Below are 54,036 nucleotides of genomic sequence, written 5' to 3'. Positions count from 1 at the left end.
AGTTCGTCAGCGAGACCATCGGCATCCACGACGTGGAGACCGCGTTCGACAAGATGCACCGCGGCGAGGTGCTGCGCAGCGTGGTCGTCCTCTGACGACCGCCCGCATCGTGTGGTCGCCGTGGCCGGTCCGGACGACCGTGTCCCGGGCGGGGTCAGCAGCCGGTCGCGGATCGCCACCATCACGGCGGAGACGCCCCGCGTCGGGTGGACGCGCTGCGGGGGCGGGAGGACGACGTCCTCCCGCCCCCGCAGCCCACGGCAGCGGCTCGTGCCCGTCAGCGGGCCAGGCGGTCGGTCAGCCAGGAGTGGAACTCGCCGATGTGGTGCTCGGAGGGCACGAGCACACCGCCGTTGGCGTAGGCCCGTGAGGACATGGCCGGCTGGGTCCGCTCGCAGGCCGCGAAGTCCTGCTCGTTGACCCGGTGGAACAGCTCGACCGACCGGGACACGTCCCTGCCCGACTCCACCACCTCGCGGGAGTAGAGCCAGTCGCACTCCACGATCGTCCGGCCCTCCGAGATCGGGAACATGCGGTGGACGATGACGTGGTCGGGGACCAGGTTGACGAACACCGTCGGACGGACCGTGATGGCGTAGTAGCGGCGGTCCTGCTCATCGGCCACCCCGGGCAGCTTGTCGAACCCCTCGCTCCCGTCCACGGTGAAGCCCTGGACGTCGTCGCCGAACTCCGCGCCGTGGCCGACGAAGAACTGCGCCGCGTAGCCGTCGGCGAACTCCGGGAGCACCTCGGTGAGCTCCGGGTGGATGGTCGCGCAGTGGTAGCACTCCATGAAGTTCTCGATGATGAGCTTCCAGTTCGCCCGCACGTCATAGGTGATGCGGCGGCCCACCGTCAACGACTCCAGCTCGTAGCGCTCGATGACCTCCAGGTCCCCGAGCCGCTCGGCGATGGCACCCATGACGTCGTCCTCGAACGACGGGGGCTCCGTCGCCAGACACACCCACGCGTACCCCAGCCACTCGCGCAACGCCACCGGCACCAGGCCGTACTCGACCCGATCGACGTCCGGCATCTTCGTCAGGTTGGGGGCTGCGATCAGCTTGCCCTCGAGGTCGTAGGTCCAGGCGTGGTACGGGCACTGGAAGGCCCGCTTCACCTCACCGGACTCCTCCGTGCAGATCTGCGCGCCTCGGTGCCGGCAGATGTTGAGGAATGCCCGCAGCCGTCCGTCCCGGCTGCGGACGACGAGCACGCTCTCGCCGCCCACCTGGACCTTCCTGAAGGACCCGGGCGTCGGCAGGTCGCTCGATCGCACGGCCCCGAACCACATGTCCTCGAAGACGCGGGACTGCTCCAGCGCGAAGATGGCGGGGTCGGTGTAACAGGAGCCCGGCAGCGTGGAGATCAGGCTCGCGGGCTGGTCGGTGGTGGTCATGCAGCACCTCGGGGTTCCGTCGGGCGATCGGAGAGACACGCCGGACGTCGCGCGACAGAGGTCGGCGACGTACCGCGGTCGTCACCCGCCAACGAGCTCAGCACGACCGCTGTGTTGCACATTAATCAGTCGGTCGCGTCAGACGCAACAGTCCGCCCACCCCGCGCACGGCGCAGGACGCGATCACACCGGGCCGGGTGCGACGACCGCCCACCGGCCGGCCGGTGTGACCCCCGAGCGGATCAGCGGGCCGGACCGAAGTAGCCCAGCCTCCGACTCAGCTCCACCGCGGCCGCCACGACTCGTCGGGCGAGCCTCGGGAAGTCCTCCACGGCCATGCGGAAGGACGGCCCCGAGACGCTGAGCGCGGCGAGCACGTCACCGTCAGCGCCCCGGACGGGAGCGGCCACGGCGCTGAGCCCGACCTCGTACTCCTCGGCGGTGGCCCCCCAGCCCTGGTCGACGATCCGGTCCAGGTCCTGGCGCAGCAGCTCGGGATCGGTGATCGTCGCGAAGGTGTAGCGGGGCAGGTCCCGTCCGAGCACGTCCTTGCGGACGGCGTCGGCGGCGTGGGCCAGGAGCACCTTGCCGCTCGACGTCGCGTGCAGAGGCGTCCCCTGCCCGACCCAGTTGTGCGTGCTGAGCGCGGCCGGCCCCCGGACCTGGCTGACGTTGACCGCCCGGTCGCCGTCCAGGATGGCGATGTTGACCGTCTCCTCGAGGTCGGCGGCCAGCGCCTCGCTGATCGGCCGCCCCTCCCGGGCGATGTCCAGTTGTGCCGCGGCCGCACCGGCCAGACGCACCACGCCGAAGCCCAGCCGGTACTTGCCCCGGTCGGCGAGTTGCTCGACGAAGCCGCGGCTCTCCAGCGCTGCCACCAGCCGGAAGGCCGTGGACTTGTGCACGCCGAGCTCGGCAGCGACCTCGGTGACGCCGGCCTCGCCCTGCGCCGCCAGGATCTCCAGGACGCTGAGAGCGCGGTCGACGGACTGGACGACGGCGACCGAGGTCCGATCTGCGTTCTCACCCTGCGGCGCACTCATGATCCGAGGGTAGGGGCGCGGCTGGCGACACTGCTCCGCGGCTCTTGACCGGCCCCGGCTGGTCGGCCATGCTGTTGCGTCATCGGCAAGCAGTTGCGTCAAGCGCAACGTCATCAGCCTGGAGCGCCCATGATCCCGGTCTGTCCCACGACCGCGCTGCCCCCCGGCGAGGCGATCCGGGTCGAGGCCGAGGAGCCCATCGCGGTCTTCAACGTGGATGGCGACTTCTACGCGATCGACGACACGTGCACCCACCAGGACGCCTCGCTGGCCGACGGCTGGCTGGACGGCTGCGCCGTCGAGTGCCCCCTGCACGCCTCGTGCTTCGACCTGCGCACCGGCAAGGTGTCCGGCCCGCCGGCCAAGACGCCGGTGCGCACACACCGCGTCGTCGTCCGGGACGGGATGGTCTACGTGCAGCCCAGGACTGCTGCGGGGTGCGACGCGTGAGCCCCGCGGTCGCTGTGGTCGGAGCCTCCCTGGCCGGCCTCTCCACCGCGCGGGCACTCCGGAACCGGTCCTACGACGGCCGCATCGTGGTCGTCGGCGACGAGGTCCACGCCCCCTACGACCGGCCGCCCCTGTCGAAGGAGTTCCTGGCCGGCGCGGCGTCGCGGGACGACATCACCCTGACCACACCGGACGACGCGGATCTCGGGATCGAGTGGCGACTGGGGACCCGGGCGGTCGGCCTGGACCGCTCCGGCCGCGCGGTGCTGTTGGCCGACGGCGGCGAGGTGCGTGCCGACGGCGTCGTCCTGGCCACGGGCGCCCGTGCCCGGAGGCTGCCGGGCAGTGGCGGGCTCGGCGGCGTGCACGTGCTGCGCTCCCTGGACGACGCGATCGCCTTGCGGCAGGACCTGGCAGTCGCCGGACGCCTCGTCGTGATCGGCGCCGGCTTCATCGGCGCAGAGGTCGCCGCCACGGCCCGCGGTCTCGGGCTCGACGTCACCGTCGTGGAGGCCCAACCCATCCCCCTCGCCGGCCCGCTGGGGGCGGACATGGGTGCTGTCTGCGCCGGCCTGCACGCCGACCACGGCACCCGCCTGCTGGTCGGTACCGGCGTCGCCGGGCTGGTCGGGACCGACAGCGTCGAGGCCGTCGAGCTGACCGACGGCACTCGCCTGGCCGCCGACGTGGTGGTCGTCGGGATCGGTGCCGTCCCCAACACCGAGTGGCTGGCCGACTCGGGCGTCACCCTCGGAGGCGGCGTCCTGACCGATGCGCGCGGCGCGACCGACGTCCCCGGAGTGGTCGCCGTCGGCGACTGCGCGGCGACGTGGTCGGAGTCCGCGGGGCGGCACGTCCGCGCCGAGCACTGGACCAACGCCCTCGAGCAGCCGGCCACCGCGGCCGCCACGCTGCTGGGTGCCAGGGGACCGGGGCCTGCGCCGGCGCCCTACTTCTGGTCCGACCAGTACGGCGCCCGCATCCAGTTCGCGGGATCCCGCCGCGACGGGGACGTCGTACGGGTGGTGGAGGGCAGCTGCGCCGACCGGAGCTTCCTGGCTCTCTACGAGCGCGACGGGCTCCCGGTGGCCATCCTCGGGATGAACCAGCCCCGCCTCTTCACCCGCTGGCGCCGCCAACTGCGCTCCGCCGTGCCGGCGGCATCCTGACCCCTCGGCCGACGCCCCGCACACCCCGGGTGAGGTGGCGCAGGGCTGCCGTCCCGGCCGCACTGAGCGCCGCGGACGCCGGTGACGCAGCGGCCGCCCGAGACCCCCGGGGCTGCCGGGTGACGCGTACCAGGTCGTCGGGAGAGAGACTCGACTCCGCCCGGCTCCCGCGGGTGTCGCCCGGAGGCCCCGTCCCGAGGATCGACGCGGACCTGCCAGCGGTGTCCTGGGGACGGAGCCCGTCACAGGGGGTCCGTCAGTCGCGCGGATCCCGCGGACGACCAGCGGTCTCCGCGGTGGGCTGCCTGTGTGCGGGGGTGGTCGTGCTCCCCGCAGGGGACACGACGTTCCCCTCCAGGCGGACCGGCACCTGGCCACCCGGATCCGGACTCACCGGGGACGTGTGCGCCGCCCCGTCCAGGGCCTCCGGCGACGGAGTGTCCGGGGCCGGCTTGACGACGAGGATGAAGTCGTCGCCGTGGCTCTTGATGCCGTGGACGACCGCCTGCTCGACCGCCGACAGGGCGTAGGTCCCACGGAGCACGATGGGGTCACGGCGGAGGTCCTTGACCAGGCTCACCGCCATCGCCGCCATCACCAGGGCGAAGGGCAGCGCCGCGATGATCGTCAGGTTCTGCAGGCCGGTGAGCGCCGCGCCGTCCTCACCCAGGAGCAGCATGATCGCCGCCACCGAGCCCATGACGATGCCCCAGAAGACGACGACCCCGCGGCTGGGCTCGAGGGTGCCGCGCTGCGAGAGCGATCCCATGACGATCGAGGCGGCATCCGCTCCGGACACGAAGAAGATCGCCACGAGCACCATCACGAGCACCGTCGTGGCGGTGGCCAGGGGGTACTGCTCCAGGACGGCGAACAGCTGCCCCTGCGTCGTTCCCTCGCCGGCGATGCCGGCCCCGCCGGCCTGGGCATCGATGCCGGCCCCGCCGAAGACGGCGAACCACAGCAGGCTCACCAGGCTGGGCACCAGCAGCACGCCGGTGACGAACTGGCGGATGGTCCGGCCGCGGCTGATCCGGGCGATGAACAGCCCGACGAAGGGCGTCCAGCTGATCCACCAGGCCCAGTAGAAGACGGTCCAGCCGCGCAGCCACGCGGCCATCGGGTCACCGCCGGTCGCCTCCGTGCGCGCGGCCATCTCGCCGAGGTCGGAGAAGTAGCTGCCGATCGCGTCGGGGATGAGGTTGAGGATGAAGACCGTCGGTCCGGCGACGAAGACGAAGGCGGCGAGCAGCAGCGCGAGCACCATGTTCGTGTTGGCCAGCCACTGGATGCCCCGCGCGATGCCGGAGACGGCCGAGGCGACGAACGCGGCGGTCAGCACCGCGATGATGGCGACCAGCACGCCGTTGCCGACGCTGCCCGCCCAGCCGAGGATCTCGACCCCGCTGCCGATCTGCAGCGCACCCAGACCCAGGGAGGCGGCCGAGCCGAACAGCGTGGCGAAGATGGCCAGGACGTCGATGACCCGGCCCGCCGGACCGGACGCCCGGCGCTCCCCCAGCAGCGGGACGAAGGCGGAGCTGATCAGCTGACGGCGGCCCTTGCGGAAGGTGCCGTAGGCGATGGCCACTCCCACGACGGCGTACAGCGCCCACGGGTGCAGCGTCCAGTGGAACAGGGTGGTGGCCATCGCCGTCTCGATCGCCTCGGAGGTCTCGGCCCCGGTGGTCATGGGCGGTGGCGCGACGTAGTGCGACAGCGGCTCGGCGACGCCGTAGAACATCAGCCCGATGCCCATGCCGGCGCTGAACATCATCGCGATCCACGAGACCGTGCGGAACTCCGGCCGTTCGTCGTCGCGCCCGAGCGGGATGCGCCCGTACTTGCTGGCCGCCAGCCAGATCACGAAGACCACGAACGCCGACGCGAGCAGCACGAAGAACCAGCCCAGGTTGCCGGTGACCCACCCCAGGATCGAACCGCTCACCGTGCCCAGACCGGTGGGAGTGAGGAAGCCCCAGACGACGAAGCCCAGCGCCATGACGGCAGCGACGGCGAAGAGGACCCGGTCGACGGCCCAGTGGCGGTCGGCGACGCAGGGGGGCGGCTCCGCGATGGCCGGGTGGGTGCCGGTCACGGGCACGTCCGCGGCCGTGACGCCAGTGCGGTCCCCCTCGGCCGACGGCCCCGACGGGTTCGGCGGGCGGGCGGGCGAGCTGTGCTCTCGGGGCGGAAGCTCCATGACAGTCCCCTATCCTGTTGCGCCATCTGAGACTCGCTTCGGATGAGGGAACCAAACGTGGAGGTTCCCGAGCAAGAGTCATGGTGACTTTTCGCACAGTCTGAACGTGGTTGGAACATGGCGTGCCACCTCGATGACTCGGCGCGATCGGCCCGCGACTCCACGGTGACACGGGAGTCGACCCCATCCAACCCTGTCCATGACCGTCGACGTGCCGAGGGTCGCGCGGCGATCGACGAGTCCACGGCCGCGGCGCACCGGACGTCTCCCACGACGCTGTCGACGACGCTGACCCCGACAGGCGGAGGAACAGGGCTCGGTCCGCGGCGCGGCCCGGCCACGTCCGCCGGTACAGCGCCGTACGAGTGGGCATGCGATGCGACGAGGTCCTCACCGGGCCCCGCCGCGCCGAGCGTCACCCACGTCGTCTCCCCGGTGAGGAACCCCGACACGCACTCGCCGCTGAGCTGAGCTGTTGAGCCGACGGGGGGACTCGAACCCCCAACCGCCCGATTACAAGTCCCAGGTAGCCGGGAGTGACCACAGTTGCCCCCTACTAGCTATTAAGCTGCACATTCACGCCGCCAGTAGGCCGCCCTGCACCGCTGCAGCCTCCTGATCACCGTAGTTTTCGGTGAGTAAAATGGGGGCTAGGGTGCAGCCATGGGACGTCCTTCGCTGGCGCTCGGCACCTCCGGGGCCATCCGCTGCTACCGCCTCGACTCCGGTTACCGGGCCCGCGCCCTGCACCGGGACTTCGACGGGCGGGTGCGGGCCGTCGAGCGGCGAGGCAAGACCAAGGCGGCCGCCGAGGCCGCGCTCAAGCTGGCGCTGCGGGACCGCGCCGGGGTCTCCACGCGCGGGCACATCACCGCGGACAGTCGGATCTCGGCGTTGGCCGACGCCTGGTACGCCGGCCTGCGAGACCTCGCCCCCACGACGATGGAGGCCTACCGGCTGCGGCTGGATCGGCAGATCGTCCCCGGCCTCGGAGAGCTGCGCATCCGCGAGTTGACGGCCGGTGTCTTGGATCGGCACCTCAATCTGGTCGCCGACACCCACGGCGTGGCCGTCGCCCGCATGTGCCGCTCGGTGCTCTCGGGCATGTGCACCCTGGCCGCTCGCCACGACGCCCTCATCCACAACCCCGTGCGGTCCGTGGCTCCGCTGGGCGGCAAGGCCAAGAAGGCCCCTCGGGCGTTGACCGTGTCGCAGTTGCGCCAGCTGCGGGCGGCGCTCACCTACGACAATCGTGCGGTCGCCCGAGACCTGCCGGACCTGGTCGACTTCCTGATGGCCACCGGGCTGCGCATTGGAGAGGCCTGCGGGCTGGCCTGGGACGCCGTCGACCTGACCGCCGGCACCATCGCGGTGCGGGCGACCGCCGTGCGCGTCGGCGGGGAGGGCCTCGTGGTTAAGCAGACCAAGACCGACGCCGGAGCCCGGACGCTGCTCCTGTCCGACTGGTGCTCCACCATGCTGCGCCAGCGCGCCGCGAGGGCCGCTCCCGACGAGCAAGACCGCATTGGGCGCCCCGTGTTCCCCGCTCCTCTGGGCGGCTGGCGGGACCCTTCCAACACCCAGGCCGACCTGCGGGACGCGCTAACTGCTGCCGGCTTCGACTGGGTCACCTCACACGTGTTCCGCAAGAGCGTCGCGACCCTCATGGACCAGGCCGGCCTGTCTTCACGCGCCGCGGCCGACCAACTCGGCCACGCCAACACGTCCATGACCACCGATGTGTACTTCGGCCGCAAGGTGGCAGCGACCGGTGCCGCCGCCGTCCTCGAGGTACTGAGCCACGACGGCTGACGATCGACGGCGGCATGCCCGGCTCTTGAGCCCGCAATCGTGGTAACGAGCTCTAGCTCGCCAAGCTGGCCATGCCGGTTCGATCCCGGTCACCCGCTCCACGTCCTGACCAGCTCCTCTGCCCGTTCGCGCAGCTCAGCCCGGCTTTGGCGCCGCTCCCGTGCCTTGACGGGTCTGCCCCTGTTGACCGCTGACCACTGGCTTTGGCCGCTGCTTAAGGCACGGCTAAGGCACGCCCTGTCCGCGAATGACCTCGGCGTCGTGCAGCAGTTACCGACAACGACGGGGCTACCGCCTACGCCGATCACAACATCGACTTTGTGAACCGCGCCTGGGTCGGGACCTTGCTGGTCACCAGTTGTGCTGACCAGAGCCTTGGGTCCGCACGATGACGCTATTCAACACTTGAGACAGATATGCGGCTGACCCGACCGATGCGGGAGAACGAGCAATGAGGTCTTCTCAACGGATCTGAGCGAAGGGCTTCGCTGAACGCCAGGCGAGCAGGTCGGTGGCTGGGCCACGACGTCACTGCAAAGGGCGTGGGGCCCAGCCGATGATGGCGTCGACCAAGAACGACCCTCATCCGCACGGACCCCACGTGATCACTCACTCTGCCACCCTCGACGTGCCCGAAGCCACCGCCGTCCTGCTCACCGATCTACTGATCGCCGAACGCCGCCGCCGCGGTACCGGCATCGGCGCCCGCGCCGCCTCCGCCCGCGATCAGGCCATCCTGGTCCTGCGCTGGTTCCGCCAGGACGCCGACATGCCCACCCTGGCCCGCGACACCGGCATCTCGGTCGCCACCGGCTACCGCTACCTGCACGAGGGCATCGACGTGCTCGCCGACCGAGCCCCCGACCTGCACCAGGTGCTCGAGGCCGGAACGACCGCCGGCTGGAGCCACGTCACCCTCGACGGCACGCTGGTGCGCACCGACCGCTGCCGGGTGAACAACCCCGACTCCGGCCACGACCTGTGGTACTCCGGCAAGCACCGCGCCCACGGCGGCAACGTGCAGGTCATCTGCGACCCGGCCGGCTTCCCCGTGGCCGTCGCCGACGTCCAGCCCGGCTCCATGCACGACCTCGCCGCCGCCCGGGGCCACCGGCTTCCTCGCTGCCCTGCATGCCGCGGCCGCCCTGCTGGGCCTACCCGCCCTGGCCGACAAGGGCTACCACGGCGCGGGCATCGGCATCCACACACCGGCCAAGGGCGGCAACCTGGCCCCCAGCAGCGCCTGCCGCAACCAGCTGCTGACTCGGCTGCGTGCCGAAGGCGAGCGCGGTATCGCCCTGCTCAAGACCCGGTGGAAAGCGCTGCGACGCATCCGACTGTGTCCTCAGCGCATCGGGGCCATCGTCGCCGCGGCCCTCGTTCTGACCACCGCCGAGCGACCAATCCGTTGAGAACACCTCAATGTTTGATCCGGTGGCTGCCTACTTGAACTCGAAGCAGATCGCACTGCTGATGACTGCGCCGTTTGGCAGTTGACGCACCGCCTGACTCGATGCTCGGCCCTACATCTTGAACAGCGCGAACTCCAGCAGTTCCGGCTTCACGTCGAACTTCTTGGCGGTCTGACGCATCCACGCGAGGTAGACGCCGTAGCGGTAAGGGCTCCAGTTGTAGCCGAAGCCTCGGTATAGCAGGTGCGGCATGTCGCTGAGCTTGGACACTCGCCGGGCCATGACCCGGTCGAGGATCAGTGGCGACGCGGGGCCATTCCGGAGCCCGATGTACAGCGCCTTGGTGAAGAAGGCGGCCCCCCAGTGCGGACCAGCGGCCCTGTAGCGATGCTCTCCGCGCAGCACGTCGTAGGCGGCCATGGGTCCGTGCCGGTCACCCGCGCTGAACGCTTCGCGGATCAGGGCGACAAGTTGGTCCTTCGGCGTGACGCTCAAGATCCTCTTGAGGCGAGCGAGACCGTAGCCGTTGTTGCCCTGACCCCACACGTAGGAGGCGGCGAAGAGCTGCCACAGCACGTCGTCGTCACGACCGCGGCTCGCGATGGTGAAAAGGTCGCCGCGGCTGATCTTCCCGCTGGCGGTGCAGTACGGCGGCAAGTCCTGGCTGACGGAGGCCCATCGTTCCGGTTTAAACGACACCGTGTGGCTCTCGACGCGGTCCCCGCCGAGCTGCCGACGAGCACGATCGATCGCCGCTTGGACTGCCGCCTCGTGCTGTGGCGGCAACGGGTAGTGAGCGGCCTCTCCCTCAGCTTGGGCAGCGAGCTGCTCCCAGTCACGCGCTCCACCGCTGGTCAAGGTCACAGCATTGATATCGGCACCGCGCCGTGCAGATCAAGCCGGGACGACGGCGGGCCGCTACCGCGCGGCTGCGGACCGTAGGTACCGTCAGACCTCGGCCTCCCAGGGCCGAGGGTCGCCTAGCGCGGACCTGAAGCGACAAGCACGAACGACTGCTGGCCCTCGACGAACATCAGTGACCCCGTCAGGCTGCTCGTTTTCGTGGCCGGTGCCGACGACACGAAGGGTTGCTGGGGCTGACGTGAGCGACGAGTTGTGGGTTGTCCGAGCCGGTGAACGTGCGAAGTATGTCGACGAGTTCATCGCCGAGTCCTACATCGCCATCAGCTTCGTCGACTTCGCGTCCGAGGACCTGAGCCGCGCCGACGAGGCAGCGGTGAGGGCACGTGCCAGTTCAGGCGCCGAGAAGGCCTACGCCAACCAGCTGGTCGCCTTCGCGTACCGGATGCAGGTCAGTGACATCGTCATCGTGCCTCGCTTGGCCTCGCACCGGGATTACCTGGTGGCCCGGATCGTCGGACCGTACGAATACGTTCCGGACGCCGGTGCCTCAGGTCCACACCGCCGCACGGTTGAGTGGTTGGGCCGGTTCAAGTACGAAGACATGAGCCAGGCGGCGACCAACACAATGGGCGCCATCCTGACAATCTTCCGGCCTACCGCTGTTGAGCCTGAACTCAGAAGCCTCCTGACCGCTCTGGCCCCACTGAACCAGGAGCCGGCAGAGGCCCCCAAACCCCGCCCACGTCGCACCGCCACCCCCGCTGACAGCACGCCGGTGGCGGTCGCACCACCGGCGCGTCCCCTGCCACAGGCTCTGCTCGACATCAACCTCGACAGCAAGGGTCGAGCGCGAATCACAAGCGGCCATCCGGCGCTCCTGATGGAACAGACGCCTCGCCATGTTGACCCGCAAGAAGACTGGCGCGGGGTGCCCGGCATCTACGTCCTGACAGGGACCGATGTCCAGCAGTCGCTTACCCGCACCGGAAACGAACGCACCCTCACGGCGACACTCATCGTCAAGCCGTGGGCGTACGTCGGCCTCAGCGAGGACTTCCTGGGGCGCATCACCAGCCACCGGCAGAACAAGCCCGAGTGGCGCCGCGCTCTGCTGGTTCGCCGCGATGGTCGCCCCTTCAACAGCGACGACATCAAGTACCTGGAGCGTCGAGTACACGCCGCCCTCGAGGAGACCGGCGAAGTCCTCCTGACGCAAACGACGCCTCGGGGCAACCTCTCCGCACGGCCGAGCGACACCGCCATGCTCGACGCATGTGCAGACACGGTCGTGGCCGTACTGCGACTCACCGGCACCTTGATCTAGCCCTGGCCGGTCATGCCCTATCCCCCGCGACCGCAGCTCAAGCCGCTGCCTGAGTTCGCCGGCACGGCCAAGTCACGGCCTGCCCCTGCGGTGCAGGCCCGGGTCGAGCGCTTCATCCTCGACAACTACGCGGCTGGGCGGTCACTACGGGAGCTGGCGGAGCTGACCGACCGCTCGCACTCGGCGGTTCGCAACATCCTGGACAAGCACGGCGTACGGCGCAGGGACACGGGCGCAGTCACCATCGCTGGACATCTGCAGTCCAGCATGAGGGGCATGAGTCAACGGAGCTTCCGCATGCTGGCCAGCAACCTGCTGCGCTCAGCTCGCGAGAAGACTCGGACCTCACCGGCCGAGCTGGCTGAACGCGCCGGCGTCCCGCGGTTCACCGTGGAGCAGATCGAGGCCGGTACCCGGCAGCCCTTGGTATCGACGCTGGGCAAACTCTTGGCCGCGATGGGCCTTGAGCTGCGCACTCAGGGTCCCAAGCGCGGGGCCAAGCTTCCGGACCTCTCGCCCGCGCAGGTTGTGCGACTGCAGGACGCGCTGCTGGCTAACGCAGATGCGCTGCTGACCTCGGCTCTGGCCGTCCTCGACCTCGGCCACGTCGCCCTTGCTCGGTCCCTGGCGATCCTGGGCCTCGAAGAGTCCGGCAAGGCCATCGCCATCCACGACCGCCGAATCCAGATGGCTCACGCACCCGAAGGAACACCCTTCAGGTGCGACCGCTTGGACAGGCTGTGGCTCGATCACCAGAAGAAATTAGAGATGGTGCATAGCTTCCTGGTGGAGGAGCGGTACTGGTTCGACACGGAGCCGCCCGACCCAGAGAAGAACGAAGCTCATCTGGGCAAAATTCAGAAGTGGGCTGACCGCCACGACCGGCTCAAGCAGCGTGGCTTCTACGTGAGCCTCGACAAGACCGGCGCCGCGTTAACCCCGACCCACGTAGCCGATGAAGAGTCACTGGCCGACGTGATCAACTACGTGCACCAGATCGGCTGGCAGTTGCGCCTCGGCGAGCACATCGAGGGCAAGCGGCAGGACGAGCAGGAGCAGGGCAGCCCACCGGCTGACGCCAAGCTGCTGGCGCTGCTGGAGGACCCCGACCGGCCGACGCCTCCTGAGTTGCTGGATGCCATGCGTCAGGGCACTCCGGGCAAGCCGATCAACAATGCTGCGTACAGGTTCAACCAGCCCTCGGCGGATCAGACCCCGTTCCTGAACATGGGTAAGCCAGGCTACGAAGCTGAGACGCGGGAACTCCTGCGGCTGGCAGATGAGGTGAATCCGGAAGACGCGTAAGCGCGAGGCTCTTAGCTTCGGAACGGTAAATTCGCTACAAGCAACCTTCGAGAGGAAGAACGTGACCAAGCCGGACCCGAATTTCATTTGGTCGATCGCCGACCTACTCCGCGGCCCCTACCGTCCGAAGGAGTACGGCACGGTAATCCTGCCGTTCACGGTCCTGGCGCGGTTCGAGTCGGTGCTCGCCCCAACCAAGAAGGCGGTGCTGGGCGCGGCAGTCAAGTACGAGGACTCCCCGCCGCTCCTGCGCGACACGATGCTGAAGCGCGCTGCCGGCCAGGACTTCTACAACACCTCGCAGGTCAGCCTGTCCGACCTCGGTGACCCCAGCCAGCTAGCCGCAAACCTCATCAACCTTGTCGACGGCTACAACGAGGAGGTTCGCCAGATCTTCGAGCGTTTCGACATGCACAACGTCATCCGCACGCTCGACGACCGCGACCGCCTGCCCGACATCGTCAAGCGCTTCGCCGTCCTCAACGTCCACCCCGACCTCGTAAGCAACGCCGAGATGGGCGATGTCTTCGAGGAGCTCATCCGCCGGTTCATGGAGAGCAGCAAGGACCTCGCGGGCGACTACTTCACCCCGCGCGAGGTCGTGCGCCTGTGCGTCTCGCTTCTGTTCTCCCCGGACACCCACGACCTGTCCGACCCCAACCTCATCCGACAGGTCTACGACCCCACCTGTGGCACCGGAGGCATGCTGTCAGAGGCCCACCAGTGGATGGAGGACCACGGCGGACAGGCCACCCTGAGCCTGTACGGCCAGGAGTTCAACGAGATCTCGCACGCAATGGCGAAGTCGGACCTGCTCATCCGGCGCCAGGACCCGCGCAACATCTACTTCGGCGACACCCTGCTCGACGACGGCCACGCAAACAAGACCTTCACCTACTGCCTGGCAAACCCTCCTTTCGGCCAGGATTGGAAGAAGCAGCAGAAGGCAGTCCTCGCCGAGCGCGCTCGGGACGGCGAGAGCGGCCGCTTCGCCGCAGGCGTGCCCTCGGTCAACGACGGCGCCATGCTCTTCCTGCAGCACCTCGTCTCCAAGATGCGCCCCGCCGACCAGGGCGGTGGCCGCGGCGCCATCGTCCTCAATGGATCGCCCCTCTTCGCTGGAGGTGCCGGCTCCGGCCCCTCCGAGATCCGTAGGCACCTGCTCAGGAACGACCTGGTGGATGCGATCATCGGCCTGCCAACCCAGATGTTCTACAACACCGGCATCGCCACGTACATCTGGGTCCTCGACAACAACAAGCCCGCCGAGCGGCAGGGCAAGGTCCAGCTCATCGACGCCACCTCGCTCTGGGTCCCCATGCCCAAGTCGATCGGGGACAAGCGCCGGATGCTCTCGCCGGCCAACATCAACGCCATCGTCGCCCTCTACGGCGAGTTTGAGGACGCAGACCCGAAGCTCTCGAAGGTCCTGAGCACCGAAGACTTCGGCTACCGGACCATCACCGTCGAGCAACCTCTCCGGCAGGTCTTCGCCGTGGACGACGACGGCATCAACCGCGTCATGGGGCTGCGGGCCATCAACAAGCTCGACAAGGACACCCGCCACGCCCTCCGTGAGGCTCTCGGCTCACTCGACCAGACAGCCACCTGGACTTCCTTGGGCGACTTCGACATGGCCCTGGGCTCGGCCCTCGGCGGCCAGGGGGTCGGCCTCACCCCGGCCAACCGCCGGTCAGTCACCGCAGCCTTCGCCGTGTCCTCGTCCGAAGGGATGCTCGTGACCGACAAGACGGGTGCGCCGGAGCCCGACCCCGACCTGAGGGACACCGAGAACGTGCCCCTCACCGAGGACGTCGACGCCTACCTCAAGCGAGAGGTCCTGCCCTGGGCACCCGAGGCCTGGATCGACCACAGCAGGACGAAGATCGGCTACGAGGTGCCCTTCGCCAAGACCTTCTACGTCTACCAGCCTCCGCGTCCCCTGGCCGACATCGACTCCGACGTTCAGGGTGCCATCGCCCGTGTTCAGGCTCTCTTCACCGAGGTGAAGGCGTGACGCAGCCCCAGCTCCGACGGCTCGCCCGCGTCGTCAACGGTGGGACTCCCACCTCGGACGCAAGCAACTGGGACGGCGAGGTGCCTTGGGCGACGCCCATCGACCTTGGCCTGTCGAACGGCGGCACCTTGACAGACACTCTCCGGTCTCTGACGCAGGAGGGCCTTACATCGGGCTCTGCCCTCGTCCCTGCCAACAGCGTCCTCTTATCGAGCAGGGCTCCCGTCGGCTACGTCAGCGTCAACGACGTCCCGATGGCCTTCAACCAGGGTTGCAAGGGCTTGATCCCCACCTCGGACCTCGACAACCGCTACCTCATGTACGTACTCCTGGCGAGCAAGTCGGCACTGCAGGCGGTTGCGACCGGGACGACGTTCCTGGAGATCTCCAGCATGAACCTCGGTGCGCTCCGGATCCCGAAGCCCCCGCTGACCGAGCAAGTCGCGGTCGCCGACTTCCTAGACCGCGAGACCGCACAGATCGACGAGATGATCCAGGCGCAGCTCGAGCTCATCGCCGTCCTGCGATCCCGGCGCACCGCCGAGGTGGTTGCCGCCGTGCGACTCCAGCAGGACACCGACAACCTGCCCGCCGGCTGGGAGCTGCTCCCCTTCAAGTACGCCATCGCGTCTCGCTTCACCGGTGAGTGGGGCGGGGAACCCGGCAGCGATGACGTCGACGTGTCATGCGTCCGCGTCGCCGACTTCGATCGGGCTCACCGTCGGGCCGGCACGGCCGTCCCCACTACTCGCTCCGTCTCGGCGGACAAGGCCCGCGCGAAGGCCCTGCGCCCTGGTGACCTGCTGGTCGAGCGGTCCGGCGGCACGGCCAAGAACCCGGTCGGCACCGTCGTCCTGTACAACGGCCCCGAAGGTGCCATCAGCTCGAACTTCATCGAGTGTGTCCGCCTGCGCGACGAGCACGACCCGGCCTTCTGGTGCTACCTGCAGGAGGCGGCCTACAGCACCGGCTTCACCCAGGTGTTCGTACGACAGACCAGTGGCATTCAGAACCTCGACGCCCAAGAGTTCTACCGCGAGTATTTCGCCGCGCCTGGGTTGGCCGAGCAGCGGCGCATCGCAGCCGCCCTCGACCAGCAGACCGCCCAGCTCGCCGAGATGATCGACGCCGCCAACGACGTCGTCAGCCTCCTCCGTGAGCGGCGTGAGGCCCTCATCAGCGCCGCCGTCACCGGCCGCATCGACCCCGGCACCGGCATTGAGACCGTCGAGGAGACGCCATGACCTTGAAGAAGAACGAGGCGGCCATGGAGGCCGAGATCGTCGCCTACCTCGACGCCCACGGCTGGTGCTACGAGGAGGGCGCAGCAGCACGCTACGACCGGCAGCGCGGGCTGTTCCCCGACGACGTCTTCACGTGGCTGGAGAAGACCCAGCCCGAGGAGCTGGTCAAGCACCTCAAGGAGGGCCTCGACCCCGCCGCCGCGGCGAAAGCCCGCGACGGGATCCTCAACGCCCTCGCCTCCACCCTCGACAGCCCCCAGGGCGGCACGCTGACCGTGCTGCGCAAGGGCTTCCGGCGGGTCTCCTCCCGGTTCGACGTGGTGCAGGCGAAGCCGACCGAGACCAAGAACCCGACCACGGTGAAGCGCTACGAGGAGAACATCCTGCGAGTAGTGCAGCAGGTGCACTACTCGCCGACCAACCCCCACAAGTCGGTCGACCTGGTCCTGTTCTGCAACGGCATCCCCGTGGCGACCATCGAGCTGAAGACAGAGTTCACCCAGTCCGTGGCCCGCGGCCAGCTCCAGTTCAAGAACGACCGCGACCCCGGGCCCGACGGCACGGACGTGCTGTTCGCCTGGGGCAAGCGCGCCCTCGTTCACTTCGTCGTGACCGACAACGAGGTCTCGATGACGACCAAGATCGATGGGGCGAAGACCACGTTCCTGCCCTTCAACCAGGGCAACGGCAACGGCCGCGGCAACCCCGTCAACCCCCAGGGCTCGCGCACCGAGTACTTCTGGCGCGATGTGCTCGACCGCGACGCCTTCCTCACCATCCTGACGAAGTATCTGGTCGTGCGCACCGACGAGAAGCCGGACCCGATCACCGGCAAGGTGATCAAGTCGACCTCGCTGCGCTTCCCGCGCTTCCACCAGTGGGACGCCGTCGAGAAGATCGTCGCCAAGGTCACCGAGCACGGCCCTGGCGAGCGCTATCTCATCGAGCACTCGGCCGGCTCCGGTAAGACTGACACGATCGTGTGGACGGCCTTTCGCCTCGCCGCGCTGCACGACGCCGAGAACGCCAAAGTCTTCGACTCGGTCATCGTCGTTACCGACCGCAACGTGCTGGACAAGCAGATGTCCGCGGCCATGCGCCAGTTGGACCCTCATGCCGCCCAGATGGTCAACATCGACGGCACGGGTGGCTCCAAGGCCAAAGAGTTTGGCGAGGCTCTGCGCCTGAAGACCCCCATCATCGTCGTCACGATCCAGACCGCGCCCTACGCCCTGGAGAAGCTGCGCGAGCAGGCCGAGAAGACGGGCGGCAACTACGCCGTCATCGCCGATGAGGCGCACTCCTCCCAGACCGGCATGGCGGCCTCCAAGCTCAAGGCCGTCCTCAGCCCCGCCGAGCAGGCCGAGCTCGACGACGAGGGCGAGGTCGACGCGCAGAGCATCCTGGCCGCAGAGCTGCCTCAGCGCGCCGAGACGCCCAATCTGACCTACCTGGCCTTCACCGCCACGCCGAAGTCGAAGACCATCGAGCTGTTTGGCACCCCGGGCGCCGGCGAGCCCGACGCCGACGGCAACCCGACCCCCGGGTCCTTCCATCGCTACACCATGCGCCAGGCGATCGAGGAGGGCTTCATCCTCGACGTCCTGCTCAACTACACCGAGTACGACGTGGCCTACGAGCTGGGCCGCAAGGTCGCCGCGGACGAGGACGACACCGAGTCCGTCGATAAGGAGGCCGCCCGCAAGGCCGCGCAGCGCTGGGTGATGCTCCACGAGCACAACATCTCCCAGAAGGTCGACATCATTGTCCGGCACTTCCGAAAGAACGTCGCCCACCTGCTGGGCGGCACCGCCAAGGCGATGATCGTCACCTCCTCGCGCAAGCACGCCCTGCGCTACTACAACGCGCTCGAGCGCTACCTCGACAAGCACGGGATCGACGACGTCCACGCGCTCGTGGCCTTCTCCGGCACGGTCAACGTCACTCCCGACGACACCGACGTCCCGCCGGACCACCTCCTTCCAGTGGGGGACTACACCGAGACGTCGGTAAACACGGGCACCAAGGGACGGCCGCTGGAGGACGTCCTCAACGGCCCCAACTACCAGGTCATGATCGCCGCCAACAAGTTCCAGGTCGGCTTCGACCAGCCCCTGCTGTGCGCGATGTACGTGGACAAGCGCCTGGACGGCGTCATGGCGGTGCAGACCTTGTCGCGACTCAACCGCACCTGGGCAGGCAAGGACCGCGTCTACGTGCTCGACTTCGTCAACGACGCCGAGAACATCCTCAAGGCCTTCAAGCCCTACTACGAGGGCGCCTCCCTGGCCCAGGTCACCGACCCCGACCTGGTCAACCAGCTCGCGCTCAAGCTCGACGGAACCGGGCTGGACCGGATCTATACCCACGACGACATGACCGCCGCCGCCGTCGCCGCTACCGACCCCAAGGCCACGCACAGCGCCCTAGTCGCCACAGTCGACCCGGGGGCCGAGCGCTTCGTCAAACTGCGCAACGAGGCGCGCGACGCAGGTGACGAGGACGAGGTCGCCCGCCTGGATGCCTTCCGCTCAGACCTGTCCAGCTACGTGAAGGCCTACGACTTCCTGTCCCAGATTGTGCCCTACGACCTGGAGATGGAGAGCCGGTCGATCTACTACCGCCTGCTGGCCAAGCTGCTGCAGGACGACCACCCCGGCATCACGGTCGCGGTGGACGAGCTGGTCCTGAGCCGCTTCAAGGTGCAGAAGAAGGAGCCGGTGAGCCTCAACCTCGCCGCCGGCGCGGCGACCCCGCTGACGCCGCTGGTCGAGATGGGCACCGCCCAGGCCCGCGAACGCGACAGGGCCCACTGGGACGACATCATCGACGCGATCAACAGCCTGTTCGCCGACAGTGGCCTGTCCGCCGACGACGCCGTCCCGGAGATCGAGAACGCTCTGCGCGACGCGAAGAAGGACCCGGCGCTCGTGGCCAAGGCCAAGGCCAACACCGACCTCGACTTCAACAGCGACAGCACGGTGGTCGCCGCGGTCCTGGACAAGTTCATCGACCGCCGCGAGCGCAGCGAAGAAATCATCAACGCCCTGCTCAAGGGCCAGAACCTTGAGACGTTCCACAGCCTGCTCGCCCTGCTGAACTTTCGCAGCTACCTCACCTCCGACACCGACGGTGCCAACCCCGAGGCCCCGCAGGACGCTGCCGCGGGGTAGGACGCTTGGCGAGGCTATTCGTGCGACCCGCCAGGCGCGCGGATGGACTCAGGAGGACCTCGCCCAGCAATCCATAGTGTTCCGGGCCGACAGTCGCCGTGCACGCCGTAGATCTCGGCGTGAACCCGCCGCATTACGGCCAGCCGCTCCTGGTGTGCAACCGCGCGCGCCGACGGCGGCGGGTCTTGGCGGGCGTAGTACGTGCTCGAGGCATCTGCAGCCCGGCCCCGCCTAAGGACCCTCAAGTCGGTATAATTCCGAGCCGGTCGCAATGCTCGTCGATGTAGTGGACCAGCACCACTGTGCTCACTTGATCTTGCGGTCGAGCCCGCCTCGGCGGAGAACGCTGACGCCGTCCGAATTCTCTTGTTCGCCCGGCGGAGCGCGCGGACCTCACGCTCGAGCTCGGCGATCTGCTGCGCGTCGCTCGTCGTGACGCCGGGCCGTCCTCCGTCGTCGATCCCGGCCTGGGTCTTCCAGCTGCGCAGCGTCTCGGCGTTGTTTCCGAGCTGCTCGCCACCCGGCGCAGCGCGCCGGTGCGGTTCGCCGATTCACGCCGGAGCCCGACTGCCATCCGGACTGCGCGGTCCCGCAGCTCGTCGGGGTACTTCCTCGGTGCCGCCACAATTCTCGTCCTCCCGCGGAATGAGAGCCTCGATCGGATCCGGCCCGGGACAGGTTGCTACCGACCATCAGCGCGCCGAAGACCGCGCCACCAAGCACGCCGGTGACCGCAGCCGTGGCCAATCGTCACCCTGCACTCCGGTGAGCACCGTCATCAGCACCTCGAAAGGAAAACCGGTGACCAGCGACAGCAGCCATGCCGGCTTGCCGTCAGCCAAGGCACCGGAGACTGCTCATGATCAAGTGGCACACACCTCATGCACTGTCGGACCGAAGGTCTGGTCGTTGAGCTGGTGGGCCCGCGCGATGAGGAAGGGTGCTGGCCTCCGTGACCGCCCAGCGGGCTCCTCGCCGGACGTCTCCCCCACCGGCTTGGGAACCGTGCCGCCTAGCAGCAGAAGTGATCTTGAGAATGACCAGCCGCGCCGTCACAACTGCCGGCGGCAGCGACCCTCTTCGATCGGCAGTTGTTGGATTAACAGCACCTCCGCGTCGCAGCGGTGTGCCCCGTTGGCACTCAAGGTGGGCTCCTCGATCGAGGACGCCGCTGAACGGGAGGTCTACGCGAGGGATACAGGAGGTCGCGTTCCTAGCGTCCGCGGCCGTGATGTCGCTGCACAAGCTGACCGCGGGAGACGGGTACACGTACCTGACGCGGCAGGTAGCGGCGCTGGATGCCACTGAACGCGGCCATGCCGGCCTGGGCGACTACTACGCACAACGGGGCGAGTCCTCGGGGACGTGGACTGGCAGCGGCCTGGCCGGGCTAACCGGCGTGAGCGCCGGGCAGCCGGTCGACGAGACGCAGATGAAGGCGCTGTTCGGCGAGGGACGCCATCCCGACGCCGAGCGTCTGGAGCGGAAGGTCCTGGCCGCCGGACGGACGCCGGGGCAGGCGCGCGCCGCCGGTGCCCTCGGCCAGCCGTATCTGGTCTACCCCACGTCCGCGGACGGCTTCCGGGCTCGCTGCGCGCACGAGTTCGCCGCGGTCAACGCCGCGCGCGGGCTGCCGCGCGACGCGCCCCTGCCGGCGCCGGAGCGGGCCCGCATCCGCGGCGAGGTGGCGCGTGACATGTTCACCGCCGAGCACGGCCGCCCGCCGGCCGACGCCCGGGAGTTGTCCGGGTTCGTCGCCCGCGCGTCCCGGCCGGCGACAAGGGCGGTGGCCGGCTACGACCTGACCTTCTCGCCGGTGAAGTCGGTCTCGGCGCTGTGGGCGCTCGCTCCCCGCAAGATCGCCGAGCAGATCGAGGCCGCCCACCACGCCGCGGTTGCCGACACCCTGGACTGGCTGGAGCGGCACGTGGTCTTCACTCGGCTGGGTGCCGGCGGGGTGCGGCAGGTGGAGACCACCGGGCTTGTCGCCGCAGTGTTCACCCACCGCGACTCGCGCGCCGGCGATCCGGACCTGCACACCCACGTGGCGGTGAGCAACAAGGTACAGACCCACGACGGCCGGTGGCGCGCCCTGGACGGGCGGGTGCTGTACAAGGCGAATGTCGCTGCGTCCGAGCGGTACAACACCCGGCTGGAGGCCCATCTGGTGGCCGGGCTCGGGGTCCGCTTTGCCGAGCGCCCGAGCCGGGAGTCCGGCAAGCGGCCGGTGCGGGAGATCGTCGGGCTCGACGCCCGGCTGCTGGCCGCCTGGTCCTCGCGGCGGCAGGCGATCGACGTCCGCCGCGGTGAGCTGGCCACCGACTTCCAGGCCGAGCACGGCCGGACGCCGACGGCAGGTGAGGCGATCGCGCTGGCCCAGCAGGCCACGCTGGAGACGCGCGAGGCCAAGCACGAGCCCCGCTCGCTCGCCGAGCAGCGGGCGGCCTGGCGAGAGCAGGCCCTCGACGTGCTCGGCGGGCCGGCGGCGGTGGGCGGCATGCTCGACGACGCCCTGCGCCCACGGGTCCTCGCCGCTCCGGTGGTGACCGATGCCTGGGTGCGCTCAGCCGCCGGTCGGGTGCTGGACACGGTCGCCGCGGAGCGGGCGACCTGGCAGGTCTGGCACGTGCGCGCCGAGGCCGAACGGCTCGTCCGGGCAGCCGACCTCGCGCCGGACGTCGTCGACGCCGCGGTCGCGCAGGTCAGCGCGGTCGCGCTCTCCCCCACGCTATCGATTCCCCTCCGCGAGCCCGACCCGTCGGTCGAGCCGCCGCAGCTGCGCCGCTCGGACGGGGCCAGCGTCTACACCGTCGCTGGCGCCCAGCTCTACACGTCCCGGGCCGTGCTGGACGCCGAGGCGCTGCTGCTGGCCGCCGCGGAACGCACCGACGGCCGCCGGGCCGATTCCCGGGTGGTCGAGCTGGCGCTGCTGGAGGCCGTCGCCAACGGCAGGGAGCTCAATCCCGGTCAGGCGCAGCTGGTGCGTGACCTGGCCGGCAGCGGCGCCCGGCTGCAGCTGGCCGTCGCCCCGGCCGGCGCGGGCAAGACCACCGCCCTGGCCGCCCTGGCCCGCGCGTGGACCGCCACCGGGGGCGGCGTGCTGGGCCTGGCTCCCTCGGCGGTGGCCACCGCCGGGCTGCGCGAGGCCATCGGTGCGCCCTGCGACACCCTGGCCAAGCTGGTCTGCGCCCTCGAGGCCGCCGTCCCACCCGAGTGGGTCGCCGACATCGGCCCGGGCACGCTGGTGATCGTCGACGAGGCCGGCATGACCGGCACCCTCGAACTCGCCTCCGCGGTCTGTTACGTGCTGGGACGTGGCGGGTCGGTGCGGCTGATCGGCGATGACCGGCAACTCGCGTCGGTCGCCGCCGGCGGAGTGCTGTCCGAGATCGCCGCCACGCACGGCGCGGTGACGCTGACCCAGCTGGTGCGCTTCGCCGACCCGGCCGAGGCCGCGGCCACCGTCGCCATCCGCGACGGCGACACCACCGGGCTGGGCTTCTATCTCGATGCCGGCCGGGTCCACGTCGGCGACGTGGCCACCTGCGCCGAGCAGGCCTACACCGCGTGGGTCGCCGACCGTCACCGCGGCGCCGACACGCTGCTGCTTGCCGCCACCCGCGACACCGTCCTCACGCTCAACGCGCGGGCCCGGGCCGATCGCCTCGCCCAGCTCGATGAACCGGTAGGCCCGGAGGTGGTGCTGACCGACGGCGCCCGCGCCAGCGCCGGCGATGCGGTGATCACCCGCCGCAACGACCGGAGCCTGCCAATCACCGCCGCCGACTGGGTCAAGAACGGCGACCGCTGGACCGTCACCGCCGTCGGGGACGACGCATCCCTCACCGTGGCCCATCCCACCACTGGACGGCGGATCACCCTGCCAGCGGCATACGTGCGCGACCACGTGCAGCTGGGTTATGCGACCACCGTGCACGGCGCCCAGGGCGTCACCGCCGACACCTGCCACACCGTGCTCACCGGCGCCGAGTCACGCCAGCTGCTCTACGTCGCGCTCTCCCGGGGCCGCACCGCCAATCACGTCTACCTGGCCACGGCCGGGGACGGGGCCCCGCACAGCAACATCACCCCCGCCGCCGTCTTCCCGCCGACCGCCAGCGACCTGCTGACCAACATGCTGGCCCGCGACGGCGCCCAGACCTCGGCCAGCGGCGCCCGCCGAGCACTCGCCGACCCGGCACAGCAGCTGTACTCGGCCGCCGCCCGCTACGCCGACGCCCTCCGCTTCGCCGCCGACCACCACCTCGGACGCCAGGCCGGAGAAGAACTGGAGAACGCCGCCGAACGGCTCTACCCGGGGCTGACTGCCGCTGCGGCGTGGCCGACCCTGCGCGGGAACCTGGCGCTGCTCGCCCTCACCGGCACCGACCCCGTCCTCGCCCTCCAGGCCGCGCTCGAGGAGCGCGAACTGGGCAGCGCCCGTGATCCCGCGGCCGTTCTGGACTGGCGACTGAACGTGACCGGCCCGCCAGGTCCGTTGCCGTGGCTGCCCGGCGTACCGGCGGCGCTGACCGCGGACCGACACTGGGGCCCCTACCTGGCCGACCGCGCCGACCACCTCACCGCCTGCGCGGCACGGACCGCCGACACCGCCGCCGCGATGACGCCGGCCACCGCACCAGACTGGGCGCGGCCGCTGCTCGACCCCGACCGCGACCGGCTGCGGGCCGACCTCGCCGTCTGGCGCGCCGTGCACGGCATTCCCGACAGCGACCGGCGTCCCACCGGCCCACCCCGACCCGCGGTCGCCGAGCGCCAGCATCAAGTCCGGCTGGACGAAGCCGTCGCCGCTGCCGGTCCAACCCGGCCCGGCTCGGTGTGGACAGCGCTGGCCGACAGCATCGATCCCCGCATCCGCCGCGACGCACACTGGCCAGCCCTAATCGAACGGCTGGCCGTCGCCGGCCGCGCCGGCCTCGACGCCGCCGGCCTGCTCGCGGCGGTCGCCGCGCAGCGGCCGCTGCCCGACGACCTGCCCGCCGCCGCGCTCTGGTGGCGGCTGGCCCCCCACCTCACCCCCGCCACCGTGCGCGCCGCAGGCTCGGGCGCCGCAGCGCTGCGGCCGGACTGGTGCACGACCTTGTTCGGTCTCCTGCCCGCCGGGCCCGCCCAGCGCGTGCTGGCCGACCCGGCCTGGCCGGCGCTGGTCGCCGCGGTCACCACGGGCATCCGGGCTGGCTGGACCGCCGCCGACCTGCTCACCGCCGCGACCTCCGACCTCCCCGAGCCGGTGACAGCCGATCGGGCCTGCGACGCAGTCGCTGATGCCTTGGTCTTTCGGGTCGCGGCGCTCACCGGCCCCGCCCCCATTGAGACCACCGAGCCACTACCACCCGACCTGCAGCCCCCCGACGACGCACATCTGCTCCCGCCGACGGTCGACGATGCGGCCCTCGCCGTGGACGTCACCGACCTACCTCCCGCTGACGAAGAACCCCTCCCCTTCGACGACGAGGCGCCGGTCGCCGCACCCCGGTTCCTCACCCCGGACCCCTTCGCCCTCGGCGAGCCCGCCGAAAACGACGCGGACTACCTGCTCGAGCAGCACTTCTGGGCCACCGCCGCCGTCGGCCGCGACCGGCTCATCGAGCTCAACACCCAGGCCGCCGCCTTCTACGCCGAGCACTACTCCGGCTCCTGGGCTCCCGGCTACCTGCGCCAGCGATTGGGGACCGACCTGGCGGACGATCCGCGGTTCAGCCCCGGCCACTCCCCCGACGGCTGGACCGCACTCGTCGATCACCTGCGCGGCCTCGGTGCCACCGACGTCGAGCTGCTCGCTGCCGGCCTCGCCCAGCGCGCCCGTACCGGGGCACTGATCGACCGGTTCCGCGACCGGCTCACCTTCCCGATCCTCGATGCGGACGGCGCCATCCGCGGCTTCATCGCCCGCCGTAACCTCAGCACAGGTGACGACGGCCGCGCCGGACCTAAGTACCTCAACACCCCTGGTACCGACCTCTACCGCAAGGGGGAGCAGCTGGTCGGGCTCTACGAGAACCGGGCTGCGCTCGCCGCCGACGCCACCCCTGCCCTCGTAGAAGGGCTGATGGACGCCATCGCCCTCACCCTGGCCGGGAACGGCGCGACCGTCGGTATCGCCACCCTCGGCACCGCCCTTACCGACCGGCAGGCCGACCTGCTGCTCCCCTACATCCGCACCGACGGCCCCAGCATCCTGGTCGCCACCGACAACGATCCAGCTGGGCACCAGGCCGCCGAGCGGATGTTCTGGCAGCTCACCGCCCGTGGCGACGACCCGCGCCGACTCGGCCTCCCCGACGGGCTTGACCCCGCCGACCTGTTGTACAGCGACGGTGCCACCGCACTACGGACGGCCATCGACACCTCGCCCAGCCTCGCCGGAGCCTTGCTCGACGCACGCCTCACTACGGTCGAGCAGAACCGGAGCACCGCGGACATTCGTGCGGCCCTACGCGACGTGGGCGCCATCATCACCGCGGTGCCACCCAGCCGATGGCTGGACCTCATCGACCGGGTCACCGAGGCCCTCGGCGTGCCGCCCGGCACCGTCCACAGGGCCGTGCTCGACACCGAAGCAAGCACCGCGCCTTGCCGCAGCTCCACAACCAGTCCCCACCAGATGTCCCGGTTGGTGCCCCTCTCCGAAAATCATCACCGGACGGGTCCTACGGGACAGCCGTCACGCGGCACACCGCCTGACCTGCACCATTCTCGTTAGCCGTTGGTCCTACGGGACAGCGGGCGGCAGACGGTCCGGCGCACTAAGCTCGCCTTTTAACCCCGGGCGCCGGGCAGTTGCACCGGTGTGATTCGGGGTCTGGCATGCGGGCGGCCACCGCTGGATCCTTCGGAGTTGCGAGGCTTCGAAGCAACGGCGGTGGCCGCGATGGACAGTGTGTGCCCGACCGGTGGGGTTGACCAGAGCCTGGCCACGGCGAGGCTTCGAGGCTTCCGCGAGGAGGCGTTCGGCTGTCTGGGGCGGGGCCGGGACGCGCTGTTCGAGCTGGTCGACGGGTTGTTGGCGGCCGAGTCGATGCAGTCGCTGCCGCACTTGAGCCTGCCGCCGGTGCACCGGCGTGGCTGGGGCAGCGTGTATGCCGCGCTGGCCGTCGGGGAGGTCGACGCCGACCGGCTGGCGAAGGTGCTGGCCGGACACATGCACCAGGTGGCGCACCCGGTGTTCGCCGTGGACGCCAGCACCCGGCCGCGCTGCGATGCCGAGTGCTCGCCGGGGCGCGGGTTCTACTACTCGCCGACCCGGCACTCGGCCGGTCAGCCGATCGTGGCCGGCTGGTGCTACTCCTGGATCGCCCAGCTCAGTTTCGAGCGCGACTCCTGGACCGCGCCGGTCGATGCCCACCGGGTGCCGGCGGGTGAGGACCTCGGGCGGGTCACCGCCGCGCAGGTCCGCGCGCTGACCGCCCGGCTCGACATCGGCGAGGCGGTGCCGCTGTTCGTCTTCGACGCCGGCTATGACCCGATCGCGCTCACCGTCGACCTGGCCGATCTGCCGGTGGCGATCCTGGCGCGGATCCGGTGCGACCGCGTCTTCTACGGCGCGCCGGCGACGGCTCCCGGTCGGCTGGGGCGCCCACCGCGGCACGGTGCCCGGTTCTGCTGCGCCGACCCGACGACCTGGCCGGCTCCGGAGCAGGCGCTCGAGGCCGACGACGAGCAGTACGGCCGGGTGCAGGTGGCCAGCTGGGCCGGGCTGCACCCCAAGCTGGCCGGCCGCGGCCGCTGGACCGACTGCACCGCGCCGCCGATCGTGACCGGCACGGTGATCCGGGTCCAGGTCGAGCACCTGCCCGGGCCGCGCGGCCGGGCGGTGAAGACGCTGTGGCTGTGGTGGGCCGGCCCCGACCGCCCGGACCTGGACCGGTGCTGGCGGGCCTACATCCGCCGCTTCGACCTCGAGCACACGTTCCGCTTCTGCAAGCAGGCCCTGGGCTGGACCACCCCGCGGGTGCGCACCCCACAGCAGGCCGACCGCTGGACCTGGCTGGTGCTCCTGGCCTACACCCAGCTGCGCCTGGCCCGTCCCATCGCCGTCGACACACGACTGCCCTGGGAACGACGACTTCCGGCGCCTCGGCTGACCCCCGCCCGGATCCGCCGCGATTTCTCCCGACTGCTACCGATCCTGGGCACTCCGGCCAGCCCACCAAAACCCTGCGGCCGCTAGCCCGGACGACCGATCGGCAGCCGACGAGGCCCGGCGCCCCGCCAGCCAGCGATCAAGAAGGCTGCCGCCTGAAGTTAAAAGCCAAGCTAAGAAGTCGTTGCGGAAGTACGCCAGTGGGGTCAGCGGGCCGAGTCACAGCTGCCTGACCTGCGTCACTTGTCGGTCGGACAAGCCAAGCCGGACTTCCGCAACGACTTCTTAACAGATGGGGACACCTCCCAAGATCTTCATGCCGTGGTAACGCGGCCACGCGCTATGACCTGTCCACGTCTATAAGGCTCCGGGTTGCCACCTCAGCCCACTCCAAGGCGTGAAGCCATTCAGACTCGGAAGCCGAAAACCGACAACCGCTTAGCGCGGAAGCGACAAAGGGGACCAGATTGGCAAAGCCACCATGCTTGCTCGCGATATGTGCGAGCGCTTCCAAAGCGCGCGCATCCCCTGTTCTGGCGAGCACCGAGGCGGCCACTTCCGCAAAGAATGCTTCTTCGCCCACTCTTCGAAAACGACGAATCACCCCGTCCATACTCGAGCCAAGCCCCCTCAGCGCGCCGGCAGCGTGTCCAGCTGTGATGGGGTGGGCATCACGCACCACCGCGCTGAGGATCCGAGCGCACTGTTCCCGTCGGTCTGGCTCGAATCTGTGTAGCAGGACCGCGGCGAGGTAGCGCGTGTAGTCGTACGCCTGCTCGTCCTCGGCCAAGGTCACGAGATTCCTGACGATCTCATCTGCGGGTAGGGTCGCCAGCAGTCGCCCAAGAGCGCGCTCGGATTCGGCTCCGTTTGCCGCCTCCCTTGCACTCGCCAGTAAGGAAGGCGAGGGAGGTGCAACGACGGCAGGCGCCGCATCAGGCTTCGTGAGGGGCTCACTTCCTACGAACTGTCCCACCAATTGTCGAGCCGTGTCGGACGTTTCACCGACGTCGGCCGTTGCCAACTGCTTCAGAACCTGGATCGCCCTACTACGCTCTTCCGCCACGGCTGAGCGAGAGGCGAGCGCCGCGGACACCAACAGACGGAGCTTCGGCCGCTCCTCCTCGGAGAGGCAGGAAAGCAAATATTCAGTGTTTCCGAAGCCGGCACTTGCGCTGGCGATCTCGAAACGCAGTCCCTCTTCCAGGTCATCTCGACGCACGAGTGCCTGAAAACGTCCCTGATCGTCGGCCGTGAACACCTTATGCTGGCGCGCGCAGAGTCGAATGGCTGCAATGCGCGTATTCGGGTGGCAGTCATGGTCGAGGATTCCAACTCTTGCGGTCTCAGCGACGAGCCCGACGTCTACCTCGACCTCACCAGAGGACGTGAGTAGCGCGTCCGCGACATCTATGCTGAGACCGTTGTACGTGACGTCCTTCAGATACCGTTCAAGGCGCCCTGCGGCGTACCTGGCCATGTCGGCGCTCGTGGCAGCGATTCGTATTGCCTCGATAGCAAGCTCGATCTGCCGGTCCATGGTGGCTTTGAGGCGAGCCTGCAGCTTTTGGTCCTCTAGCCATCGAGGGTCGACGGCCCTCAAGTACTTTGGTTCAACAGCTGCCAACGTAGCGACAGCGTTCTTGATGCCCTCTCGCGAGCCGCCGCTCCACCGAGCCGGAGCTGTCCATATGGCGAGTCGCAGGAGGAGGCGGGACCGCTCCAAGGCAACATCGCGCCAGGTACCCGCATCCTTCGTCAGAAGTTCCACCGCGGCATCTCGCGCATCCGAGAGTGCCATTGCCCAAACGACCAGCTGACCCAGCTCGGGGTTTCCCACGAGTTGGGCGTCCAACGTGACCGCTAGTGCGATCGACGATTGCTCCGCTATCGCCACTGCGCAGGCGAGAGACGCAAATGTGCTATGGCGCCATTTGTACCGAAACTGATCTTCGGACGCAAGGATGGGTCGTAGGTCGCCTCCTTCAGCAATTTTGGGCTTGGGCGAGGCTATGAATCTCAACGCGAGGCGCTTTGCACCCGAAGGCGTGACATCTAGCGAGTCCCATGTAGCCTGCCCGAGTGTCCTTAGGATGTCGAGCGGCTCTCCATGGAATGCTTCACCACCCATACTCACGCGAACTAGGTCTATGAGTAGCTCCAGGGCATCCAGAGACGGTCGAAGCTTGAGCTCCAACGGATCTGGCAAGCCAGCAGCAAGGCGAACGAAGATGGGAAGCTTCGGAATGACTCGTAATATGCTCCAGTGTGCATTCCTGCGGTTTTCCCCGACCTTGTCAGTCCGACGGCTGATCAACTCCTCGGCCAGCGAGGCGACGTCGGCTTCGCTCAGGGGGTGTAGACGCAATACTACCGCGGGTGAGCCGGATGACTGAAGAAGGGGCAGAAGTGGGCTGTCCTCTTGGACGGTGATCAACGCGCAAGTTGCGGACTGGCGGAGTCCGACGGTCACGGTTGCGAGCGTGCCTGCAGGATCGGGCCAGGCATCAGCATCGTCAAGCAGGAGTAAGCGTTGTGCGTCAGGCGAGGTTGCCGGCGGGGGCTGGAGCAATGCCTCGAGAGGTGGCCCAACTTCGAGCGCTTGGCCCGTGCGAGGGGATGCTTTATAGATTGGCAAAGGACAGGTGAGGCCTTCCGAGGGCTCTGTGCTCAGTAGTCTTGTAGCGCTCGCAGCCGCCGTCTCCAAAAGCAGGGTTGTCTTACCAGAGCCCGGCGGGCCGACCAGGACGACGAAGCGGTTCGCGGATAGAAGCCGCAACCAGGGCTCCATGTCCCGAGCGGAGAACGTGATGACCGGATTGCGACCGTCCTGGCTCAATTCGTACATCCGGGAGCTGCTACCAGAGCCTGCGCCTGTGTCTGTGATCAGGTTATAGATTGCTTGCAGGCGAGCGCTCAGTGCCAAGTCGTTGATGATCGACCCGTTGGCGTTGTCCTGCCGCTTCGGGTGGCTACCGCGCCGGCCACTTTGTTGTTGACTGTATGCGGACTGCAGTAGCTCGTGTCGTGCTCGCCAGTGCAACTCCTCGGTCGAAACCAACGGATGGCGGCCGCGTTTAGCGGCGGCCCGGCGGCAGGCGGCGACGTAAGCGGTTACAAACTCCCACTCGGGTGGCCTCCTGATCTTGCCATTAAGGATGTTCGAGATGGCGGATATGCCTGGCATGGTAAATCCGGATGGGGATCGGATAGCAGCCAGTGCCTCCAGTGTGGGTCCGCCAACTTCGATCCTGAGTCGCCTTAAATCGCCACAGAAGCTCCGCAAGGCGGCGTCGTAGGTACTGAGATCGCTTTCGCCGCGTTCGGTCACTCCTTGCATCCCATCTTCAGCGAGTTCTAGTCCGTTTCAGTAGGGCCCGAGGTCGAGGCCCGGAAAACCGGCGATCTCGAGCGCCGTCTTTCTGACCCCTTCAGTGTTGCGCCGCATGTTATCGCCGACTCCTCAAGCTGGGGCCAGCAGATCGGCGAAGCGTGGAGGCCCTCATGTCGAAAGCAACCGGCGCTGTAGCGCCTGGATTTGCCGCGGTAACACTGGCGCTGTTGGTCTCGCACGGGGCTCCTTTGGGCGTCCTGATCCCGCTCCTTATCGGCAGCTTCGTCGTCTCCGTACTCGCGTTGATGATGCCGCAAGATTCGCATGACCGACTCCTCTGGTGGATCGATCGACGTAGGGACCGCTCGGAACGTCGCAGGATCCATGACGATCCGGCGGCCACCGGACGTACTAGGAAGACGTTGCAGAAGTAGGTCGTCGGGCTCTGTCCCGTCTTGACGGTTCGGCGCAGGCTGCGGCGCATGTCGTTGCCGGCGTCTTTACCGCCGTCGCGGCTGAGCAGTGACGAGCTGTGGGCGCTGGTCGAGCCGCTGATCCCACCGCGCAGGCCGGCGGTGCACGGCCGCACCGGCCGGCCCCGTACCTCCGACCGGGACGTGCTCGAGGGCATCGCGTTCCTGCTCTCCACCGGCCGCAGCTGCACCAGGCGGTGCTCGACCGACTGGGCGAGCAGGCCGGCTGGACTGGTCGCGGGCCAGCCTGGACTCGGTCAGCGTCCGGGCGAAAAGATGACATGCGGAGGGACCCCCTCAGCTCAGCGCACCGTGGAGTGCGTCGGGTTGTTGGAGCTTGAGGAGGTCCCCGATGCGGATCGTAGGAGGACTGGACGTCCACCGGCGGCAGATCACCTTCGACTACCTCGATGGGCGCAGCGGCCAGTCCCGGCGGGGCCGGATTGCTCCGGCGGACCGGTTGCGGTTGCGCCGCTGGCTGAGCACGACCGTCGCCAAGAGCCCGGCGGCGTTCGCAGTCGAGGCCTGCACCGGCTGGCGGTTCGTGGTGGAGGAGCTGCAGCGTGCCGGGATCGAGGCGCATCTACGTCGATGACCTGCTGAAACGCATCGGTCCGCATGTCGTGCGCCCGGAGTCGCGGATCCGGTTGGGATGGATGCTGCTGGCGCTGCTGAGCCGGGAGGGGCCGAGGAACTGCTGGACGCTGGCCGAGCAGGCAGGCGAGGCCCGGCCGTGGGGCATGCAGCATCTGCTGGCGCGGGCGGTGTGGGACACCGACGCGGTCGCCGGTGAGCTGCGCGACTTCGTCGTCGAGCACCTCGGCGCCGCCGACGGAATCCTGGCGACGGAATCCTGGTCGTGGACGAGACCGGGGATCTGAAGAAGGGCCGACACACTGTCGGCGTGCAGCGGCAGTACACCGGCACCGCCGGGCGGATCGAGAACGCCCAGGTCGGCGTCTATCTCGGCTACGCCTCCCGGAGCGGGCACGCGATGATCGACCGGGAGCTGTATCTGCCGCGCTCCTGGACCGACGACCCGGACCGCTGCGCGGCCGCCGGCGTCCCCGCCGGTTGGATCACCGCCGACGAGGTCTACGGCGCCGACCCACGGCTGGCCCGCTGCCTGGAGGAACGCGGCATCGGCTCCGTGCTCGCCACCGCCGGCCACCGCCGGCTGCCGGTCGATGCCGCCAGCGCGCGCACCGCCGCGCAGATCACCGCCGACCTGCCCCGCTCCGCCTGGCAGGTCCGCTCGGCGGGCACCGGCGCGCACGGCCCCCGCCGCTATGCCTGGGCCTGGGTCGAGCTGGACCCGCGCACCGCGGCGCCGGCCCGCCGACCCCAGCCGGGCGAGCAGCAGGAGCAGCTCCCGCCGGGAGTCTGGTCGCTGCTGGTGCGCCGCAACCTCACCACCGGGGAGCTGGCCTTCTACCGCTGCTACACCCCCACCCCGACCACCCTGGCCCAGCTGATCCGCGTGGCCGGGCAGCGGCCGCCGCACTCGCTGCTGGAGGACTCTGATCTGCAAGGGGATCCCCTTGCAGACATCGCTGCCGGCTATGTCGGTCGAGCTGATGCCGTGCCGGTCGCCGTTCCCCGGTCGGTACTTCCCTAGTCGCTCTATGCGATAGACCGCTGAGGGTCTTGAGCTCTGAACCGAGTTCACCACGCTGCCAGTCGCCGCGGCTGATGCTTTCCTGGTGACGTGGGCCGCCCAGCCTAGGGTCAGCCTGTGTCGAGCGACCCGTTGCTGGAGCCGCCCTCGCAGATCCTGTGGCCGCTAGGACAGCACATCAAGGACCCGTCCCCTGAGAGCGCTTCGGCGGTGCTGGCACCCGATGACTCCTGGGTGGATTTGAAGCTGCGAGCGGCCCGCTGGTACCTCGACGTCCTGCAGCACCTGGAAAGCGCCGTCGGCCTTGACCGGCACGCCGGGGTCGAGATGGCCCTGGACGGATGCCTGTCGAACCTGACAGGGGCCGTGGACGCGGCCCGGGCACGACTGATCGTCACACTGGAACGCCGGCTGAGCACTCCTCCGTTGCAGGAGCACCAGTACGACCTCGCAAAGGCCGACAAGCTTGTCGCCCAGCTCGTCACCCAGGGCGGAGCTGCTCCCTCGGTCGGTGCACTGCGGAACGCTCGCGCAGACGAGAAGGCGGCGGTCCCGACCGGCTGGCTCGCCCAGGCCCGACGGCTGCGAAACCGCACGACCCACCACACGACGTTGGCCCGTCACTTCGACGCGGTCATCAACGAGCCGACCAGTGAGGGCCGGGCCACCACCAAGCTGTCCCTGCCGGGCGCCCCTGGCGACTCCGTCGACGTCACCGTCTGGCTCGCCGACTGCCTACAACGAGCAGTAGACCTCTGTGGCGACCTCCTGCACGACGCGCGAGCGACCGGCCACTTCATCCCCGACTAGGGCAGCTGCGGCACCTCAGGTACCTCAGTCATCCTGGGTGGTGTGGCAGCCGGTGGCCGCATCGGCCCCCTGGCGTTGGCCGCAAATCCCGGAGCGCGTCCGCAACCTGATCAGCACCGCGACAGCGAGCCGATTCCGGCCACCGCCCGGATAGCGATCGGGTGCCAGCCGGTACGCAGCGGCCACCTTGGGAGCGTTGCCATCACCGATCGTTCGTGCCAATCTCCGACTGGCGCTGCTGTCCCCTACCCGATTCCCGACTGCCGGTCCTCAGACCGGTGCTGGTGCACCCGGCCGCGTACGTCTCAACAAGTGGATCAAGATCGGCACGCTTATCTCGATCGTGTCCGGCCTCGCAGCACTCGCTGCCTACTTGGAAGGGGGTACGACCATGGTCGCTAGCGCGGCAGTCAACCTCGCTGTAGCCATCGGCGTCGCGGTCGGGGGTCGGGTAGGGGGCAGCAGCCCGTCGACGTAGGCGTTCGCCCTGCGTGGGCAACTTCGGTCGCTCACGGCTGACTGGAGGGCTTGAGCTCAGGAGAGGCACGACCCCGCCGGCCGGTCCGCCACTCGTGCTTGCTGGCAGACACGCTTCATCTCGCTAGCCCACAGGCGTCCGGTAGCCGATCCGCTGTGGAACGTCCTGTGCTGGTCCGTAGAGCCCTCTACGGTTCGCCGTAGCCGGTTCCGCGTACGGGGCGCCACCAGGCTGCTCGTCGTGCTGTGCTTAGCGCCTGTCGATGTCCGCAGGAGGAGCAGTGCCAACCAGCAGTGGCGTGCCGCTCTGGGTCCCGCTTCTTGTGGGTTTCCTGGGTCTACTCGGAGTGCTCTACACGCAGTGGCGTTCCGACATCCGCGAGCAGCGCACCCGAGACGAGGCACGCCAGCGCGAGCAGGAGCAGTGGGATCGGCAGGAGCGGCAGCAGCGTGAGCAGTGGGCCAGGGAGGACGCGGCCCGCAGCTACGAGCAGCGTCGGGACGCATATCTCAGGTTCGTCACGCAGTTCGATCAGGTGTGGGAGCTGGTGGCCGGCCGGTATTACTTGCCTGGGCACTGGCCGCAACCGGTCCCGGAGGATGACCGGACCTACGTGGAGCTTACTGAGGAGCTCCGCACCTTGCGGCTCTTCGCATCCACGGCGGTCACCGATATTGCTGACGACGCTGTGAGGACCCTCCAAAGGTTTGATGGGCTGCCGCCCCACCAAGGCGAGCACTACGAGGACGCGGAGGATCTCAACGCACGTCTCAGGCAGAAGTACGACTTGCTTCAGGAGACGATGCGCAGGGACCTTGGAGTGCCTGATGAGCCTGCACTAGGTGCCGCCGAATAGGTCGATCGTCGCCTGCAGCGTTCAGAGCCGTGATGGCGGCTCAAGCTCAAGGCGGACCACGACACTGCCTGCCGCAAGGGAATCCTGCAGGCGCCCGTGGTCGCGCATCAATCTGCCGCTTTAGGTCGCTGACGCCACGACCGGAGTCGCCGTGTCCCGCAGGAATCCCCTTGCGCGCGCGTCCCGCGCGGCGATCGGCTATCGAGACGGCGGTGCTTCCCGTCCCGTCCGGTGCGACGACTGAATGGTGGTGGCGTCGCGATCGAGACTTTGGGGATGGCTGAGCAGTCGCTCGGCTGCGACCGGCGCCCGTGCCCTCGGGGCGTGCCGGGTGGCCTGGTGCCCTCGAGCCAGCGACCCCATGCTGGCGGCGCGGTGTAGCGCGTCGGCCAGTCCGGTCGATAGTTCCGCGGCCCTGCCGACGACCTGCCGCAGGCGGTCGAGGTCGGCGCCGCGGGCCTGCACGTGTCGTCCGGCGATCACCGCGGCCACCCGGTCCTCCGGCATGTTGTCCATGGGAGGTAGGTCCCGAGCGTTCGCGTACAGCTGTCCGGTGCGGGACCAGCGGTCGACGGCCGAGACGAGATGCTCGGCGAGGACCGACAGCTGGCCGGTGACCTGCTGCATCCTGCTGGCGACGGCCGCCAGGTCCTCCCAGTCGCGGAGGGCCGCGATGTCGGTGTCGAAGGCGACCTGTGCGCGCAGGTGGCCCACGAACGTCAACGCCCACGGGACGACGCCGTGGGGATCGGTGGACCGCGTTTGTCGGCCGTCGTCGAAGACCGTGCTGGCGCGGCCGACCAGCTGCCAGGCGAGCCCGGTGACCAGCAGCGGTCCGGCGTCGTTGCCGGTGGCGGCTGCGGTGACGGTGGCGGCGCTGCGGCTGGTGATCTCGGCCGCGGCGACGGCGGCCCGGAAGTTGCGCAGGCTCAATTCGTTGCGTTCCCGGGCTCGGTCGACTGCCGCGGCCAGCGCCCCGGAGGCATCCAGGACGGTCAGCTGTGCGGCTGCCAGCGGGTTGCCTGGCATGGGTACCAGGCGGTCGAGCACCGCCGCACCGGCCGCCGTCGGGGGGTCGGTCTGTGCGAGCTGTTCGACGACGACGGCCAGCTCCCGGACGGTCGCCAGCTCGTCGACCGCCGCCTGTGGCAGCAGCCGGTGGGCGAGCCCCGCGGAGTGGTCGGCGACCTCCGCCAGTTCGACGCTGACGGCCCACCGGTGCGAGCGGCCCATGATGGCGCGGTCGCGGCCGACGAGGTCGGCGGCGGCGCCGGCTAGGTCGGTAAGGGGTCCGCCGGTGTGCGGCCACAGCCTGCCGACGGTGGTGCACGCGGCGGCGAGGTCGGTGATGGTGCGCTGCCGCATGCTGTTGCCGGGCGTGAGCCCGTCGTGGGCCAGGCCGGTGAGCGCCCGGCCGAGGTGGTCCAGTGTGCCGGTGACGTCCTCGATCGTCGCCGAGGGCTTCGGCTCGGTGGCCCGCTGGGTGAGGCCGTCGAGGAGCTGCTGCAGGGTGGTGGCCACTTCTCAGCCCAGTCGCCGCAGGGCGTGCCGGGCGGCGCGGGCGGCGTCGAGCACCTGGGGGTTGGCGAATGCGGCCTCGTCCAGCAGGCCGAGTGCTCCCATGGCGGCACGGACGCTGGCCCGGGGGTCGCCGTCGATCAGCGGTGTCGATTCGGTGCGGGCGCCGGCCAGTTCGAGCAGCTCGGCGGCGTAGAGGCATTCCAGGGCGATGTCGGCGGGCACCTGTTCCCGGTCGGCGCCGACGGCGTCGAGGAGCGAGGCGGCATAGCTGAGCGGGTCGCTGGCCACGTCGGCGGTCATGACGGTCTCCTGTTCTGAAGGTCGGCTGGGTCGAGGCTCGGTCGGCGCGGCCAACCGGGCGGGACGCCGTAAGGGATCTGTGGACGACCAGTGCTGTTGTGGACGACCGGGGCTCCCGCGGCGGTCGCCGTTCGGTCACCGGTAGGGCGGAGGGGCGGCAGGGCGTCCGGGCAGTCGTCGAGCAATCGCCAGTGCAGCTCCCGGGCCGGGTGACGGGCGGGCAGCGGCGCGGCGGCGGCCAGGGCGGGCAGCCGGGCGGCGATGTCGTAGTCGGTGGCCGCGGCCCGGGTCAGCGCGGCGGCCAGGGGCGGCCAGTCCGGACCGCGCACCAGTCGGGCATCGATAGGGGCGACGAGCTCCGACCAGGTCGACTCGGCCGCCGTGTCGTCGGCGTCGTCCGGTTCGCTCTCCAGGTCGGCCGCGATCTGCAGGATGCGGACGGCGATCGCCCGCCGGTGCTCGGCGGTGGGGGCGTCGCACCAGGCGGCCAGTAGGGCGGGGGTGTGCCGCGTCATCCAGCGGCGGCTGACGCGCACGCCGTCGAGCAGCGACATCCAGTCCCCGCGGCCGTGCGCGGTCGAACGGCTCATGGCCTGTCGATCCCGCTGCCGGTCGGCCCGGCACCGCTCTCGGTGGCCGGGGTCCGGCGGAGGTCGTCATCGAACAGCGCTCGCCGCGCTTCGGTGGCCTGCCGGCTGTCGTAGTCGATGGCCCGGGAGCGGGCGGGCCAGTCGGTGTGCCGGCCGGGCGGGCAGCCCGTACCGAGTCGTTCGCTCATCCGGGCGTGGAAGCTGGGCAGCGCGTAGCGGTGCCACTCCTCGAGCGCGTGCGGCACGAGGGCGGCGGCAGCGGTGATGCGCAAGCAGGCGAGCACGGCGAGCTCCTGGACGAGGTGTGGGTGACGGGCCCAGCAGGACGGGATCGCGTGTGTGGTCTGCCAGGCGTAGGTGTGGTTGAGCCAGGCGGCTACGTCGCCCAGCCACGGCCACAGCTGCTGACGGACGGACGGCGAGCAGGTGGCCGGGTCCCAGGGCCGGTCCAGCAGTGGCAGGCCGGTGGGCTCGAGGCCGGCGTCCTCGGCCAGCCGGAGCTGTTCGAGGGCGCGGCGCACCTCCTGCGGCGGCTTGGGAAAGGGGACGGCGAGCGGGGAGTCGGTCATCGGGTGTCCTGCCCGGTCGGGGCCAGGCCGGCGCTGGCGGCCGCCCGGTGTGCGCGGGCGGCGCGCTCGGCCGGAGCCGCGGTCTCGTCGCGGACGGCGGCGACGCGGTCGCGGGCGGCGGACTGGGCCCCGAGCAGCTCCGCACCGCGGCGGCCGGTGAGGCACCGGGTGAGCCGGGCGATCAGCGGCGGAGCGTTCTCGGCCACCACCAGCGCCCGACCGGGCGGCAGCTGGCGGATCTCCTCCGGTCGCAGCACCGGCACCGTCTCGCCGTGGGTGGACCGCCCCCACCCGGCTCCTCGGTAGCTGTAGGAGGTGCGCCGCACCCGGGTGGTGCCGAGCAGCTCGGAGAGCTCGCGGTAGAAGGCGCCGTCCTTGCCGCCGCCGAAGGCGACGATCACGTTGGTGAGCCCGAACAGGGCGCGGGCCTCGTCCTCGCCGTAGACGAGCACCAGCTGCCGCCAGGTCTGGGCGGCGTAGATGAAGCTGACCCCCAGCGCCCGGTCGTTGGCCATCCGGGTGCGCAGGGTCGGCAGCGGCGCGGTGGAGGGCAGCTCGTCCAGGCAGGCCAGCAGCGGCGGGCACAGCCGCCCGGTGGGCCCGGCGGCGGCCAGCTGCAGTGCGGTGTCGAGGACGTGCTCGGCCAGCGCGGTCATAAGCGGGGACGCCGAGGCGTAGGGGTCCTCGCGGCCGAGCAGGTAGATGGTGCCGCCGGCGGACAGCAGCGCCGGGATGTCGATGGCCCCCCGGCCGGGTCCGGGCACGCAGCGGCGGCGGATGTCGGCCTGGAAGAACAGCGCCAGAGCCTGCTGCACGGTCGTCGTCGTGTTGCCGGCCGTGCGCGGATCACCGTGCAGGGCGCCGTGCAGCAGACCGTCCCAGAACGGTGCGGCGTGCGGATGGGCGCGCAGGATGTCGGCCGGCTGGCTGGCCGCCTGGGGATGGGCGGCCCACTCCAGAACGTGCTCGAGGCTGCGGCCGGTCAGCGCCGCGGCGTGCAGATAGGCCTGCAGCACCTTGGCCCCCTCGAACGCGTAGAACCGCGCCGCACTGTCGCTGCTGCCGCCGGTGACCGCACCGGTCACGGTGCCGGCGGTGAACGCCTTGGCGCGGCGCTCGGCGACCATCGGGTCGACGCAGCCGGCGACCGGGTCCCACACCAGCTCAGGCAGCCCCGGCACCGCGCCGAAGGGGTCGAGCACGGCGACCGGACGGTCGCCGTCGGCGCGGGCGTCGAGGGTGAGCAGCAGGTCTTCGGCCTTGGTCAGGGTCACCAGCGCCGGGCCGGGGGCGTCGAGCAACGCGGGGACGAGCAGGTCGAGGGTCTTGCCGGAGCCCTGCGGGCCGTAGACGCCGGTGGTGCGGTCGAAGGGCACCCACAGCTGCCCGGCAGTGGGGACGGCGGCGTGGCCCAGCCGCCAGCCCACCTCCCGCTCGACCGACGGGTGGACTCCGCGTCGGCGGCCGCTAGGCAGATCCGGGCGGATGATGCGGGCGGCCTGGCGCAGTCGGGCGGAGCCGAGCGCCTCGGCGGCCTGGCCACGGGTGGCCATGCCCGCTCCTCCGCCGAGGAATCGGTGCGCGGCCCACACCGCTCCCCCGCTGCCGCCCAAGAACAGCACGAGGACGGTGATGACGGCTGCGTACACGGCGCCCGTCCTTGGCAGCGCTGCGCTTTGCGTGTGGTCGAGGCCAGCGGCCGCGTCGCCGGTGAGCAGCCCGCCGACGGAGGCGACCAAGGCGACCGACCCGTCCGGCCACACCCAGCCGCCGCCGGTCAAGAGCGCCGCGGCGGCTCGGGCGGCGGGCAGCAGCAGTGCGCCTGCGGTCAGCCAGACCACGGCGGCGGCGGCGGGGATCTCCCAGCCTGCAGGGCCGACGTCGGGTTGGGAGCGGCCGGCGCTCACTGCCGCCGTCCTGTCGGCGTTTCGTGCATGGCTCCTCCTCCGATGTCTGGCATGGGGTGGCTCATCCGGCGTCGGGGGCGTCCAGGTCGACGCCGCGGTCGGCGAGCCAGGGCACTGGGTCGACCGGAGCGCCGTCGAGGCGGACCTCGAAGTGCAGGTGGACGCCGGTGCTGTTGCCGGTGGAGCCCTGGAAGCCGAGCAGTGCCCCGGCGGGCACCTGCTGGCCGGGTGTGACGGTGTAGCCGGACAGGTGCGCGTACCGGGTGGTCACTCCGCCGCCGTGGTCGAGTTCGACGAGGTTGCCGTAGCCGCCCAGGCCGAGGTTGCCGTCGCGGTCGCAGAAGACGCTGGTGCACGCGGCACGGATCACGGTGCCGCCGCTGGCGGCGTAGACCGGCGCGCCGCGGGGGCCGGCGAGATCGACCCCGGCGTGCAGGGTTCCCCAGCGGGGTCCGTAGCCGGAGGTGACCGTGCCGGAGCTGGGCCGGACCCACGACCCGGCCGCCGCCGGCAGGCCCGGGCAGACGCCGGGCGCCGCGCCGAACGGGTCGACCGCGGCGGCCTGCGCGGCCGGCCACAGCATCGCGGTCAGCTCCCGGGCCAGCGGCTCCCAGCGGGCGTAGGCGCCGCCCGCGGCCGACACCTGCACAGCCTGCGCCGCCCGGGTGAGCGGGACCGTCTGCCAGTTCGGCACCTCGACGAGCCGGGCGTAGAAGGCCTCGGCGGCGTAGACGGGGTCCATCAGCTGGGCGACGGTGCCCCAGCCGGCGATCCACCGCTGCTGGAAGGTGTTGACGCTGTCGTGGTCGGAGCCCAGACCGTCATGCGTGTACTGCAGGCTGGTGGCGGTCACCGCGGCCTGCTCGGCGGTCAGTTCGGGGCTGCTGCCGTCGTTGGCCAGCATCTGGATCCGGGACTCCTGGTAGGCGGTGGCCAGCGCCACCGTGGCCGCGTACGGCCCGAGCCCGCGCCCCGCGGCGACGTGCGCGATGGTCTGCGCCTGCCCCATCTGGACGGCGTCCAGGTCGACGCCGGCGACGGTCGCGCCGGTGCCGCCGGTCGAACAGGCGGAGGAGGCCGCCGGCCTCGATGCCTCCGGGGCAGCGAGCACGGCCAGCGGGATGAGCAGCAGGGTGAACGCGGTGATCACAGGGATGGCGGCGGGCGCGGCGGCCTGCACCAGCCACCGCGTGGCGTAGACCCGGACCGCTCCTTCCGCCGGTCCGCTCACGCCGCTCCTCCGGCGGTGAGGGCCTCGTTGGTGTAGGTCAGCCGCAGCTCGGGCTCGGTGAGGACGGTCTGCACCTTGAACGCCCGGTCCCCGACCAGCCACAGCGCCCGGCCCTTGCCGGCGACCGCCCAGCCGGTGACCACCCGCTGCGCCACCGGGGACAGGCCGAGCATGCTGCCCAGCTCGTCGCCGACAGCCTGGTCCTGGCCGTGCAGCACCCGGGTGTCGCACAGGTGCAGCAGGTCGCGGGCTATCGCCACGGCTTGGGAGGTGGCGTCGCCGGCGGTGAGCATGTCCGAGGGCTTGTGGGCCAGCAAGATCTGCACGTCGGCGTCCCGGCGGGACAGCCGCAGGTTGGCGTCCAGGCTCTTCATGGCCTCCACGCCCAGGCGCATCTGCCGCCACGTCTCGTCGCGGACCACGATGCGCAGGTCGCCGGGGTCGGCAATCTCGCGCATCGCCTGGCCCCAGGAGTTCAGGCAGGTCAGCGCAATGCCGACGGCCTGATCGCCGAGCGGCTCCAGCCGGGACAGTGACAGCGACTGGATGGGTGCGCGCCAGTCGACGTCGATGCTGGTGTGGTCGTCGAACAGCCCGGCCAGTGAACCCTTGACCAGGGCGCCGAGGGCGTCGCGCAGGACGCGGGTGGCGTCGAGGAAGTGCCGGAGGTCGGCGTACCGGCAGCCGGCGACCAACTCGTCGGGAGGCTCGTCGAGCGCCCGCCACAGCTGCGGCAGGGTGGGCTCGCTCAGCCGGGTGGCGCCCGAGCGGTAGCCGGTGAGTAGCCGCAGTGCCTCCCCGACGGCGTTCTCCTCCACCGGGCCGAACGGCACGGACTGCGAGCCGACCAGGCCGCGCAGCAGCACCAGCCAGCGGGCGAAGATGATCGCCTCGCGGCGGCGCGCCTCGGCGGCATCGAGCCGGTCCCAGCCGTGCCCGAGGGGGCCGAAGGCGAGCGGGTTGATCCGCGCGGGCAGACCGTGGCCGATGGCGAACGGCTCCACCCCCAGCTCACGGCACAGCGGTTCGTACTCGTCCTTGGTGTCCCCCAGGACCAGGGTGCGGTAGCCGTAGCCAAGCATCCGCAGCGCGAAGGCCTTGACGGTGGCGGACTTACCGCGTCCGGGTTTGCCGAAGACGACGACGTTGGGATTGGTGACCGGGACGTCGTCGTCGGTGACCCAGCCGACCGGGTCGCAGTAGAAGGTCCCGCCGGAGAGCAGGTCAATGCCCATCTGTGCGCCGGTGGGCGGCAGGCCGGGCGTGGGGATCAGCGGCCACGCCACCGGGGTCTGCTCCGAGGTCATCCGCCACACCGACAGCGGGGCCGGGGTCGCGGCCCGGCCCCGGCCGCGGCCGCGGGGGCCGCGGCGGGGCACCCCCGAGGTGAACGGCGCCCGCTCGCGGGTCGCCGCCGGTGCTGTAGGGACGGTGGGCAGGCGGTGGCCGAAGTCGTCGAGCAGGACGGCGACATCGCGCCCGCGGCGGGACATGCGGCGGGTCATCGTCGCCCCCGCCGATTCGGCAGCCCCACGCCGAGGGGGATGGCAGCGGCGGCGAAGCCGGCATCCTGCGCCAGGTCCAGCCGCAGCGGCACGAATCCGGCGGCGCGGACGGAGGCGGACAACCGGCGGCCGTGCTCGGCGACCGGCCAGGACGCCGGGACGGTGACGCAGGCAGCGGCGGCGAGGCGGACCAGTGCCCGGCCGGTGGCCAGCTTCTCGTCGGCTGCGCCGATCCGCTCGGTGTCACGGCGCTGGCGGGCCCGCTGCTGGAAGCCCATCCGGGCGCGCAGCTCGTTGCCGGTGGTGGCGCTCATCTCCTCCCGGCCGACCATCCGGGTGGCCCGCTCCAGCGGCAGCGGGGCGAGGAACACCGTCAGGCAGCGCCGCTCCCCCGCCGTGGTCGGCACCAGCACCGGCGCCAGCGCGCCGAGCACCGCCCCCTGGTCGGGCAGCAGGATCGTGTCCGTGACGGACGCCCACGCGTCGTGCACGTAGTGCCGCACCTCGGCGCGGGCCTGGGTGGGGCCTGCGGCCGCCATCGGCACTCCGGCGGCCACCTGCTGCCCGGAGGCGGCGGCCAGGTCGGCGGCGACCAGCGGGCCGCGATCCCCGGGGGCGAAGCCGGTGCGCACCGCGGCGGCCAGCGCGGCGGAGTCCAGCCAGGAGACCGCGGTGCAGCCGACCGGGCCACGCAGCGCCGTCTCGACCTCGGCCATCGCTCCGTGCAGCACGCGGGCGCGGCCGTCCACCCCACCACCGGCCTCTTTCGCAGCCCGGGCGAGCCGGCCTTCGCCGGCGACGACGGTCACGAAGGCCTCGGTGCGCACCGCCGCCGGGCTCAGCATCGCCCCCAGCAGCGCGTTGACCTGGGTGGCCAAGGTCGGTGCGTCGCCGCGGGTATGCGCGCTTTCCCAGGCGGCGCGTTCGGCACCGTCGTCGGGCACGGTGCGCAGGTGCACGGCGAGGAGGTCGACCAGTTCGGTGCGGGCGGTCAGCTCGCACAGCTCCGCCAGCCCGGCGCCCATCCGGTCCCGCTCGCCCGGCTCGGCCAGTCCGACGCCGGGATGGGTGATCCGGGCCACCGCCGCCCAGGTGCGCGCTGCGGAGTCCTGCACGATCACCGGGCGGTCGAACAGCTGCCCGAAGGGCGGCCCGTCGTGGGTGCGGATGCCGGCCAGGACTCCCGGGAGGTCCGCCTCGGCCAGGTCGTCGGCCGTCCCCGATGCGGCGCGTGAGCCGAACGCCGTCCATCCCATGAGCACTCCGATCGCGTGCAGGAGCAGGTCGGCCGTCCAGCGGCCGGCCGCGCGACCCCGGACGGGCACCAGCAGCACCGCGGCCAGCAGCGCCCACACCGGCAGCCAGCCGAAGAACAGCCCCCAGGCCTGGGCGTTCAGCGCAAGCAGCGCCGGCACGCCGGCCAGGGCGACCAGTGCCAGCTGGGCGCCGGTCATCCCGAGGAACCAGCCCGAGACGTCGCGGGAGTAGTCGCCGTAGCGGTGAGCGCTCACCGCGCACCGCCATCGGCAGGCCCGTCGTCTCGACGAGGTGGCCGGGGAACCGGCGGGCTGGCATCACCCGCGTCGGCCGGGTGGTCGTTCCGGTCGTTGCCCGCCAACCGGAACGACGCCGGACCTGCGCCACCCGACAGCAGTCCGCCGTCGTCCGTTCGCGCCGAGCCCCCCGCCGAACCGAGCGCTGCTCGGCCGTGTCCGTTGGAGCCGGGAGTGGGTACGGGCGGTCCGTAGTAGTGCGCGGAGTGCCCGATCCCGGCGCCGGAGAGCACGTCGGCTGCCGAGGCGGCCACCCCCGCGGCCAATCGGCCCGCCTGTGCAGTGCCGACCGTGAGTCCGTGCAGGACGCCGGCGAACCGGCCTTGCGTGGCGGAGTCCGCGGTCGACTCGCCCTGCGCCCGGTCCCCGGCCATCTGCGCGGCGGCCCCCGAGGCGGCCACCCCTCCGGAGGCCGCCATGGCCCCGCCACCCGCGGCCGCGGCACCCGCGGCGCGGCCACCACCCCGGCCGCCGAGATTCCCCAGCGCGCCCATCACGCCGCCGGAGGCGGCCAGCGAGGAGCGCAGCGCCGCGCCGCTGGAGGTTCCCGGGTCGACGAAGGCCAACAGCCGGAACAGCGCCAGCGGACAGATCGCCGCCAGCAGAATCAGCAGACAGCCGACCACCGCCATGCCGACCGCCTGCTCGGTGCTCGTCTCCTCGGCTCCGGTGAGGATGCCTTCGGTGACGGTCACGCCCACCCCGAGGACGAGCACGGCCACCGGGGCGACCAGCAGCGCGGCGAGGAACCAGCGCAGGCTGCGCCAGAACCAGGAGCTCGACGTCTGCGCCAGCAGCCCGCCGGCCGAGATCGCCGACGTTGCCGCCAGCACGATCAACGCTGCCTCGCGGACCAGCATCAGCAGCAGGAAGCCGACACTGGCCGGCACCAGCAGGAAGACCGAGGAGACACCCAGGACGGTGGCGACCGTGCCGTCGACCAGGTCACGGCCCACGCTGATCGACGGGTCGAAGGAAGCCATGTTGTCGATGCCCAGCAGGCTGCTCAGCAGGGCGGTGGTCAATCCGGAGACACCGGTGACCAGCAGCGCGGCCACGCCGACGTAGCTGGTCCACATCAGTCCGAACTGCAGGAGGCCGACCAGCAGTCGGCCGAGTGTCTCCCCGTCCCGGCGCAACGCCGCGACGCCCAGCTGCACCATGGCCATCAGCGCGGCCAAGGTCGCTCCGATGCCGAAGGTCACCGGATACACCGCCGCCAGCGGGCCGCCGGCGGACAGGTCCGGCGTGGCCAGGGCGTCGATCACGGAGAAGGCCAGGCCGAGCAGCCACAGTCCGGCCTCCCACAGCGAGAGCATGGCGTTGATCCACACGTCGGCGACCACCGCGCCGGCCGCCTCGCCGAGCACGCAGAACGGATTGATCGGAAGGCACGACAACGCCCCGTCGTCGGTAGCCGGCTCCGCCGGGAACGCCAGCACCGTCGAGTCCGCCGACGCCGGAGCCGAGCTCGCCAGCCAGCCCGCGACCGTCAAGACAGCGATGACGATCAACGCCCGTCGGCCGCGCCGCCCGAGCAGGTGCCTACACATAGCGCAAGTCCCGGTAGCCGGCCGCGACCGCAGCCTCGGTGCCCGGCCACACCGACGGCGCCGGGGCCGGTTCCGGCCCGGGCGCGATCAGCCAACGGTCGCCGGTCCAGACCATGCGCTGGCAGTCGGCGATCGCGATCCGCGAGGTCTGCTCCACGGTGACGGTGAACTCGAAGTCCACGCACACCACCGCGAAGTCCGGGCCGACCGTGCCCTTGATCAGTCCCATCAGCGGGCGGACCACGATGGCGAACTGCGGCGACCCGGCGTTGGACAGACCGGCCGCAGAGAGCAGCCGCGCCATCCCGTCCACGCCCGACCACGTCTCCGAGGTGGGACCACCCGGCGCGGCCCACTTGACGATGACCTGGCGCACGCCGTCCACCGATCCGCTCTCCATGGCGGTCACGTCGATGGCCGCCAGCTGTGCCAGCGCCCCCTCGGGAGTGCGCGGGAAGCCGGTCGGCACCTCTGTCGGGCCGACGCCGGTGGGCCGTGGCAGCTCGAGGACGCCGGCGGACTGGGTCGCCAGCGGCCCAGGCAGCGCGGCCTCCGGTTCGGCGGGCGGCATGGGAGCGGCGGCCAGCACATCTCGTTGCGATGTCTCCGTCGCCGGGGCTGCGGCCTGTGGTGCGGCGTCCGCCGGGCCCGGGTCGTCGCGGCCCAGTGCTGCGACGACGGCGAGGACCAATCCGGCCAGCACCGCGAGCGCCACCAGCGCGCCGACCACGAGAAGAGTCAGCAGCCGGGCCGGGCTCCACTCCGTCGTTCCGCTCCCCTGGTGCTTCTGAAGGCTCTTCATCAGGTGCACCCGCTGCCGGTGATCGAGCCCAGGATCGTCAGGATCACCGTGTAGGTGATCGCCACCATCACCACGACGGCGACACCCATCGCGCCGTACCGGGAGGCATGCGGATGGGAGAAGATCCGCCCGACCAGGATCGACCCGAGCGACATCACCGCGCCGATGCCGATCAGCGCCAGCACGCCCCACTTCACCCAGGCGGTCACGTCGTCGGCGAAGGCCTGCATCCCCGGCGGCGGCTCCGGGCAGACCGCCGCGGCGATCTCCACCGGCGCCGCAGCCGCGGGCCCGCCGCCCAGCACGACCAAGCCGACGAGCACGACTGCGACGGCTGGCGCCGCCCGACCCGCCGCGTGCGCGGTCTCGCGTGCGCTCCTCATCGGGTTCCCGTCGAGCCGGTCCGGGAGGACGCTGCCCGGCGCCGATGCCGGGGCTGAGGGGGTCCGGCCGGCACCAGAAGTGCAGCCATTAGCCGGCCGGCGGCCGCTACCGGCTTCGGCAGCCGGTCCCCGGTCAGCCCAGAGGTCTCCAGTCGCCGGTCGACCGGAACCCGGACTACCCGCCCCCGCGACCGCAGCTCACGCAGTCGTGGTCCGCAGCTGGCCTGCACCGCCTGGGGCCAGCGCGCCGGGCCGACTGCGGCGACCACCGGCTCGCCGCCGATGGCGGCCAGCACGCGCTCGGTCTGCCGGACCGCGGGCACCGTCACCCGGGTGACGACGACGACCCTCCCGTCCGGGATGAGGCAACTGGGTGAGTCGAGCAGCGCGATGGTGAGCGACCAGCCGGCGTCAACGACCAGCAGCCGTTCCGTGCCATCAGGCTGCGGGGGCGGCGGGAGTTCTCCGTCGTCCGGGCGGCGGGTGAGGCGGAAGACGTCCAGTCGACCGCGCCGGCCGCGGCGCCACCCGGCGCCTTCCGTACCGAGCTCGATGGTCGAGGCCTCGGCCAGCCCCGACCGGACCGGCTCGGCGTAGTCGACCAGCTGCACCCGCCGGCTCTCCGCCAGCCCTTCGGCGACCGCCAACGCAACCGTCGAGGCGCCCGCCCCGGCGTGACCGGCCACGACCAAGACGACAGCGCCGCTGACCTCGGCTGCCGCCCATGGCGTCGGATCAGCATCTGGCCGACATGTGCCGGCGACGACCGCCGCGTCGGATACCTGACATATGCAGGCGACGTCATCGGTGACCTCGTCGTAGGTCCCCGCGCGGATCGCGATGACGGCCGCGCGCATCGCCTCGACCGTCATCGGCCGGTGCCCCTGGGGACGCATGGGGCTGGTGATGGCCAACGACGCCGACGGCGGCGCGTCATGGTTCGCCCGGCCGGCTATCGATTCCCGACACGGGGTTGCGGTCTGCATGCGCCGACCGTGTCGCTCCGACCTCTCGTAATCCTCCAGTCGGCTACGCCAGAGAAGTCTCCTGCCGCAGTCAGGTGAGTGCCGGAGCAGCGGGCGATGTAGACCTCTGCACCAGCGAGCTACCTGAGACTTCCGGGAGGCCTGAGCGGTGTCGCCAATTGGACGGGCAGCGCGACGCCCCTCCCGGCCGTACGGGACTCATCGGTGGTGTGCTCCGCCAGGTTCGTCGTCTCATCGGTCACCGCCGCCCCGCCCCGCTGCCAGCACTCGTCCGACACCGTGGGTAGCCGGCGTCACCACCAGGACCGGCGCGTCAGGGTGCTCGGGGGCGAACCGTCGGGGAACGGCGGATAGTCACCCCATCCGGCCCGACGGTCCATCGCCAGCTGCAACACCACCGCCAACGCGCCGAGGAACCGGCGGCTTTCCTCCAGGGTGTCCTCGCCGGGGCAGTAGCGCTCCGGGGCGGTCACCATCAAGTCTTCGATCCGGTGGGCTGCGCCGCTGGAGACCAGGATGGCCCGGTAGACCTCGTAGCCGGTCCAGGACCGGTACAGGTGCAGAATGTCCTCAGCGTCGAGTTGCACCGCCACCGGTGGTCCATGCTGACCCGGCCGACACCCTCGCGCAGCAGGGCCACGTCATCGTTGGTCAACTCCGGTCGGCACGGCAGCGGCACCGGCATCGGGCGCTTCATCGGCTCGACCCGCTCGCGCGCCGGATCGAACAGGCGGCGGTTGTCCTCGGCAGGTGCCACCGCGACATCCTCGACACGACAGTGGCTGGCTGGCAGCGGCGTCAGCTGATCAAGGTGACGCTCACCATCGACGAAGGCGCCGATGGCGCCAGTCCGCCGCTGCTAGGAGACGAGGCCTCGACGTCCGCGGCCTTCAGCAACTGCTGGATCTCCGGCTGGGAGTCCAGGCTCAGCGGCTGCAGTTCCTTTCCGGCCCGCAGCTTGACCAACAGTTCCTCCGCGGTGTCCGGCGCCACCGTCGTCGCATCGGCGCTGGCCCAGGCGACACCTTGTAGGACCTGCCGCGTCTACGTGCCGGCCAGCAGGCACTCGAGCCTGGGCCGGCCGTAAGCGTCGGCGGCGGCGTGGCGTAGGGCGATGAGCCGCACCCACTGAATGCCCGGGGCGACGGCAAGGGCCTCCTTAATGGTGACCAGGGCGTGCCCCATCGCGGCTGCGGTGTAGAGGGCCGCCCGCTCGCTCTTGGGGAGCTTGCTGGCTCAGGTTGCCGCTGGCCGTCGTGCCGGGCATCCGCTCCGGGACGAATGCCTCACTGTCACTCGGCGCCAGGACGACGAGGGACACCTCGTCCCCGTCGACGCTCAGGGGCGCGGCAGCGGCCTCGTTGTCCTCGAACGCCTCGGCGAGCGTGCCGATGCCGGTGTCCGGTTCGTTCGCCAGCAGCGCCGCCCACCAGACGTCCAGCTGGGCCTGGTAGTCGGCCTGCATGCGTTGGGCCTCGGCCCAGCTGGCTTGCAACTTCACCTCCGCCGCGCGGTCAGCCTGTTCCTGGGCGGCGGCCCGCTCCTGCCGCCGGAGCAGCCCGATGCCGGTGAGGGCGGCCTTTCGGTGGCGGGCGCGGATCGCATCCGTGTCGGGAGCCGGCGGCGGGGGCGCCACAGGTGACTGCGCCGGCGGGAAGCCCTGCCGATGGATGTCCACCAAGTCCTGGAACAGCCCGGCGAGCCGTTGCGCTTCTCCCGCCTTCACCGCTGCCGCCGAGCTCGCGGCCTGCCTGGTGCTGGTAGGAGCCCGCCGAGGGGCGACGCGTCGTGGACGACCGTCGTCCGCGGTTCCCGCCGCCGAGCGACGAACGCTCCGGGTTAACGCGGCGGATGCGGCGCCGACGCCGCGTCCGCGCCAGGCCGATGTCACGGCCGCCGACCGCAGCATGGGGGTCGCATCAAGGTTGATCACCGTGGCGCGGCGCTTGGTCGGCGCCTCAGCGGTACGCCAGGCGCGCTCAACGACGGGTAGGACTAGTGACGTACGCGGTAGCCTGGGCTACTACCCGAACATGACAACCTCGGGCGTGCGCCGACGATGGAGAGTCGGGCCGGGCTGTAAACCCGGTGCCTCGCGCTTAGCAGGTTCGATTCCTGCCACGCCCACCGAACCACGGGGAATGTTGGAGACTTCCCATAACTGCCCCTGGCAGAACGGCAAGGTCGAACGCCTCAACCGCACCCTGGCCACCGAATGGGCCTACCGGCAGGCCTTCACCAGCAACGACCAACGCTCAGCCGCCCATGCTCCGTGGATCGAGCACTACAACACTCAGCGCCGCCACAGCGCGTTCGGCGGGCGCACTCCAATCAGCCGCCTGGCACCAACCTGATGGCCGAGTACACCTAGGGCCGTGGCCTGCGGGCGGCGCTGACGACGCCGCCCTCGGCTACGCGACTGGCGTCGGACTACGGTATGGGTAAGCGGAGGGAGAGCAGCGAATGCCAGACGAGGATCTTCAGATCATCGAGCTCGTTCACAACCTCGCGACATTCCGCCAGGACACCGAACTCGCCGGGAGGCTTTCGGACATCGAGGCAGACCTCAACGCGTGGTCAGCAGGAAGTGATCTTCGCGGACAGATGGCCTCGGACGCGCTTGATCAGCTTTCCGGTCTTCTACCGGACATCGCTTCAATCGCTCAGCAGCTGGTGCCCGAGATCGAAGCAATGATGAAACGGCTTCCTCGCATGCCGGACTAGTGCGTATACCAACGGCCCCACCAGGGTAGCTGTGCGCACATGACCATCACTCTTCACCCGGGTACCTCGGCTTGACGGACTCGGCGGAGGGCATCGTCCTCGCCTCAGCGGACAAACGCGACGTGACAGTGGCTCTCACGCGCGCGGTCCGGCCCTTCGGGGACGAGGTCATCGACGTTGGCGTGACGGCTCGAGGTCCGGATCTGCTGGCCACGGTGTGGGTCCGCACCCTCGATGGAGACGGCCTGCCGCACTTCCTGGAAGATCTGACCCGCGACTTTCGTGGGTGGGCCGGAGTTCGCCATTGGCGGTCGTTCGAGGGCTCCCTGGCCGTCAGGGCCGAGCATGCGGGACGCCGTATCCGACTCCAGGTGGAGCTGACCGCGACGGATGCGGACGGCGCTTGGCGGGTCACCGTCCCGCTGGAGGTGGAGCCGGGCGAGGGGCTCGCCGCGTTGGCCCGCGGGGTCGCCGCACTCCTCTGGTGACGTCGTGCCCGGAGATCGTGCGGACGCGAACGAAGCGGTGCCCGTCCGGCGTCGAGCTCCGAGCAAGCCGGCGACAGAGGTCGGAGCGCCTGTTGGCGCCGGCACGCGGCGTCGTCCCCAGGGTCAAGCGGACGGCGCGGCTCCCGAGCTGACCCGGATGGCCCCATCACGGGGCATCGTCCTGTGTACTCGACCCGCTGACAGTGAGGCGCTCCGCACGACGTCGTGCTGGGGCGCCACCGCACCACTTCACCCACCGCGTCGACTGCTCGTCTCCGAGTCAGCAGTCAGACGACCGCCGACCGAGCGCAGCGCTCGGGACGCTCACACGCCGCACAAGGAACGGTTGAGCTGCTGACCTCCCGACGGCGGGCGGCAGGTCGGGCGCGAAACCCGCATGTCCTGCCGACCGTCGGGTGGGCGACCCACCTCGTGCGTGGCTCGGGACTGAGCGGTCAGGACCCGTAGGACGTCGGGTTGTGGTCGGATGCGTCGGGAATGCGGTCGCCGTCCTGGTCCATCGACTGGGACGCGTACGGAGCCGTGGGCTGCGGGTCCCGGGCGTCGGGAATGCGGTCGCCGTCGCTGTCCCGGTCGTAGGAGCTGTAGTCGTACGGCTCGGAGGCACCTGGACCGACCGGTGTACCGAATCCCAGCGGTGGGCCGTACCCCCCAGCGGGGCTCAGCCCACTGTCGGCCGGGCCGATGTTGATGTTGCTGGAGCCGTCCGGGTTGGCGGTCACCTCGATCCCGCCTGCCGGACCATTGGGATTGCCGTAGGTCCCGTACAGCGAGGAGGCGGAATCGAGCACACCGTCCTGATTCGGATCGACCGCCGTCGTCTCGAGACTGCCGTCACGGTTCTGATCCGCCATGAAAACCTCTGGGACACCGTTCTGATCCTGATCGATGGCTACTGCCTCGATCATGCTGTCGTGGTTTAGGTCCGTGGCGAAGACCTCGAAGATGCCGTTCTGGTCGGAGTCGAGTCCGACGCTGTCGTCCAACCCCTCCCCGGTCATGTCCATGAGGGTCGGGTCGGGGATGCCGTCGGCGTTCGCGTCGAACCCGCCGGCACCTCTCCGATCCGGTTCGCTCGTGCCCCTCTGGTCCGCCGAGACCACGTCGGCGACCTGCGGCACGAAGGTGAACGGCAGCACGACCAGGCCGGTGGCGTCCTCGGGCACGAGCGACGGTCGGTCGGCCGGCGCGGCCGCCAGGCCGGCACCCGCCGCGTCCGGGTACACCTCGGGCCCGGTTCCCGACGGGACCTCCACCGGCGCACCGCCCAGGTCGACGGTGGCCGCTGCCTGGTCCTCGGTGACGTCGGTGAAGATCATCTGGTTGGCGGCATCGGCCCAGGCGTCCTCGAACTGCGCCAGCGGCACGACCGCACCCCGGCCCTCCGGGGTGCCGGGGTCGTTGAGGTACACCAGGCCGTTGGTCAGGTCTATGCCGGTGACCACGACGGCGTGGTTGTCGTCGTAGCCCTGGTCGCCGGCGTCGTCCTCGCCGTACCAGATCTCGTGGGCATCCAGGCCCACCATGACCGCCCGGCCGCTGTCCAGGGAGTCGATCAGCTGGTTCGTGTCCCCGAACGACGAGCTCACGTCGAGGCCGAACTCCTCGCAGAGCACCATCATCCCGGTGTTGTCGATCCCCGACCAGTCACCGGCCGAGTCGGTCCCGGCATCGCCGTCGGCGGCCGGGTCGTGGGTGATCAGGCCCAGCTCGAGGGCCCGCTGGAGCACGACCTCGTTGGTGACGAGCGGATCGTCCAGCACGTCGGCGATCACCATGGCGACGGCCGTCGGAGCGCAGGTGCCCTGGCCGTCCCCCTGGTACAGCCAGTACTCCGCGTCCTCGGCCGGTTCGCCGACGACGACGGCCGCCGGGTCCACGATGACCGACGCCGGGTCCACCAGCGGGAAGTCCACCGACGCGGGGTCGACGTCGTCGAACCCGGGCAGGCCTCCGTCCGACGGCTCCGGGCCGGCGTCCACCGTGGGCTCCCCCGTCGCGGGGTCGACGACCCCGGTGTCGTCGAGGTCCGGGAGACCCGTGTCGAAGGCGCCGTCGCCTCCGAACGACGAAACGGTGATCCGGTCCGACGACTGCAGGGTGCCGTCGTCCTGAGACGCCGAGTCGTCCAGACCCAGCGGGTCGTGCAGGCTCATGGGGATCGTCTCCTCTGCGACCCGGGCTCCGGGGTGGGGCCCGTACACCGGCGAACAGTAGGACCGCAACCCCTCGCCGCCATCCCCGTTCCGTGCCATCGGGCCGGTCGCAGCCCTCTTCTCCGCCGCACCCGCCGGCGGGTGGGCGACGGCCGCCGAGGACGGCCGAGCACCGCGCCGGCCGGAGGCCGCGGGGCGGTGGCACGGAAAGGGGATGCCCGGGCCTCGGGTCGGGCAGACGATGCCCCCATGCCTGCTCCCCCGTGGCGCGCCCGACCCGGTCGCTCCGGTCGTCGGCGGCCGAGCGCGCTCCCCGGCATCCCCCACGGCCGCTCGGAGCCGGTGCCGTTCGACCCGGCGGATCCCGCGGATCCGGACAACTGGTCAGGTGGCGACTACGAACTCCTGGTCCGGTACGCGCCGGCGGACCAGGCGCTGCTCGAGCGCGCGTACCAGGCCGTGTGGCAGGTGACCGGCAGGGACGCCACGGCCGGGGACGGGGTCGTCCGCCTGCCGGGTGGTCACCGCGTGGTCTGTCACAGCGGCCCGGTGCTGGACGAGGACGGCACGGGTTGGCTCTACTTCGGCGTACCGCTGGGGGCACTGGGACGCATCGATCCGCGCGTGTGCGGTTACCCGACCGAGGACGGGCACTCCTT

Annotated in this window: 40 protein-coding genes, 1 tRNA gene and 3 pseudogenes (1 of these 44 cut by a window edge); 23 read left to right on the top strand and 21 right to left on the bottom strand. The window is 70.5% G+C overall.

Translation table 11 applies throughout. From position 1 onward, the window contains the following. Positions 1-277: 277 nt before the first annotated feature. Positions 278-1,399 (bottom strand): aromatic ring-hydroxylating oxygenase subunit alpha, encoded by a 1,122-nt coding sequence (locus CHB98_RS14330; RefSeq protein ID WP_089306264.1) that lies wholly within the window; start codon positions 1,397-1,399, stop codon positions 278-280. 242 nt (positions 1,400-1,641) lie between these two features. Then, complete coding sequence (locus CHB98_RS14325) at positions 1,642-2,442, bottom strand: IclR family transcriptional regulator (protein WP_089306263.1); 801 nt, start codon at positions 2,440-2,442, stop codon at positions 1,642-1,644. 129 nt (positions 2,443-2,571) lie between these two features. On the opposite strand from CHB98_RS14325, the gene CHB98_RS14320 reads away from it, so the two are divergent. Both CHB98_RS14320 and CHB98_RS14315 read left to right on the top strand, forming a co-directional pair. Further along, complete coding sequence (locus tag CHB98_RS14320; RefSeq protein ID WP_089306262.1) at positions 2,572-2,892, top strand: bifunctional 3-phenylpropionate/cinnamic acid dioxygenase ferredoxin subunit; 321 nt, start codon at positions 2,572-2,574, stop codon at positions 2,890-2,892. Next, entirely contained in the window at positions 2,889-4,061 is a 1,173-nt protein-coding gene (locus tag CHB98_RS14315) for an NAD(P)/FAD-dependent oxidoreductase (protein ID WP_089306261.1), read from the top strand. Before CHB98_RS14320 ends, CHB98_RS14315 begins: the two co-directional genes overlap by 4 nt. A gap of 256 nt (positions 4,062-4,317) precedes the next feature. On the opposite strand, the gene CHB98_RS14310 is transcribed toward CHB98_RS14315, so the two are convergent. Beyond that, entirely contained in the window at positions 4,318-6,159 is a 1,842-nt protein-coding gene (locus CHB98_RS14310) for a BCCT family transporter (RefSeq protein ID WP_245821165.1), read from the bottom strand. 768 nt (positions 6,160-6,927) lie between these two features. On the opposite strand from CHB98_RS14310, the gene CHB98_RS14305 reads away from it, so the two are divergent. Both CHB98_RS14305 and CHB98_RS14300 read left to right on the top strand, forming a co-directional pair. Further along, positions 6,928-8,076: a site-specific integrase gene (locus CHB98_RS14305; RefSeq protein WP_089306259.1), complete on the top strand. Its 1,149-nt coding sequence runs from the start codon at positions 6,928-6,930 to the stop codon at positions 8,074-8,076. Between the two features lie 601 nt (positions 8,077-8,677). Beyond that, positions 8,678-9,488 (top strand): annotated as a pseudogene (locus CHB98_RS14300) (IS5 family transposase). A gap of 111 nt (positions 9,489-9,599) precedes the next feature. On the opposite strand, the gene CHB98_RS14295 reads toward CHB98_RS14300, so the two are convergent. Next, positions 9,600-10,352, bottom strand: coding sequence for an 8-oxoguanine DNA glycosylase OGG fold protein (locus tag CHB98_RS14295; protein ID WP_089306258.1), 753 nt, complete (start codon positions 10,350-10,352; stop codon positions 9,600-9,602). Positions 10,353-10,590: 238 nt separating this feature from the next. Between CHB98_RS14295 and CHB98_RS14290 the strand changes: the two genes are divergently transcribed. The 5 genes from CHB98_RS14290 (at position 10,591) to CHB98_RS14265 (ending at position 19,415) form a co-directional block, all read left to right on the top strand. Further along, positions 10,591-11,676: a hypothetical protein gene (locus CHB98_RS14290; RefSeq protein WP_089306257.1), complete on the top strand. Its 1,086-nt coding sequence runs from the start codon at positions 10,591-10,593 to the stop codon at positions 11,674-11,676. A gap of 12 nt (positions 11,677-11,688) precedes the next feature. Next, positions 11,689-12,981, top strand: a complete 1,293-nt coding sequence (locus CHB98_RS14280; RefSeq protein ID WP_245821164.1) for an AbiV family abortive infection protein — start codon at positions 11,689-11,691, stop codon at positions 12,979-12,981. Positions 12,982-13,042: 61 nt separating this feature from the next. Next, the gene (locus tag CHB98_RS14275; RefSeq protein WP_089306256.1) at positions 13,043-14,998 is read left to right on the top strand and encodes a type I restriction-modification system subunit M; all 1,956 of its coding nucleotides are present in this window, start codon (positions 13,043-13,045) and stop codon (positions 14,996-14,998) included. Further along, a complete protein-coding gene (locus CHB98_RS14270) occupies positions 14,995-16,242 on the top strand; it encodes a restriction endonuclease subunit S (protein WP_089306255.1) in 1,248 nt (415 codons plus the stop codon). Before CHB98_RS14275 ends, CHB98_RS14270 begins: the two co-directional genes overlap by 4 nt. Then, entirely contained in the window at positions 16,239-19,415 is a 3,177-nt protein-coding gene (locus tag CHB98_RS14265) for a type I restriction endonuclease subunit R (RefSeq protein WP_089306254.1), read from the top strand. The genes CHB98_RS14270 and CHB98_RS14265 overlap by 4 nt, the downstream gene beginning before the upstream one ends. A gap of 692 nt (positions 19,416-20,107) precedes the next feature. On the opposite strand, the gene CHB98_RS21695 is transcribed toward CHB98_RS14265, so the two are convergent. Next, the gene (locus CHB98_RS21695; RefSeq protein WP_179224510.1) at positions 20,108-20,257 is read right to left on the bottom strand and encodes a hypothetical protein; all 150 of its coding nucleotides are present in this window, start codon (positions 20,255-20,257) and stop codon (positions 20,108-20,110) included. A 389-nt stretch (positions 20,258-20,646) separates the two neighbouring features. Between CHB98_RS21695 and mobF the strand changes: the two genes are divergently transcribed. Beyond that, positions 20,647-26,139, top strand: a complete 5,493-nt coding sequence (gene mobF / locus CHB98_RS14260; RefSeq protein WP_089306285.1) for a MobF family relaxase — start codon at positions 20,647-20,649, stop codon at positions 26,137-26,139. 168 nt (positions 26,140-26,307) lie between these two features. Continuing rightward, entirely contained in the window at positions 26,308-27,606 is a 1,299-nt protein-coding gene (locus CHB98_RS14255; protein WP_143425090.1) for an NF041680 family putative transposase, read from the top strand. A 253-nt stretch (positions 27,607-27,859) separates the two neighbouring features. Here the strand turns inward: CHB98_RS14255 and CHB98_RS21170 are convergent, their stop codons facing one another. Then, positions 27,860-29,992, bottom strand: coding sequence for a hypothetical protein (locus CHB98_RS21170; protein ID WP_143425089.1), 2,133 nt, complete (start codon positions 29,990-29,992; stop codon positions 27,860-27,862). A 1,343-nt stretch (positions 29,993-31,335) separates the two neighbouring features. On the opposite strand from CHB98_RS21170, the pseudogene CHB98_RS14245 reads away from it, so the two are divergent. From CHB98_RS14245 to CHB98_RS14220, 6 genes and pseudogenes are all read left to right on the top strand, one after another. Next, positions 31,336-31,603: pseudogene (locus CHB98_RS14245) on the top strand (transposase); the annotation flags it as partial. 75 nt (positions 31,604-31,678) lie between these two features. After that, a complete protein-coding gene (locus CHB98_RS14240) occupies positions 31,679-31,921 on the top strand; it encodes a hypothetical protein (RefSeq protein ID WP_245821163.1) in 243 nt (80 codons plus the stop codon). Beyond that, on the top strand, positions 31,890-32,207 hold the full coding sequence (locus CHB98_RS14235; RefSeq protein WP_089306251.1) for a hypothetical protein: 318 nt from the start codon (positions 31,890-31,892) through the stop codon (positions 32,205-32,207). Before CHB98_RS14240 ends, CHB98_RS14235 begins: the two co-directional genes overlap by 32 nt. Further along, positions 32,186-32,944 (top strand): transposase, encoded by a 759-nt coding sequence (locus CHB98_RS14230; protein ID WP_179224508.1) that lies wholly within the window; start codon positions 32,186-32,188, stop codon positions 32,942-32,944. The genes CHB98_RS14235 and CHB98_RS14230 overlap by 22 nt, the downstream gene beginning before the upstream one ends. 117 nt (positions 32,945-33,061) lie before the next feature. Continuing rightward, on the top strand, positions 33,062-33,754 hold the full coding sequence (locus tag CHB98_RS14225; protein ID WP_089306249.1) for a hypothetical protein: 693 nt from the start codon (positions 33,062-33,064) through the stop codon (positions 33,752-33,754). Between the two features lie 776 nt (positions 33,755-34,530). Beyond that, complete coding sequence (locus CHB98_RS14220; protein ID WP_089306248.1) at positions 34,531-35,088, top strand: hypothetical protein; 558 nt, start codon at positions 34,531-34,533, stop codon at positions 35,086-35,088. Positions 35,089-35,286: 198 nt separating this feature from the next. Here the strand turns inward: CHB98_RS14220 and CHB98_RS14215 are convergent, their stop codons facing one another. The 13 genes from CHB98_RS14215 to CHB98_RS14155 all read right to left on the bottom strand — a co-directional run bounded on the left by CHB98_RS14215 (position 35,287) and on the right by CHB98_RS14155 (position 48,581). After that, the gene (locus CHB98_RS14215) at positions 35,287-36,609 is read right to left on the bottom strand and encodes a hypothetical protein (RefSeq protein WP_089306247.1); all 1,323 of its coding nucleotides are present in this window, start codon (positions 36,607-36,609) and stop codon (positions 35,287-35,289) included. Positions 36,610-36,612: 3 nt separating this feature from the next. Continuing rightward, complete coding sequence (locus CHB98_RS14210) at positions 36,613-36,909, bottom strand: hypothetical protein (protein ID WP_089306246.1); 297 nt, start codon at positions 36,907-36,909, stop codon at positions 36,613-36,615. Beyond that, positions 36,906-37,499 carry a hypothetical protein gene (locus CHB98_RS14205; RefSeq protein ID WP_245821162.1) on the bottom strand — a complete coding sequence of 198 codons (594 nt, stop codon included), beginning with the start codon at positions 37,497-37,499 and terminating at the stop codon, positions 36,906-36,908. Before CHB98_RS14205 ends, CHB98_RS14210 begins: the two co-directional genes overlap by 4 nt. Next, positions 37,496-38,068: a hypothetical protein gene (locus tag CHB98_RS14200; RefSeq protein WP_089306245.1), complete on the bottom strand. Its 573-nt coding sequence runs from the start codon at positions 38,066-38,068 to the stop codon at positions 37,496-37,498. The genes CHB98_RS14205 and CHB98_RS14200 overlap by 4 nt, the downstream gene beginning before the upstream one ends. Continuing rightward, complete coding sequence (locus CHB98_RS14195; RefSeq protein ID WP_089306244.1) at positions 38,065-39,975, bottom strand: type IV secretory system conjugative DNA transfer family protein; 1,911 nt, start codon at positions 39,973-39,975, stop codon at positions 38,065-38,067. The genes CHB98_RS14200 and CHB98_RS14195 overlap by 4 nt, the downstream gene beginning before the upstream one ends. Positions 39,976-40,036: 61 nt before the next feature. Then, on the bottom strand, positions 40,037-41,206 hold the full coding sequence (locus CHB98_RS14190; protein ID WP_089306243.1) for a M23 family metallopeptidase: 1,170 nt from the start codon (positions 41,204-41,206) through the stop codon (positions 40,037-40,039). Continuing rightward, complete coding sequence (locus CHB98_RS14185) at positions 41,203-42,711, bottom strand: ATP-binding protein (RefSeq protein ID WP_089306242.1); 1,509 nt, start codon at positions 42,709-42,711, stop codon at positions 41,203-41,205. Before CHB98_RS14185 ends, CHB98_RS14190 begins: the two co-directional genes overlap by 4 nt. Continuing rightward, the gene (locus tag CHB98_RS14180) at positions 42,708-44,222 is read right to left on the bottom strand and encodes an SCO6880 family protein (RefSeq protein ID WP_218822368.1); all 1,515 of its coding nucleotides are present in this window, start codon (positions 44,220-44,222) and stop codon (positions 42,708-42,710) included. The genes CHB98_RS14185 and CHB98_RS14180 overlap by 4 nt, the downstream gene beginning before the upstream one ends. After that, positions 44,219-45,778: a hypothetical protein gene (locus tag CHB98_RS14175; protein WP_245821161.1), complete on the bottom strand. Its 1,560-nt coding sequence runs from the start codon at positions 45,776-45,778 to the stop codon at positions 44,219-44,221. Before CHB98_RS14175 ends, CHB98_RS14180 begins: the two co-directional genes overlap by 4 nt. A gap of 31 nt (positions 45,779-45,809) precedes the next feature. After that, the gene (locus CHB98_RS14170) at positions 45,810-46,619 is read right to left on the bottom strand and encodes a hypothetical protein (protein ID WP_089306283.1); all 810 of its coding nucleotides are present in this window, start codon (positions 46,617-46,619) and stop codon (positions 45,810-45,812) included. Beyond that, complete coding sequence (locus tag CHB98_RS14165) at positions 46,619-46,942, bottom strand: hypothetical protein (RefSeq protein ID WP_245821160.1); 324 nt, start codon at positions 46,940-46,942, stop codon at positions 46,619-46,621. The genes CHB98_RS14170 and CHB98_RS14165 overlap by 1 nt, the downstream gene beginning before the upstream one ends. A gap of 56 nt (positions 46,943-46,998) precedes the next feature. Next, entirely contained in the window at positions 46,999-47,988 is a 990-nt protein-coding gene (locus CHB98_RS14160; RefSeq protein WP_245821159.1) for a hypothetical protein, read from the bottom strand. A gap of 293 nt (positions 47,989-48,281) precedes the next feature. Next, on the bottom strand, positions 48,282-48,581 hold the full coding sequence (locus CHB98_RS14155; RefSeq protein ID WP_089306239.1) for a hypothetical protein: 300 nt from the start codon (positions 48,579-48,581) through the stop codon (positions 48,282-48,284). 2 nt (positions 48,582-48,583) lie between these two features. On the opposite strand from CHB98_RS14155, the gene CHB98_RS14150 reads away from it, so the two are divergent. Then, complete coding sequence (locus CHB98_RS14150) at positions 48,584-49,075, top strand: hypothetical protein (protein WP_089306238.1); 492 nt, start codon at positions 48,584-48,586, stop codon at positions 49,073-49,075. Positions 49,076-49,147: 72 nt separating this feature from the next. Here the strand turns inward: CHB98_RS14150 and CHB98_RS14145 are convergent, their stop codons facing one another. Then, positions 49,148-49,714, bottom strand: coding sequence for a hypothetical protein (locus CHB98_RS14145; protein WP_089306237.1), 567 nt, complete (start codon positions 49,712-49,714; stop codon positions 49,148-49,150). A 318-nt stretch (positions 49,715-50,032) separates the two neighbouring features. On the opposite strand from CHB98_RS14145, the gene CHB98_RS14140 reads away from it, so the two are divergent. The 4 genes and pseudogenes from CHB98_RS14140 (at position 50,033) to CHB98_RS14125 (ending at position 51,200) form a co-directional block, all read left to right on the top strand. Next, positions 50,033-50,115 (top strand) — tRNA-Tyr (locus CHB98_RS14140). A 32-nt stretch (positions 50,116-50,147) separates the two neighbouring features. Beyond that, positions 50,148-50,342: pseudogene (locus CHB98_RS14135) on the top strand (integrase core domain-containing protein); the annotation flags it as partial. Positions 50,343-50,451: 109 nt separating this feature from the next. Next, complete coding sequence (locus tag CHB98_RS14130) at positions 50,452-50,712, top strand: hypothetical protein (protein WP_089306236.1); 261 nt, start codon at positions 50,452-50,454, stop codon at positions 50,710-50,712. A gap of 71 nt (positions 50,713-50,783) precedes the next feature. Continuing rightward, positions 50,784-51,200, top strand: a complete 417-nt coding sequence (locus CHB98_RS14125; RefSeq protein ID WP_089306235.1) for a DUF6228 family protein — start codon at positions 50,784-50,786, stop codon at positions 51,198-51,200. A 455-nt stretch (positions 51,201-51,655) separates the two neighbouring features. Here the strand turns inward: CHB98_RS14125 and CHB98_RS14120 are convergent, their stop codons facing one another. Beyond that, on the bottom strand, positions 51,656-53,377 hold the full coding sequence (locus CHB98_RS14120) for a C39 family peptidase (RefSeq protein WP_179224506.1): 1,722 nt from the start codon (positions 53,375-53,377) through the stop codon (positions 51,656-51,658). Positions 53,378-53,719: 342 nt separating this feature from the next. On the opposite strand from CHB98_RS14120, the gene CHB98_RS14115 reads away from it, so the two are divergent. Then, a protein-coding gene (locus CHB98_RS14115; RefSeq protein WP_089306233.1) for a hypothetical protein crosses the window boundary here: on the top strand, positions 53,720-54,036 show its 5' portion. Its footprint extends 223 nt past the window's final position; the window shows 317 of its 540 coding nt (coding positions 1-317); its start codon is at positions 53,720-53,722; its stop codon lies off the right edge, out of view.

It is taken from the genome of Geodermatophilus pulveris, assembly GCF_900188375.1.
Classification (GTDB): domain Bacteria; phylum Actinomycetota; class Actinomycetes; order Mycobacteriales; family Geodermatophilaceae; genus Geodermatophilus; species Geodermatophilus pulveris.
This window is presented reverse-complemented; position numbering and strand designations above follow the sequence as displayed.

Coding starts and splice junctions, on each gene's coding strand:
- CHB98_RS14305 (WP_089306259.1), top strand. CDS start 6,928: ATGGGACGTCCTTCGCTGGCGCTCGGCACCTCCGGGGCCATCCGCTGC.
- CHB98_RS14205 (WP_245821162.1), bottom strand. CDS start 37,499: ATGAGCCGTTCGACCGCGCACGGCCGCGGGGACTGGATGTCGCTGCTC.
- CHB98_RS14185 (WP_089306242.1), bottom strand. CDS start 42,711: ATGACCCGCCGCATGTCCCGCCGCGGGCGCGATGTCGCCGTCCTGCTC.
- CHB98_RS14170 (WP_089306283.1), bottom strand. CDS start 46,619: ATGAAGAGCCTTCAGAAGCACCAGGGGAGCGGAACGACGGAGTGGAGC.
- CHB98_RS14210 (WP_089306246.1), bottom strand. CDS start 36,909: ATGACCGCCGACGTGGCCAGCGACCCGCTCAGCTATGCCGCCTCGCTC.
- CHB98_RS14325 (WP_089306263.1), bottom strand. CDS start 2,442: ATGAGTGCGCCGCAGGGTGAGAACGCAGATCGGACCTCGGTCGCCGTC.
- CHB98_RS14200 (WP_089306245.1), bottom strand. CDS start 38,068: ATGACCGACTCCCCGCTCGCCGTCCCCTTTCCCAAGCCGCCGCAGGAG.
- CHB98_RS14280 (WP_245821164.1), top strand. CDS start 11,689: ATGCCCTATCCCCCGCGACCGCAGCTCAAGCCGCTGCCTGAGTTCGCC.
- CHB98_RS14320 (WP_089306262.1), top strand. CDS start 2,572: ATGATCCCGGTCTGTCCCACGACCGCGCTGCCCCCCGGCGAGGCGATC.
- mobF (WP_089306285.1), top strand. CDS start 20,647: ATGTCGCTGCACAAGCTGACCGCGGGAGACGGGTACACGTACCTGACG.
- CHB98_RS14265 (WP_089306254.1), top strand. CDS start 16,239: ATGACCTTGAAGAAGAACGAGGCGGCCATGGAGGCCGAGATCGTCGCC.
- CHB98_RS14255 (WP_143425090.1), top strand. CDS start 26,308: ATGGACAGTGTGTGCCCGACCGGTGGGGTTGACCAGAGCCTGGCCACG.
- CHB98_RS14120 (WP_179224506.1), bottom strand. CDS start 53,377: ATGAGCCTGCACGACCCGCTGGGTCTGGACGACTCGGCGTCTCAGGAC.
- CHB98_RS14240 (WP_245821163.1), top strand. CDS start 31,679: ATGCGGATCGTAGGAGGACTGGACGTCCACCGGCGGCAGATCACCTTC.
- CHB98_RS14130 (WP_089306236.1), top strand. CDS start 50,452: ATGCCAGACGAGGATCTTCAGATCATCGAGCTCGTTCACAACCTCGCG.
- CHB98_RS14160 (WP_245821159.1), bottom strand. CDS start 47,988: ATGCAGACCGCAACCCCGTGTCGGGAATCGATAGCCGGCCGGGCGAAC.
- CHB98_RS14330 (WP_089306264.1), bottom strand. CDS start 1,399: ATGACCACCACCGACCAGCCCGCGAGCCTGATCTCCACGCTGCCGGGC.